Annotated in this window: 37 protein-coding genes and 2 tRNA genes (1 of these 39 cut by a window edge); 14 read left to right on the top strand and 25 right to left on the bottom strand. The window is 57.6% G+C overall.

What is annotated here, in order from left to right; genetic code table 11:
- From MWR57_RS08785 to MWR57_RS08795, 3 genes are all read left to right on the top strand, one after another.
- On the top strand, positions 1 to 506 hold the 3' portion of the coding sequence (locus tag MWR57_RS08785) for a 30S ribosomal protein S1 (protein WP_423124439.1). Its footprint begins 1,216 nt before the window's first position; only the last 506 of its 1,722 coding nucleotides appear in the window; its start codon lies off the left edge, out of view; it ends in the stop codon at positions 504 to 506.
- 173 nt (positions 507 to 679) lie between these two features.
- Positions 680 to 1,534, top strand: a complete 855-nt coding sequence (gene sppA / locus MWR57_RS08790) for a signal peptide peptidase SppA (RefSeq protein ID WP_423124440.1) — start codon at positions 680 to 682, stop codon at positions 1,532 to 1,534.
- A 14-nt stretch (positions 1,535 to 1,548) separates the two neighbouring features.
- On the top strand, positions 1,549 to 1,836 hold the full coding sequence (locus tag MWR57_RS08795) for an HU family DNA-binding protein (protein WP_307632554.1): 288 nt from the start codon (positions 1,549 to 1,551) through the stop codon (positions 1,834 to 1,836).
- A 164-nt stretch (positions 1,837 to 2,000) separates the two neighbouring features.
- Here the strand turns inward: MWR57_RS08795 and MWR57_RS08800 are convergent, their stop codons facing one another.
- Positions 2,001 to 2,609 (bottom strand): L-threonylcarbamoyladenylate synthase, encoded by a 609-nt coding sequence (locus MWR57_RS08800; protein ID WP_423124441.1) that lies wholly within the window; start codon positions 2,607 to 2,609, stop codon positions 2,001 to 2,003.
- 128 nt (positions 2,610 to 2,737) lie between these two features.
- Here MWR57_RS08800 and MWR57_RS08805 point away from each other — a divergent pair, with 128 nt between their 5' ends.
- From MWR57_RS08805 to MWR57_RS08830, 6 genes are all read left to right on the top strand, one after another.
- A complete protein-coding gene (locus MWR57_RS08805; protein WP_423124442.1) occupies positions 2,738 to 3,658 on the top strand; it encodes a Ppx/GppA phosphatase family protein in 921 nt (306 codons plus the stop codon).
- 192 nt (positions 3,659 to 3,850) lie between these two features.
- Positions 3,851 to 5,311: an IMP dehydrogenase gene (guaB, locus tag MWR57_RS08810; protein WP_423124443.1), complete on the top strand. Its 1,461-nt coding sequence runs from the start codon at positions 3,851 to 3,853 to the stop codon at positions 5,309 to 5,311.
- Positions 5,312 to 5,340: 29 nt separating this feature from the next.
- Positions 5,341 to 6,912 (top strand): glutamine-hydrolyzing GMP synthase, encoded by a 1,572-nt coding sequence (gene guaA / locus MWR57_RS08815; protein WP_423124444.1) that lies wholly within the window; start codon positions 5,341 to 5,343, stop codon positions 6,910 to 6,912.
- A 305-nt stretch (positions 6,913 to 7,217) separates the two neighbouring features.
- Positions 7,218 to 8,456 (top strand): GAF domain-containing sensor histidine kinase, encoded by a 1,239-nt coding sequence (locus MWR57_RS08820; protein ID WP_423124445.1) that lies wholly within the window; start codon positions 7,218 to 7,220, stop codon positions 8,454 to 8,456.
- Between the two features lie 39 nt (positions 8,457 to 8,495).
- Positions 8,496 to 9,659 (top strand): tetratricopeptide repeat protein, encoded by a 1,164-nt coding sequence (locus MWR57_RS08825; RefSeq protein WP_423124446.1) that lies wholly within the window; start codon positions 8,496 to 8,498, stop codon positions 9,657 to 9,659.
- 45 nt (positions 9,660 to 9,704) lie between these two features.
- Complete coding sequence (locus tag MWR57_RS08830; protein WP_423124447.1) at positions 9,705 to 11,798, top strand: tetratricopeptide repeat protein; 2,094 nt, start codon at positions 9,705 to 9,707, stop codon at positions 11,796 to 11,798.
- A gap of 32 nt (positions 11,799 to 11,830) precedes the next feature.
- On the opposite strand, the gene MWR57_RS08835 is transcribed toward MWR57_RS08830, so the two are convergent.
- The 17 genes from MWR57_RS08835 to MWR57_RS08915 form a co-directional block, all read right to left on the bottom strand.
- Positions 11,831 to 11,907: transfer RNA gene (locus MWR57_RS08835), tRNA-Arg, on the bottom strand.
- Positions 11,908 to 11,981: 74 nt separating this feature from the next.
- Positions 11,982 to 14,339 (bottom strand): cysteine--tRNA ligase, encoded by a 2,358-nt coding sequence (gene cysS, locus MWR57_RS08840; RefSeq protein ID WP_423124448.1) that lies wholly within the window; start codon positions 14,337 to 14,339, stop codon positions 11,982 to 11,984.
- Between the two features lie 213 nt (positions 14,340 to 14,552).
- Entirely contained in the window at positions 14,553 to 15,722 is a 1,170-nt protein-coding gene (gene dsrP / locus MWR57_RS08845; RefSeq protein WP_423124449.1) for a sulfate reduction electron transfer complex DsrMKJOP subunit DsrP, read from the bottom strand.
- Between the two features lie 11 nt (positions 15,723 to 15,733).
- Positions 15,734 to 16,558 carry a sulfate reduction electron transfer complex DsrMKJOP subunit DsrO gene (gene dsrO / locus MWR57_RS08850; RefSeq protein WP_423124450.1) on the bottom strand — a complete coding sequence of 275 codons (825 nt, stop codon included), beginning with the start codon at positions 16,556 to 16,558 and terminating at the stop codon, positions 15,734 to 15,736.
- A 1-nt stretch (position 16,559) separates the two neighbouring features.
- Positions 16,560 to 16,940: a sulfate reduction electron transfer complex DsrMKJOP subunit DsrJ gene (dsrJ, locus tag MWR57_RS08855; protein WP_423124451.1), complete on the bottom strand. Its 381-nt coding sequence runs from the start codon at positions 16,938 to 16,940 to the stop codon at positions 16,560 to 16,562.
- Positions 16,941 to 16,945: 5 nt separating this feature from the next.
- The gene (gene dsrK / locus MWR57_RS08860; protein WP_479723962.1) at positions 16,946 to 18,601 is read right to left on the bottom strand and encodes a sulfate reduction electron transfer complex DsrMKJOP subunit DsrK; all 1,656 of its coding nucleotides are present in this window, start codon (positions 18,599 to 18,601) and stop codon (positions 16,946 to 16,948) included.
- Positions 18,602 to 18,606: 5 nt separating this feature from the next.
- A complete protein-coding gene (dsrM, locus tag MWR57_RS08865; protein WP_423124452.1) occupies positions 18,607 to 19,605 on the bottom strand; it encodes a sulfate reduction electron transfer complex DsrMKJOP subunit DsrM in 999 nt (332 codons plus the stop codon).
- A gap of 137 nt (positions 19,606 to 19,742) precedes the next feature.
- Positions 19,743 to 20,285, bottom strand: a complete 543-nt coding sequence (locus MWR57_RS08870; RefSeq protein WP_423124453.1) for an RsbRD N-terminal domain-containing protein — start codon at positions 20,283 to 20,285, stop codon at positions 19,743 to 19,745.
- Between the two features lie 156 nt (positions 20,286 to 20,441).
- Positions 20,442 to 20,861, bottom strand: a complete 420-nt coding sequence (locus MWR57_RS08875) for a hypothetical protein (RefSeq protein ID WP_423124454.1) — start codon at positions 20,859 to 20,861, stop codon at positions 20,442 to 20,444.
- A 93-nt stretch (positions 20,862 to 20,954) separates the two neighbouring features.
- Positions 20,955 to 21,878, bottom strand: a complete 924-nt coding sequence (locus MWR57_RS08880) for an MBL fold metallo-hydrolase (protein WP_423124455.1) — start codon at positions 21,876 to 21,878, stop codon at positions 20,955 to 20,957.
- Positions 21,875 to 22,771 carry an HDOD domain-containing protein gene (locus MWR57_RS08885; RefSeq protein ID WP_423124456.1) on the bottom strand — a complete coding sequence of 299 codons (897 nt, stop codon included), beginning with the start codon at positions 22,769 to 22,771 and terminating at the stop codon, positions 21,875 to 21,877. The genes MWR57_RS08880 and MWR57_RS08885 overlap by 4 nt, the downstream gene beginning before the upstream one ends.
- 153 nt (positions 22,772 to 22,924) lie before the next feature.
- A complete protein-coding gene (locus tag MWR57_RS08890) occupies positions 22,925 to 23,122 on the bottom strand; it encodes a hypothetical protein (RefSeq protein WP_423124457.1) in 198 nt (65 codons plus the stop codon).
- A complete protein-coding gene (gene hisA, locus MWR57_RS08895; protein ID WP_423124458.1) occupies positions 23,119 to 23,895 on the bottom strand; it encodes a phosphoribosylformimino-5-aminoimidazole carboxamide ribotide isomerase in 777 nt (258 codons plus the stop codon). Before hisA ends, MWR57_RS08890 begins: the two co-directional genes overlap by 4 nt.
- Positions 23,896 to 24,203: 308 nt before the next feature.
- Complete coding sequence (locus MWR57_RS08900; protein WP_423124459.1) at positions 24,204 to 24,917, bottom strand: hypothetical protein; 714 nt, start codon at positions 24,915 to 24,917, stop codon at positions 24,204 to 24,206.
- Between the two features lie 166 nt (positions 24,918 to 25,083).
- On the bottom strand, positions 25,084 to 27,159 hold the full coding sequence (fusA, locus tag MWR57_RS08905; RefSeq protein WP_423124460.1) for an elongation factor G: 2,076 nt from the start codon (positions 27,157 to 27,159) through the stop codon (positions 25,084 to 25,086).
- A 446-nt stretch (positions 27,160 to 27,605) separates the two neighbouring features.
- Entirely contained in the window at positions 27,606 to 29,762 is a 2,157-nt protein-coding gene (locus MWR57_RS08910) for an MtrB/PioB family outer membrane beta-barrel protein (RefSeq protein WP_423124461.1), read from the bottom strand.
- A 13-nt stretch (positions 29,763 to 29,775) separates the two neighbouring features.
- Positions 29,776 to 30,711, bottom strand: coding sequence for a DmsE family decaheme c-type cytochrome (locus MWR57_RS08915; protein ID WP_423124462.1), 936 nt, complete (start codon positions 30,709 to 30,711; stop codon positions 29,776 to 29,778).
- A gap of 456 nt (positions 30,712 to 31,167) precedes the next feature.
- On the opposite strand from MWR57_RS08915, the gene MWR57_RS08920 reads away from it, so the two are divergent.
- The 3 genes from MWR57_RS08920 (at position 31,168) to MWR57_RS08930 (ending at position 35,407) form a co-directional block, all read left to right on the top strand.
- Positions 31,168 to 32,109, top strand: a complete 942-nt coding sequence (locus tag MWR57_RS08920) for a phosphate/phosphite/phosphonate ABC transporter substrate-binding protein (RefSeq protein WP_423124463.1) — start codon at positions 31,168 to 31,170, stop codon at positions 32,107 to 32,109.
- Positions 32,110 to 32,174: 65 nt separating this feature from the next.
- Positions 32,175 to 34,022 (top strand): ATP-binding protein, encoded by a 1,848-nt coding sequence (locus MWR57_RS08925; protein ID WP_423124464.1) that lies wholly within the window; start codon positions 32,175 to 32,177, stop codon positions 34,020 to 34,022.
- A complete protein-coding gene (locus tag MWR57_RS08930) occupies positions 34,019 to 35,407 on the top strand; it encodes a sigma-54-dependent transcriptional regulator (protein ID WP_423124465.1) in 1,389 nt (462 codons plus the stop codon). Before MWR57_RS08925 ends, MWR57_RS08930 begins: the two co-directional genes overlap by 4 nt.
- A 17-nt stretch (positions 35,408 to 35,424) precedes the next feature.
- On the opposite strand, the gene MWR57_RS08935 is transcribed toward MWR57_RS08930, so the two are convergent.
- The 4 genes from MWR57_RS08935 to MWR57_RS08950 form a co-directional block, all read right to left on the bottom strand.
- Complete coding sequence (locus MWR57_RS08935; RefSeq protein ID WP_423124466.1) at positions 35,425 to 36,666, bottom strand: MFS transporter; 1,242 nt, start codon at positions 36,664 to 36,666, stop codon at positions 35,425 to 35,427.
- Between the two features lie 208 nt (positions 36,667 to 36,874).
- Positions 36,875 to 36,950 (bottom strand) — tRNA-Phe (locus MWR57_RS08940).
- A 62-nt stretch (positions 36,951 to 37,012) separates the two neighbouring features.
- Positions 37,013 to 37,495 carry an RDD family protein gene (locus tag MWR57_RS08945; RefSeq protein ID WP_423124467.1) on the bottom strand — a complete coding sequence of 161 codons (483 nt, stop codon included), beginning with the start codon at positions 37,493 to 37,495 and terminating at the stop codon, positions 37,013 to 37,015.
- On the bottom strand, positions 37,485 to 38,285 hold the full coding sequence (locus MWR57_RS08950; RefSeq protein WP_423124468.1) for a hypothetical protein: 801 nt from the start codon (positions 38,283 to 38,285) through the stop codon (positions 37,485 to 37,487). The genes MWR57_RS08945 and MWR57_RS08950 overlap by 11 nt, the downstream gene beginning before the upstream one ends.
- Before the next feature lie 258 nt (positions 38,286 to 38,543).
- On the opposite strand from MWR57_RS08950, the gene MWR57_RS08955 reads away from it, so the two are divergent.
- Together MWR57_RS08955 and MWR57_RS08960 are read left to right on the top strand one after the other, a co-directional pair.
- A complete protein-coding gene (locus MWR57_RS08955; RefSeq protein WP_423124469.1) occupies positions 38,544 to 38,936 on the top strand; it encodes a hypothetical protein in 393 nt (130 codons plus the stop codon).
- A 25-nt stretch (positions 38,937 to 38,961) separates the two neighbouring features.
- The gene (locus MWR57_RS08960) at positions 38,962 to 39,579 is read left to right on the top strand and encodes a protein-L-isoaspartate(D-aspartate) O-methyltransferase (protein WP_479723963.1); all 618 of its coding nucleotides are present in this window, start codon (positions 38,962 to 38,964) and stop codon (positions 39,577 to 39,579) included.
- Between the two features lie 184 nt (positions 39,580 to 39,763).
- Here MWR57_RS08960 and MWR57_RS08965 read toward each other — a convergent pair whose 3' ends face one another.
- The 3 genes from MWR57_RS08965 to MWR57_RS08975 form a co-directional block, all read right to left on the bottom strand.
- Complete coding sequence (locus tag MWR57_RS08965; RefSeq protein ID WP_423124470.1) at positions 39,764 to 41,098, bottom strand: amidohydrolase; 1,335 nt, start codon at positions 41,096 to 41,098, stop codon at positions 39,764 to 39,766.
- A 103-nt stretch (positions 41,099 to 41,201) separates the two neighbouring features.
- Positions 41,202 to 41,705, bottom strand: a complete 504-nt coding sequence (locus MWR57_RS08970; protein WP_423124471.1) for a hypothetical protein — start codon at positions 41,703 to 41,705, stop codon at positions 41,202 to 41,204.
- Positions 41,706 to 41,837: 132 nt separating this feature from the next.
- On the bottom strand, positions 41,838 to 44,378 hold the full coding sequence (locus MWR57_RS08975) for a PAS domain-containing protein (RefSeq protein ID WP_423124472.1): 2,541 nt from the start codon (positions 44,376 to 44,378) through the stop codon (positions 41,838 to 41,840).
- Positions 44,379 to 44,838 lie beyond the last annotated feature (460 nt).

Here is a 44,838-nt window from a genome sequence, read left to right on the forward strand (position 1 = left end):
CCGACCTTTCCTGGACCGAGCGGATCAAGCATCCTTCCGAGAAGTACGCCAAGGGTGAAACCATCCAGGCCGTGGTGCTGAAAATCGACCGCGAGAACGAGCGGTTCTCCTTGGGCGTCAAGCAGTTGGAGCCGGATCCCTGGCAGGCAGCCATCGAGAAGTATCCGGTGGGCGCCACCGTGCAGGGCAAGATCACCAATGTGACCGAGTTCGGCATCTTCGTGGAAGTGGAAGAGGGCATCGAAGGTCTGATCCATGTTTCCGAGATCAGCAAGGACAAGGTTGCCACCCCGGTTGGTCTGTACAATGCCGGTGATTCCGTGGAAGCCAAGGTGATCAACGTTTCCGCCAAGGACCGGAAGATCGGCCTCTCCATCAAGGCGCTGACCGATGACTCCGGCGAAGGCAACTACGAGGAGTTCAAGCAGAAGCAGGCCAAGAGTGGCGGCCCGTCCACCATCGGCGACCTGTTGAAGGAAGAGATGGATAATAAGGCCCAGGAGTAACCAGGGCCGGAGTCGTTGTCCACCGTCGGCTTAAAAGAGCCGAGGCGAAAGAGCAAGAGTATGCAGGTTGTTTCGTTTCGGCTCTAACTTTTTATTCAGAGTTTGTCATGTCACAAGGGTTATTCCGCCACAGGCATCCGGTTCTCACGGGATTATTGATCCTGGGAGGTATCATGCTGTTCTTTTGGGGCGGAATAACCTTTTTTGTTACCAGCCTCACCGGCCCGTCCAAGTCCGAGCTCTTCCTGCAGGAGGGGCTCGGGGTCATTGATGTCAAGGGCGTTATCCTCGAATCCGAGGAGATTCTCGCGAATCTGGTGGCCTTTCGGGAGGAGCCCAAGATCAAGGGCATTGTGTTGCGGATCGACAGCCCCGGCGGGGCCGTGGGCGCTTCCCAGGAAATCTATGACGAGGTCCGGCGGACCAGCAAGGTCAAGCCGGTGGTCGCCTCCATGGGTTCGGTGGCAGCCTCGGGCGGCCTGTATGTTTCCCTGGGCGCAGGCAAGATTGTCGCCAACCCAGGCACCCTGACCGGCTCCATGGGGGTGATCCTCAAATTTGCCAATCTGGAAGGGTTGTTTGACAAGATCGGCTACAAAAACGAGGTGGTTAAAAGCGGCAGGCTGAAGGATATCGGTTCTCCTTCCCGGCCCATGACCGAGGAAGAGAGGCAGATGCTCCAGTCCATGATCGATAACGTCCAGGAGCAGTTTGTCCAGGCCGTGTCGGAGAGCCGCTCCTTGCCGGTGGCCGAGGTGAGAAAAATCGCCGATGGGCGTATTTTCTCCGGGCAGCAGGCCAAGGAATACGGCTTGGTCGATCAGTTGGGCAATTTCAGCGATGCGGTCATGCTGGCCGCCGAGCTGGCCGGGATCAAGAGCGACAAGATGCCGGAACTCATCTATCCCCAGGAAGACGATTTTTCCTTCCTGCGCTTGATGACCGGTAAAAATAGTGAATCGCTGTTACAGCAGACAGGTTTATCTGGTCCCCTTCTGGCCTATGAATGGACAGGGACCTTGCGATAGGAGTGTATGAAACGATGTTGAAACGGGATTTGGTAAATGCGGTGGCCGAAGAGATGGGCGCGTATCTGAAAAAGGATGTGAGCCAGGCCGTTGATATCATGCTGGACACCATAGTGGAGGCCCTGGCCGAGGACCGGCGCGTCGAGATCCGCGGTTTTGGCAGTTTTTCCGTGCGTCAGCGCAAGGCGCGGACCACCAAGAACCCCAGGACCGGCAAGGTCATGAAGATCACCTCCCGCAAGAATCTGCACTTCACCATGAGCAAATCGCTGAAAGACGCTCTGATCCAGAACGGGAAGTAAGCGCGGGTAAGCGCTCACATGGCACCGCATCTGCTTCGCCGCTGCCCTGCTGTCATCGGCCTGCCCGCATACCAAATGTATAGCGAACAGGCCTCTTGGTCGGACACTTCTGCCGACAATTGACACGCGCATCTGCGGCACCCTGTGAGCGCTTAGTTCTGGGATCAAAAATGGCTGGTGTCGCCCTTGCCCTGCCGCAGCACCTCCGGGGTGTCGCCGATCAGGGACACCACCGATGACGGCTCCGGGTATACCGTGCCGCCGTCGATGATGATATCCACCTGGTTGCCGAATCGCTCCTCGATCTCGAAGGCCTCGCAGATGGGCGGATCATCCGGGTTCAGGATGGCGCTGGTGTTGAGCATCGGGTTCCCGAGCGCCTCGATGAGCGCCAGGCAGATACGGTTGTCCGGCACCCTGATCCCCACGGTTTTCTGCCGGCTGAGCATGATTTTGGGCACCAGCTTTGCCGCCTGCAGGATAAAGGTGTAGGGACCGGGCAGATCTTTTTTCATGATCCTGTAGCTCATGTTGGACACATGGCAATAGGTGCTGACGTTTTTGAGGCTTGAGCACATGAAGCTGAAAGGCTGGTGTATCGGCCTCTTTTTTATTTGATGGATCCGCTTGATCGCCTTCTGGTTGAACATGTCGCAGCCGATGCCGTAGACGGTGTCGGTGGGGTAGCAGATCACCGCTCCCTTGCGCAAAGCCTCCGCTGCCTGCTGGATCAGGCGGGGCTGGGGGTTGTCCGGATTGATGGCAAGTATCACGGGGCGATCCTTGTTGCTGGGATGTGGGTTGGCTCACGCTAACCCCTTATGAGTATTGGGATTCTTTCCCCATATTGTACGGCACCCCCCAACAAAAGGCAACAGCGAAGCGGTGACAGCGAAACGGTATGAACATAGCCTGCGGCATTGATATCGGGACCAACAGCTTTCGTCTCCTGGTGGCGGAGGTGGAGGATGGGCGTCTGCGTCCTCTGGCCCACGATCTGGTCACGGTCCGGCTTGGCGAGGGGCTGACCACCACCGGCACGCTTTCCCCCCCGGCCTTGATGCGGGCCGAGGCGGCGCTCTCCCGGTTTGCGGCGCTGATGGCCCCCTACCCTGTTCGCCGCGTCCGGGCTTGCGCCACCCATGCCGTGCGAAAAGCCGCCAATCGAGAAGAGTTTCTCCAGCGGGGCAAGGCCTTGCTCGGGGTGCGGGTCGAGGTGCTTTCCGGCGAAGAGGAGGCCTGTCTTGCCATGCGGGGAACACTTTCCGCCCTGCCTGCCCAACAGCGGCGCTACCCTCTCTTGCTGGCGGATGTGGGCGGAGGCAGCTCCGAGATCATCCTCCAAGCCACGGCGGAGAGCGAGCCCCAGATGAGAAGCCTGCCCTTGGGCGCGGTCGGTTTGACCGAGGAATTCGCTGGCGATCTTCCTGCCATGCGCCAGAAGATCCGGGCGATTCTCGCCCCGGCTCTCCGCGTGATCCTCGGGGGCGAACAGCGCGGGCACGTTTCCCTGTTCATGGCTTCGGGCGGGACAGCGACAGCCCTGGCCGCCCTCGCCTTGGGATTGACGCGGTATGATGCCCAGCGGGTCCAGAATTACCAGTTGAGCCAGGGTGCGTTGCCCCGTCTGGTTGCCGGTCTGGCCGCTCTTTCGCCGGAGGAACGCAATGGTCTGCCCGGCCTGGAAGATGGGCGCGGGGAGATTATCCTGGCCGGAGCGCTGATCCTGCAGGAGTTGCAGCAGGAGTTGGCACAGCCAGTGCTTGTGAGCGATGCCGGGCTGCTGGAGGGTATTCTCCTGAGCGCAGCCTCCGGGGGCTGAGCCCGCAGGCAATGGTCCGGTGGCAGAAGCATTCCTCTGAAAACTCGCCATTGACCTCCGGATTGAAAGTTTTTTATAGTGAACACACCATGTTTTTTTGCCCCCTGTTTTCGGGCTGTTGCTGAGTATTCCAGGTCGCCTTGGCAAGCGAGGCGCATCACCTGTCATAATTTTTCTTGAGGGAGTCCGCTGATGTCACTCCAGACAATCGAACACGCCTATACCTTTGACGACCTGCTCCTGGTGCCTGCCGCATCGGAGGTACTGCCCAACGAGGTGAGCCTGGCCACGATGCTGACCAAGTCCATTACCCTGAATATCCCCCTGGTCAGCGCGGCCATGGACACGGTCACCGAGCACCGGGCCGCCATCACCATGGCCAGGGAAGGCGGAATCGGGATCATCCACAAGAACATGGGCGTGGATGAGCAGGTCCGCGAGGTGCGCAAGGTCAAGAAATCCGAGTCGGGCATGGTCATCGACCCGATCACGGTGAACGACGGCCAGACCGTGCGCGAGGTCAACGAGATCATGCGCACCTACCGGATCTCCGGGGTACCCGTCCTGCAGGGCACCAAGCTGGTGGGCATCGTCACCAACCGCGACCTGCGCTTTGTTTCCGACGAGGATCTGCTGGTCCGGGAGGTCATGACCAGCAAGAACCTGGTGACCGCCAAGGTCGGCATCACTTTGGAGCAATCCAAGGCGCTGCTCCACGAGCACCGGATCGAAAAACTTCTGGTGGTGGACGACGAGGGCAATCTCCAGGGTCTGATCACCATCAAGGATATTGAAAAGGTGCGCAAATACCCCAATGCCGCCAAGGACGACCTTGGCCGGCTGCGAGTGGGCGCGGCCATCGGCGTGAACTCCACCTTGGAGCATGTGGAAAAGTTGATCAGCGTGGGGGTGGATGTGGTGGTGCTCGATTCCGCCCACGGCCATTCCCGGAACATCCTCAATGCCCTGACCCGGATCAAGGACGCCTTTCCCGAGCTGCAGGTCATTGCCGGCAACGTGGCCACGGCGGAAGGGGCCGAGGCCCTGATCCGAGCCGGGGCCGACTGCGTCAAGGTCGGGGTTGGGCCGGGCTCCATCTGCACCACCCGCATCGTGGCCGGAGTCGGAGTGCCGCAGATGACCGCGATCCACAACTGCTCCAAGGCGGCGGAGAAATTCGGGGTGCCGGTGATCGCCGACGGCGGGATCAAATACTCCGGCGAGATCGCCAAGGCCATCGGCATCGGCGCCAGGGTGGTGATGATCGGCAGCCTCTTTGCCGGAACCGATGAATCCCCCGGCGAGACCTTTTTGTACCAGGGGCGAACCTACAAGGGCTACCGGGGCATGGGCTCGCTCGGCGCCATGAAGCAGGGCTCCAGCGACCGCTACTTCCAAGAAGGGGTGGAAAGCCAGGCCAAGTTCGTGCCCGAGGGCATCGAAGGCAAGGTGCCCTACCGGGGGCCGCTCTCCGATATGATTTATCAGCTCATGGGCGGTCTGCGGTCCGGCATGGGCTATCTGGGCGCGGCCACCATCGAGGAGCTGCGCCAGAAGGCGAAGTTTGTCAAGATCACCGCCGCGGGCCTCAAGGAAAGCCATGTCCACGACGTGATCATCACCAAAGAGGCCCCGAATTATCGGTTGGGCTGAACCTCCTGACCCTGCATAAAGGTAAAAAAATGGATATCCACGGCGAAAAGATACTGATTCTTGATTTCGGCTCCCAGTACACCCAGCTCATTGCCCGGCGGGTGCGGGAGGCCGGGGTGTATTGCGAACTGTATCCTTGGGACATGACTTCCGAGGAGATCCGGAATTTCAAACCCAACGGGATCATCCTCTCGGGCGGGCCGCAATCGGTGCATGAGGCCGAGACCCCCCGCGCCGCCGAGGCGGTGTTCACCCTTGGCGTGCCGGTGCTCGGCATCTGCTACGGCCAGCAGACCATGGCGGCCCAGTTGGGCGGCGAGGTGGAGCCTTCCGCTCACCGCGAATACGGCTATGCCCAGGTGCGGGCCCGCAACCACTCCAAGCTGCTGGCCGACATCGAGGACCACGCCAGCCCCGAAGGGTTTGGGCTGCTCGATGTCTGGATGAGCCACGGCGACCGGGTCAACAAGCTGCCCCAAGGCTTCGTGGCCATCTGCGAGACCGACAGCGCCCCCCTGGCCGGCATGGCCGACGAGTCCCGCCGCTTCTATGGTCTGCAGTTTCACCCGGAAGTGACCCACACCCGTCAGGGCAAACGGATCATCGAGCGTTTTGTCCACGACATCTGCGGCTGCGGCCGCCTCTGGACCCCGGACAACATCATCAACGATTCCCTTGCGCAGGTCCGCGCCAAGGTGGGCAGCGACGAGGTGCTGCTGGGGCTTTCCGGCGGCGTTGATTCCTCGGTGGTCGCCGCCCTGCTGCACCGCGCCATCGGCACCCAGCTCACCTGCGTCTTCGTGGACAACGGGCTTCTGCGGTTGGACGAAGGCGAACAGGTGATGGCCACCTTTGCCAAGCACATGGGGGTCAAGGTGATCCGGGTCAACGCTGAGGAGCGGTTTTTGAACAAGCTCACAGGCGTGGAAGACCCGGAGCAGAAACGCAAGATCATCGGCAACACCTTCATCGAGGTCTTCGAGGAGGAGGCGGCCAAGCTCAGCAACGTCAAGTGGCTGGCCCAGGGCACCATCTACCCGGACGTTATCGAGTCGGCCGGGGCAAAAACCGGCAAGGCCAAGGTGATCAAGAGCCATCACAACGTGGGCGGTTTGCCCGAGCATATGAAACTGGGGCTGGTGGAGCCGCTGCGCGAGCTGTTCAAGGACGAGGTGCGCGTCATCGGTGTGGAACTGGGGCTGCCATCGGAGATGGTCTACCGCCATCCCTTCCCAGGCCCTGGCCTCGGAGTGCGCATCCTGGGCGAGGTGCGCAAGGACTACGCCGACACCCTGCGTTTGGCCGACGACATCTTCATCGCGGAGCTGCGTAAGAACGAACTCTACGACAAGGTCTCCCAGGCCTTCACCGTCTTTCTGCCCGTGCGCTCGGTGGGCGTGGTGGGCGACAACCGCCAGTACGCGCATGTCATAGCCTTGCGCGCCGTGGAGACCGTGGATTTCATGACCGCCCGCTGGGCCCATCTGCCCTACGAATTCCTCGACCACGTCACCCGGCGCATCTGCAACGAGGTGCGCGGCGTCTCCCGGGTGGTCTACGATATCACCGGTAAGCCGCCGGGAACCATCGAATGGGAATAACTGTCCAGCAGCACAGCATCTGCTTCGCAGTCTCGCTGTGCTCGCTTAGCTGTCATCGGTCGGCTCATGTGCAGCAGCACACTTCGCCGACCTCTTCCGCGCATCTGCGGCAGCAGCGAAGCGGCGCTGCTGAACAGTTCCTTTCGCAGAGTCTGCCAAGCTAGATGGAATAGTCTCAGTTGCCGCTTTACCACGCCGTTTTTTTTGTGATACCATGGGGGCGGAATGATTTTTTGAGGGGCACCGGATTGTTGCCGACAAATCCTATGGGGAAAGGGGCTGCCGTGAAGGGTGGAGAGAAAAATATGCGGGATCTGGAGCTGGCCAACCGGCTTTTGGACAGTTTTTCCCGGATTGCCGGGGTGATCAATGCGCCCCGCCTTGATTACCCAAGGCGTCTGGGCCGGATTCTTGAGGTTATTCTGGAGTATCTGGGAGTGGAGCAAGGCTCCCTCATGGTGCTTGAGCGCAAGAAATATCTGGTGGTCCGGGCGGCAAGCCGCGCCGAGCTCATCGGGTACGAGCAGACCATTGCAGATGAACGTTCCGTGGCCTCCTGGGTCGCCAGGCACCAGGAGCCTCTGTTTATCAAGGATATTTGCAAAGACAAACGCTTTGGCGGGCAATGCCGCGGCAAATACCGGCGCAATTCCCTGCTCTCCATGCCGATCCTCCATAAGGGCAAGGTGTTGGGCGTCATCAATGTGACCGACAAGATCGGGGACAAGGATCTGCTCAAGGAGGACATCACCCGTCTTTTTGACTTCAGCAGCGTCATCCTCTCCCTGCTTGTCCAGGAAAACCTGCAGCAAGATCTCCGGAGGCAGCAGCGCATTCTCCGGGAGCGCAACAAGGAGCTGCGGCATCAGGAGACCTTGCGGGCCGACCTCTCCCGCATGCTGATCCATGACCTCAAGGGCCCGCTTTCCGAGGTGGTGGCCAATCTCGACATCCTCTCCTACACCGTTTCCGAGGAAAACCGCGAGTTTCTGGAGTCCGCCCAAATGGGGTGCGACCGGGCGGTGCGCATGGTCTCGAACCTGGTGAGCATCGGCAAGATTGAAGACGGCAAGCTCACGCCCATCAAGGAGGTGGTCGCGGTCCGTCCCATGCTGGCCGAATGCCTGTGCAGCATCAAGGGCATGGCCAGGATCAAGGATATTGAACTGATCCTTGAGGCAGACGAGGATTTGCCGCGGATTGCCCTGGACCGGATCCTCATCCTGCGGGTGTTGCAGAACCTGCTCACCAATGCCTTGGGGTATTGCTCGAGCAACACCACCATCCGTTTCGGCTGTCGGCTGGTCCCGGGGAAAAAGCAGCTTGAATTTTATGTGCAGGACCAAGGCCCTGGCATCCCCGCCGCCAAGCACCGCACCATTTTTGAGAAATACGCCAGAATCTCCGACAAGCAGGATGCCCTGGTCGGCACCGGCCTTGGCCTCTATTTCTGCCGTTTGGCCGTGGAGATTCACCGGGGCCGCATCGGAGTCGAGAGCGAACCGGGGAAAGGGTCTCGTTTTTATGTCAGGTTGCCCCTGTAACGGAGAGCTGACGGTTTTCAGCAAAGGGAAAGAAGTCGGATGAAGCTTAAAGCGCCAAAAGACATGGTTTTTCTTGTCGTGGACGACATCGACAACATGCGCCGTTCGGTCAAGGCCATGCTGAAGCTGGTCCATTTCGGCAAGGAGTTTTACGAGGCGGCCAATGGGAGGGATGCCTGGAAGCTTCTGCAGACCGAGAATATCGTCATCGATTTCATCATCTGTGATTACAACATGCCCTATATGTCGGGCACAGAACTGCTGGGGTTGATCCGTTCCACCAAAAAATGGCGCGACATCCCCTTTCTCATGGTCACCGCGGAAGCCAACATGGATATTGTCGCCGAAGCGGCGGAGCATGATGTTGATGCCTACATGACCAAGCCGTTTGTCACCGCGACCCTGGAGCAGAAGGTTATGGAGCTGTTGGGCCAGATCAACAACCCCTCGCCCTTCAACCAGTTGTTGCTCCAGGCGCGCACCCTTGATGAAAAGGGCGATCTTGACGGCGCCATTGCCAAGGCCACGGAGGCGGCCAAGATCAATGACCGCTCCTCCAAGCCCTACCGGGAGTTGGGGCGTCTCTTCGGGAAAAAGGGCGATCTGAAAAAAGCCCAGCTCTGCTTTGAAAAAGCGGTGGAGATCAACCGGCTCGATGTCAGTTCCTACCATGCCCTGGGCCAGATTTACTACCGTCAGGGCAAGATGGAAATGGCCATGGAAAATTTCAACCGGGCCATGGAGATCAGCCCCAGGCATGCGGACCGGGCCATGAATTTCGCCAAGCTGCTCATCAAGAAAAATCAGTTGCCCGAGGCGGAAAAGGTTCTGCGGTTGGTCCTGAAAACAAAGAGCAACGATATCGACTTCAAGGAGGATATTGCCGAGACCTGTATCGGCTGCGGCCTGGGGGATCTGGCGGTCAAATGCTATCGCGAGGTGCTCAAGGCGGACCCGGAGCGTATCTATCTGAATAAAAAAATCGGCATGGCCCTGTTTACCGCGGGCGATGCCAACGAAGCAGTCAAGGTGCTTGAAAAGGCGGCGGAGAAGACCTCCGACGACATCGAGTTGTTCCTGGTCCTGGGCAAGGCCTATTATGCCCTGAAGCAACTGGTTCGGGCCGACCAATGGGTCTCGAAGGTTCTCCGGATCGATCCCGGCCATAAGGAAGCCCGCTCCATCCTGGATAAATGTCTGTGAGCCAGGGTTGGGCGTTCTCCGACAAGAAACAGGCTGATTAATCCAATGGCAGCAGAATTCACCACTGTCCTCGCCCTTCAGGCTCTGAACTACCAGGGCCAGAATATCCTGGGAGAAAACTGGGCGGATTTTCTTTTGGATCTGCGCCAGTCTCTCGCCGTAAAAGGGACGGAAGATCCCGCCAGCACGGAATCCCTGCTCCTTTTCTCCTTCCCGCAGCCGGATGTCGCCTGTATCGCGCTTTTGGAAAATCTGGGCAGGCTGAAAAAGGTGTACGAGTGGAAGGAGAACTTCGGCCCCCTGCCCCTGCACATTGTCCTGCACCTTGAAAAAGAGGGCGAACCGCCCGGCCCGGTGCATGACCCGGCGGCGACCTTCTGGGATCTTCTCCACTACGAGCAGCCCTATGCCACCTCCTCCTTGAAACAGCAGTGGGCCGAGGGCCAGGCCGGGGAAAATTCGTTGTCCCACACCTTTGCCGAGGCTGGCAACAACTTATATCTGCTCTCCTTGTCCATTCCGGAAATTCCCCGGATCGAGATTTTTCCCCATCGCGCGCTTCCCCTTGCCGGCTCCTTTTCGCCCTGTTTCTACTGCGGGATGACCACCCACCGTCCGGCGGACTGCCCTGGAAAGATGCTGACCATGGCCACGCAGGGAATCTCCCTGGCCGGCTATCTGCCTCTTGAAAAGTTGAGCGAACTCTTTGGCAAGGCCATGTCCGCCCAAGAGAAGTTGGCCAATACCATGGCGGCCGGTCTCACCGTGTCCCAGGTCAGGCAGAGCCCCATTCTTCAGGTGTATCTGGCCTATTTTGACCTGAATCTGGTCTATCAGCCCCGGTTTTTGTGGAACATAGCCTTTAACAGCAGTTCCAAATGGGAGGAATTGACCAAGCCGGACATGGTTTCGGTGGACAGTCACAGCCTGCATCTGGGTCTTGATTGTCTGCGGGTGGGCCAGCACGCCCAGGCCGAGGATCTCTTTGTCGAGGAAAGCAGGCGGCCCAAGGGAAAGAATTTTTATGCCACAATCGGCCGCGCCTTTATCGCCCTGGAGCTCGAACGCGACAACGATCTGGAACATTTTCTGGAACATGCCGCGATCATGGCCAACTCGGACAAGGAAAAGATCTATATCGCCCTGTTGCAGTCCAGATACTATGCCCTTCGCAAGGACCACTGGAAGGCGGGTCATGCCCTGGACACTGTTTTCAGTGTGCGCCGTGATCTGTCCGAGGCTCTGTATCGCCAGGTTCAGCTCATGGTTCAGGGCGATATGTTGGAAAAAAGCCTCCGGCAGCTCCGAGCCCTGGTTGTCGATCGCAAAGAGCTGTTCATTGCCGCGCTCATGGATCCGCAACTGCTTGCTGTTGCCGGGCCGGTTGAGGATCTCCTTTCCGTTCGGCTGCAGGTCCAGCGGCAGGAGGCCGAAGAAAACCTGGTGAAGGCGCAGGAGGTGTGTCAGGATCTCCAGACCTGGTTTGCCGAGGAGGCAAGCCCGGCAACCCTGTTTGCCGATCTCTCCGACCTGGAAAAGCAGTTTGCCCAGGGAAGCTACTACGACCTGCTGGAAGTGGCGCATAAGGCACAGGCATTGTTGCGCGCCAGCTACCGCCTCCAGGAAAATACCCTTGACGCCTTGCAAGCCGATATTGCCGGAATGGCGGCCACCTGGGACTCCTTCCGGCGCTACTGGCAGGAGTATCCCTACCAATCTTTTTTCGTGAATTTCCAGGGAATACTCGAGGACGGCAGAAAAAAGCTCAATGAAATAGAAGGGTTGGCCAAGCAGAACATGCATGGCCAACTGTACCAGACTATTCAGGAAAAACTGGTGCAGGTCCGGGAGAGTTGCGACGCTTTGAAGCCGCTTGCCGCGAGGATGGCCTGGGTACGAATTGTCTGTGACGGAGCAAAGCTCTTTGGCCGTAAATTGCTCATCACCGAGATGGCTTTGCTGGGGCTGGGGGCCTTGCTCTTTCCCCTTCTGGCCTTCTGGCTGGGTGGCGACTCCGGCGGGATGATCGAACTGCTCACAAATTCCTGGCTGCAGCGGCAGGCGCTGCTTATTGTCACCCTGTTTGTCGCGCCGCTTTTTGCCTTGGCGCAGACGCTCTGGGAGATGATGGACACCTAGCGGGAGGGCTTTTCAAGCCGATGTGTGCAGTGTGGTGCGCCCGAGAGGATTCGAACCTCTGACCTACGGCTTAGAAGGCCGGTGCTCTATCCGGCTGAGCTACGGGCGCCCATGTGCGACAGATATTAGAACGATCGGGCCAAGAAAGCAATACCGTTTTCACCCGGCATTGTGGGCCGCTGCCTACTCTTGCTTCTCCACCTCTTTCCAGACCGGCCCCTTGGCGGTGTCGACCACTTCGATGCCCTTTTTCGCCAATTCCTGGCGCACCCCGTCCGCCTTGTGCCAATCTTTTTGTTTCCTCGCCTCTTCCCGGTCGCGGATCAGCTTGTCGATCTCCGGGGCCAGGGGACATTCCTCAAGCCGCATGATTCCCAGCACGGAATTGATCCGGCGCAGGGCCTCCAGGATATAATCCTTCTGCTCGCGGTCAAGGAGCCCCTGGCTCAGGATCGGGTTGGTCTTTTTAATAAAATCGAACAGCGCGGCAAAGGCTTTGGAAACATTGAGATCATCGTCCAGGGCTTTGAAAAAGCGGTCCTCCATGTCGGAGAGATAGGCGGCGACCTCGGCGTGGGGCAGCCCCGGCGGCAGGCAGAGCAGCTTGCCGACAAAGCCGTCCAAGCGCCGCAGGTTCTTGCGGGCCGCGTCCAGGCTGCGGAAGGAGAAATTGATCGGCTTGCGGTAATGGGTCCGGATCAGGAAATAGCGCATCTCCCTGCCGGTGTAGCCCTTGTCCAGGACATCGCGCAAGGTGATGAGGTTCCGGTTGTCCGCGGACATCTTCTTGCCATCCACCAGCAGCAGTTCGCTGTGCAGCCAGAAATTGGCCAGGGGCTTGCCGGTGAGCGCCTCGGCGATGGCGTTTTCGTTCTCGTGGTGGGGGAAGAGCAGATCGCGGCCGCTGGTATGGATATCCATGGTTTCCCCGAGCAGGTCAAGGGTCATGGCCGCGCATTCGATATGCCAGCCGGGGCGCATGTTGCCCCACTCGGTCTGAAAAAAGATGCCGCTTTTCAGCTCGCTCAAGGTCGAACGCTTGAGCAGGGTGAAGTCAACCGGGTTTTCCTTTTCATAGTCGTCCAGATCAACGGTTTTCCCCACCTGGATCTTGCTCAGATCCACGCCGGACAGCCTGCCGTATTTAGCGAATTTGGAGATGTCAAAATAGATGGAGCCGTGTTTTTCGTAGGCATACCCCTTGTCCACCAGTTTTTGGGCCAGAGCGATCATGCCCGGGACATGCTCGGAGGCCCGAGGGTATCCGGCGGCTTCGAGCATCTCCAGCGCAGCCATGTCCTGTTTGAAGTCCTGGATATATCTGCCGGTGAATGCGGCGAGGCTCTCTTTATTGTTGCCCGCGCCCTGGATGGTGTTGTCGTCCAGGTCGGTGAAATTCATATAGAATTTCACCTGATACCCTTTCAGCACCAGCACTCGATGCACGAGATCGGCAACCATGAAGCGGCGGCAATGGGCCAGGTGGGCCAGTTCGTGGGCCGTGGGGCCGCAGGCGTAAAAAGTCACGGTATCCGGGACAATGGGCCGAAACACCTCTTTTTTCCGGGAGAGGGTATTGAAAAAACGCAGCTCCGCCTGCTGGGACTCCTCCGTTTCCTGCTTGGTGAAAAGCTCGGTGGACAGATACTTCTCGCCGCCATCGGGGAAGATGGCCACGAGCACGCCTTCCTTCAACTGGGCGGCGCGGGTCAGGGCCGCGGACATGGCGGCGCCGGAGCTCATGCCGGCGAAAATCCCCTCTTTGCGGGCCAGGAGACGAACGGAAGTGAACGCCTCCTCATCCGGGATGTTGATGATCTGGAAGGGGAGTTTTTTGTCAAAGATCCCTGGCGTGTAGGACTCCTTCATGTTCTTGAGCCCTTGCAATTTGTGGCCGAGAAAGGGCTCCACCGCGGTAATGCGCACCTCGGGATGGTGCTCGCTGAAATACCGGCACAGCCCCATGACCGTGCCGGAGGTGCCCAGGGTGGCGACGATATCCGTCACCCTGCCCCCGGTCTGCTCCCAGATCTCCGGGCCGGTTGTCTTGTAGTGGGTCAGCCAGTTGGCCGCATTGTTGAACTGGTCGGTGAGGAAATAGCGATCCGGATACTGGCGGGCCAGGGCATAGGCCTGCTCGATGGCCCCATCGGTGCCGCGTTTGCCGGGGGTGAGCAGGATCTCGGCGCCAAAGGCCTCCATGATCTTGCGCCGTTCGATGGATGCTGATTCCGGCATGATCAACTGGCATTTATAGCCCTTGACCGCGCAGACCATGGCCAGCCCGATGCCGGTGTTGCCGCTGGTCGCCTCCAGCACGATCTTATCCGGGGTCAGTTCGCCCTCGGCCTCGGCGGTTTCAATCATGTTCAGGGCCACCCGGTCCTTGACCGAGCCGCCGGGATTGAAGGCCTCAAGCTTGGCGTAGATCGCCACCTTCTTCAAGGGATTCAACCGTTTGATCGGCACCAGCGGGGTGTTGCCGATCTTGTCGAGGATGGAGTGTGTTGCCGGTTTTTTGGGGGTGTGTGATGGCGTCATGGCAGGGACTCGGTTGTGTGGGTCATCATCCCGAAAAACGGGAAAACAGCAGGGTCAATTTTCAACGATATCGGTAGAATACAACATAACCCCCGGGCAAACCACCCAAATTATCGGCCGCGACGCCCTGAGGTGCTGCCCGAAAGGCATAAAAAAAGGCAAGCCCCGGAAGGAGCTTGCCTTGAATCAACCATGCCGCAGGAAAAAACGGTTTTAGGCTTCCTTTTCCAGCTTGACGCTGATCGCCACCTTGTAGAGGATGGAGAGAATGAAGAAGCCCGTGGCCCAGATGGCGGCGGTGATGCCGAGTTCCTGGACGCTGGGAACATACTCGGTTACGTACTCAAGCGGGCTGGGGACAAAGCCGCCGAGAACCAAGCCGAGGCCCTTGTCGATCCAGAAGGCGATGAAGATGAGGAGGCAGGAAATCACCAGCAGCCCATCGGATTGCTTGGCCCTGGAAACAAAGATCAACGCGATGCCGGCCAGACCCATGATCACCGAGGCGCGCATGAAGGGAACCAGATTGTTGTATACCTGGTCGCCATGGCCAAGGCCCCAGAAGAGGTAGTCCAGGGTATGCATGTGGCCGGGGATCTGGCTGTAATAGGCAACAAAAAATTCACAGCCCAGGAAGAAAAAGTTGAGCATGGCGGCATAGCCGATGATGGTCACCAGCTTGTCCTGCGCCTCGCGGCCCACGTCGAACTTGGTGGTCTTCTTGAGGATCATGGCGATGACCATCAGCAGGGCCGGCCCGGCGGCAAAGGCCGAGGCGAGAAAACGCGGAGCGAGAATGGCGGTGAGCCAGAAATGGCGGCCCGGCAGACCGCAGTACAAAAAGGCGGTAACGGTGTGGATGCTGATCGCCCAGGGGATGGAGAGGTAGATAAAGGGCTTGATCCACTTGGGATATTTGACCCCCTTGTATTCGGACTGCAATACCACCCAGCCGCAGAGGATGTTGAGGAACAGATAGCCGTTCAAGACGATCATATCCCAGAACAGCATGGAGTTGGGGGTGGGATGGAGCAGAACGTTCATGGCCCGCATGGGCTGGCCCAGGTCGGCGATGATGAACATCAGGCACATGGCGATGGCGGCAATGGCCATGAACTCGCCGAGGATGACGATGCGGCCGAAGGCCTTGTAGTTATGGATGTAATACGGCAGCACCAGCATCAGGCCGCCTGCGGCCACACCGACCAGAAAGGTGAACTGGGAGATGTACACCCCCCAAGTCACATCCCGGCTCATGCCGGTGATGCCAAGGCCGTAGTTGAATTGCTGGACATAGCAGAGACCGCCCACACCCATTATGGAGAGCAGGAAGAGCATCCATACCCAGTACCCCGTGCTTCCTTTAAATGCTTTTTCAATCATGATCTTTCACCTCAAATAATATAGAAGAGGGATGGATGTGTCCCTATTGCAGGATTCCGCTGGATGGTAAAGGATGTCTTCAGCACCTGACTGATCTCGGAGTTGGGATCATTCATGTCGCCGAAGACAAGGGCCTTGGTTTGGGCTGCGACTTCAACACAGGCCGGAATCTGGCCGATGGCCAGCCGCTCGGTGCAGAAATTGCATTTTTCCACAACCCCGCGCATCCGGGTGGGGTATTTGGGGTTTTCCGCCTTGATAAAGGGCTGGCCATTGGCATCCTTGCCCCGGGGGTCGCGCCAATTGAAGCTCCGGGCGCCATAGGGGCAGGCCGCCATGCAGAACCGGCAGCCGATGCAGCGGTGGTAGTCCATGCCCACGATGCCGTCTTTTTTCTTATAGGTGGCCTTGGTGGGGCAGGCCCGGACGCAGGGCGGGTTGTCGCAGTGGTTGCACAGGGTCAGGATGGGCATGTCCTTGAGCGCATCCGGCCGTTTGTACTGGCTCTCCGTCGGAAAGGTGTGCTCATAGGATTCGATCCAGATCCACTTGACCTCATCCTTCCTGTTCCCGAAATCCGGCACATTGTGGATGGTGTGGCAGGCAGAGACGCATTGTTCCGCCAGCCCGGGATTTTCGGTGAATTTCTTGACATCAATGACCATGCCATAGCGCTTGCCGGTTGGGGCCGCGGCCCCATGCCCGCCTGCGGCGGCTTGCCCGGCGGAGGCGATGGCCTCGCCTTTGAGCAGGGTATTAAAAGCCGAGGGTGCGGCAATGCCGGCAATGGCGGTGAGCCCGGCAATTTTCAAAAAATCTCTTCTTTTGCTGTCCATGTTACATCGCCTCCTTCGGCTGGAGATGACAATCCCAACAATACGGTTTCACGGAGGTATAGTTGTGGCACGCGTCACAGAACTTCTTCTTGTCGCTGTGACATTTCATGCAGCCATTCTGCAGGCTCCGTACATATTCGGTGCCGTTGGGGGTTTTCCCGGTGCGGGCGCCGCCTTCACGCAGGATGTCATCGCGCCACTGGTTGAGCAGCACCATGTGCGAGGTGCGCATCTCCTGAGTCGGCGCAACACACTCCGTGTAGTCCTTTGGTTTTTCAGGCTTGGGCATTTTGCTCGCTTCCCCGGATTTATACCAGATCGGGGATGTCATGAGGCCCAAGAACAGTATCAACGCAGGTATGATTCTTCCTTTCCCGTACATGGCTATCAGCCCTCCATTCCTGCAAGTGGCTCAAAACGGAGACCCGTTTCACGCTCTTTTTCTCCCTCCATGACCAGGGCGTTGCCGACCAGTTCGGACACGCCGCAGACCTCCACATCGGGATTCCAGTAGTTGTTCAGGCTCGTCAAGGTGGCGCGGTCGATGGCGCAGACACAGGAGAGCATATTGACCTCATGCTTCTCGCGCACATATTTGACCGCGTTGGCCCTCGGCAACCCTGCCCGCATTCTCAGCTCCATGATCTCATCGGTGTTCAAACCGGTGCCGCTGCCGCAGCAGAAGGTTGATTCACGGATGGTGTTTTCCGGCATCTCATGGAAATTATTGCACACATTCTTCAAGACATACCGCGGCTCCTCGAGCAAGCCCATGGCGCGAGCCGGGTTGCAGGAGTCATGGTAGGTTGCGATCCGGTGATCATTGCGCTTCGGGTCAAGCTTCAGCTTGCCGTGCTTGATCAGGTCGGCGGTGAACTCGCTGATATGGACCATCTTGGTGGAGGCCGCGTTGTCGAAGCGGGTTCCGGTGATCGGCGAGGTGGGCACTTGCAGGAAGTCGGCCGGGCCGTTCATGGTGTCCATGTACTGATGGAGCACCCGCCACATGTGGCCGCATTCGCCGCCGAGGATCCACTTGACTCCCAGACGCTTGGCTTCGGCGTACATCTTGCCGTTGAGCTTCTTCATCATTTCGTTGTTGGTGAAGAGGCCGAAGTTGCCGCCCTCCGAAGCATAGGTGGACCAGGTGTAGTCCAGGCCGATGTGGTGGAAGAGCAGCAGGTAGCCCATGGCCGTGTAGATGCCGGGCTCGGCGAAGACATCCGCGGACGGGGTGATGAACAGCACTTCGGCGCCCTTGCGGTTGAAGGTCGGCTCGACGCGGATACCGGTGATTTCCTCGATATCGTCGCAGAGATACACGATGTTGTCTTTAAAGGTGTGGGGCTGGAGCCCCATGTGGTTGCCGGTGCGGTTGGAGTTGGCTGCCGGCTCCATGATCCAGTTGATATTCACGCCCACCAGATGCAGCAGTTCGCGGCCGAGCATGGTTATTTCGGCGGTATCGATACCGTAGGGGCAGAACACCGAGCAACGGCGGCACTCGGTGCATTGGTAGTAGTACATGAACCATTCCTTCAGCACCCCGAAGGTCATGGGCCGGCCACCGGCCATTTTGCCCAGGATCTTGCCGCCCAGGGTGAAGTCGTTGCGGTATACGGAACGCAGAAGCTCGGCCCGGAGAACCGGCATGTTCTTGGGATCGCCGGTGCCCAGGAAGAAGTGGCACTTATCCGCGCAGGCGCCGCAACGGACACAGCAATCCATGAAGATTTTCAAGGAACGGAATTTATCGAGACGCTCCTTCAGGCCATTGAGAATGATCTTTTCCCAGCCCTCGGGCAGGTTCCAGTCGTCGCTCTCAGGATCCCAGTCGCGCGGTTGACCAAACAGCCCAGGATGGCTGGGGAAGGTCTTTTGCGTGTGGTATTCAATGATTTCCTTTTTTGCGGGGTAGGCATAGTTCCCAGGTTTGAATGTGGCCGGGACATCCCACCAATCATTTTTCGGAACAGCCCCTGTCATGAGGGATGGACCCTTCGCAACGCTTACACCGAGTTTGTCTGCTTTTATGATCGCCATTGTTCTTATTCCTTCTCAACGGGTATTCCGCCTTCCTTCATGAACTCCCTGAACTCGTCCTCGTATCCAGCGTAGGAGTGCGGCTTGATGTTGGGGTCATTCCACGGATTGATGTGCCGGACCATCCGGCTGTTGTTGATCATGTTCCGGGTGGGGCTCATGAAGACACCGGCCATGTGCATCAGCTTGCTGAAGGGAAAGTAGATCAGCAGGGCGCAGACCAGGAAGACATGGATGAAAAAGATCGGGCTGATCTGCCCGGCGGCAATGGCCGGAGCAAAGGTGGTCAGGCCGTGGGTCAACTGTTTGATCGCCACCACATCGGCCCGAAAGACATAGCGCATCAGGATGCCGGTGACGGCGATGCCGAAGATCAGGAACAGGGGGAAGTAATCGGCGGGCAGCGAGATGTAGCGGATGTTGGAAAGCATCACCCTGCGGAGGAACAAAAAGGCGATGGCGCCGAGGAAGATGGCGTCGGTCTGGTAGAATACCGGGGCGCCGATCTGCAAAAAGCCGTCGCCGAACTCAAGGGCGGCGACAAAGCCGGGGACCGGGTCTATAAACAGCCGCATATGGCGGAGCACGATGACCAGGAAACAGTAGTGGAACAGCAGGGCGAACAGCCAGAGAAACTTGCTGGAGCCGTAGACCAGCTTGGGGCCCTCATGCATCTCCGCCTTGGTGTTGCGGAACAGGGAGCGGAACAGAAAGACCTCCAGGATCATTCTGGCGATGACTCCGAGTTTGGTGGAGGGGCAGTCGATCTTGTTCTGCTTGATCCAGGGCAGGGAGTTGGCCTGGCCACAGGTGGTCGGAATCCGGAAGGGAACGGGAGATTTGGCCCATTGCATTACGCGATAGGCAAACCCTCCCAAGAAGAGGGCAAAGGCGAGATAGGGCAAGACGATCCCCATCAAAGCCTGCCCACCCGGCACCTGGGCGGCCACCAGGCCAACCGCGATAAGCGCCAACACTGCGATGAATGGATTCAGGATTCTCATGTACTGTTACCTCGCATCATGTTTAGGAGCCGTTACGGAATAACCCGGGTTGTTAACCTGCTGTTTTAGGCTATTCCGTTACGGCTCTTTATGCCGGCCTTGCCAGGAAAGCGGCAAGGCAGTTTGTGTTACAACGCTTACACGTTAATGGTTTTCAGCTCCGCCTTGGGGGCCATTTCGTCCATCAGCTTCGAAGGGCAACCGGAGTCCGTGGTGATGTGATTTCCACTTTTAATCTCCGCGATCCGGGTTTGATAGAGCCTTTCCCGGCTGGCGACATACAGGTCGAACATGGTGTAGGCCAGGATGTCGGCCTTTTCTTCAAAGGCATGCCAGCCTTCAAGGTCGGCGACATTGTCCTTCCTGCAGAAATCCTTTACGACCCTCTTCAAGATGTATGCCATGGAAACCGCTTCGGAAGGATTAAATGTCTGCACCGCCCGGATCCGGACCATCTGATCAAGGCAGGCGACGATCCCTTCCGGCTCGTTTTTTTCGAAGAGCAGGGCATACACCGCCCACAGGCTGCTCTTCACCGCATACCCCACCGGGTTGGCAAACTGGTCCTTCTCTTTTTTAAAGAACCGGGAACCATCCTCCGGGTAGGTGGTCAGAACCTGATCGACCCAACTGTCCAGAATCTCGCCTTTTCGGTCGACAAGCAGCTCTGCAAGCAACATCCTTCACCTCGCGATTTCCCTATTTTGTAGGGGGAAACACCTACATCCTGAATGACCATTCAGAATATGAAAGGCATTGGTAGCATGTTTCAATCCAGATTTCAACAAGAAAAACATCAGGAGAATTGGAGAAGAATATAAGGAGAATTGGGCGGATTACGAGATGGTGTCGAGGAGAATACCGGCTTCCTGCTGGAGATTTTTCAGGAGCATCGGCAGGTCGTTTAAGTCGATGGCCACGTCGCCGATAATGGCGCATTGCTCATTACCGGTGCAGTCATAGACATCAAGGGAATAGCCGTTTTGGTTCTTGATGAGCACGAGATGGATGAGGATGTTCTGGTTTTCAAGATGGGTGTTGACCTGTTGCACCAGATGCCGCACCGAGGCTTCCTCGGGCGTGGGCGAATCGTTCCTCTGGCCGCGGCGGTCTTCGCGGTTGCGCTGCCAGTCCCGGGTGAAGGCGCCGATCCGCGCCACAGCGGAAAGGTTGTCGATGGGTTCGACCTTTTTTTCCCTGCGATACGGATCGATCCGTATGGGGCGTGGAAATTTGATCTCTTCGGAAATAACCATTGTTTCCCCCTGCGGTGGTTGTTTCCTTGTTGTGCGGTATTGCTTCTCCTTGTTGTTTCGTCACAATACCCATCGACATTTTCGCCTGGTCCCTTAAATTTCTCTTTCCGTTCCTTCCGTGGCAAAGAAAATTTCCGTCCCGCCCTCCCCTGCCCGGACGCAATATTTTTCCGACAGGGTGTCGATCTGGTCATCGGTGCGCACCGGATCGTGGTGGAACAGGGCCAGGGATTTTACCCCGGCGCGCGTGGCCGCGGCAACGGCATGTTCGAATGAGGAGTGGCCCCAGCCAACGAATTTGGCCAGATATTCCTCCTGGGTGTACTGGGTATCGTGCACCAGGAGGTCCACTCCGGAAAAAAACTGCTCTAAAATCCCATTCTGTTCCTGGGCCACCATTTCGCCCTCGGCGGCCATGCCTTCGTCATAGGAAGGGTCTTCGGGATCCGTGCAGAAAACATTGCGGAACGGTTCGGTGTCATAGGCCGTGCAAAAGGTCTTCCCCTGGTAGGCAAAGCGGTAGCCCAGGCAGAGGAGGGGGTGGTTGAGGTATTTCGCGGTCACGGTAATGCCGTCGCCCAGATCGAGCTTTCCTTCCTTGAGATCGATATACTCGATCTGAGCGGCAAGTTCGGCCTGGCGAACCGGGAAATACCGGTAGGTGAGCTGGCCGCCCACGATCTTTTCCAGGGTGTCGCCCTCAAAGCTGACCGGGCCGTGGACCCTGAGGGTGCTGCCCGGCACATAGATGGGCGTGAAGAAGGGAAACCCCATGATGTGGTCCCAGTGGGTGTGGGTCAGAAAGATATCCGTGTTGATCGGGCCATTCTTGAAATCGTTGGCCATCATGAAGTTGCCCAGCTCCCGGATGCCGGAACCGGCGTCGATGATGATGAGCCGGTTGATGTCCGGGAAGCGCAGTTCGATGCAGGCGGTGTTTCCGCCATACTTCATGGTTTTGGGCCCGGGACAGGGGATGGAGCCCCGGACCCCCCAGAATTTGATCTTCATGCTCATGCTGCCTCCCGGGCGATCTGGAGAAAAACCTGGGCCTTTTCGATTTCCTGTTCCACAACCGCGTGCAGGCTTGAAAGGTCATGCCATTTCAGGCCGACCTGGAGGAGCAGCTCGTCGACCCTGGAGGTGTCCGGGAAACGGTCCCCGGCTGAGCCGACGTCAAAGAGATTGGCGTAGGCATTGGCAAGGGCCACCACGCTGATCAACTGGCGGTTGTTTGGGGAGGCATTTTCCGGGGAGTGGTGGAAGCGGAGCAGTTCGGTGAGTGCCTGACTGAGCTGCCATTTGTCGGCGATCATCTTCCCTGCGTGGCCATGATCAAAGCCCAGCATTATCTCCTCGGCCTTGGGCAAGGAGCCCTGTTCAATGGTGGACAACTCCAGGGCCTGGCGGTATTCCTCGGCAAAACAGTTGTTCAGCGGAATTTTCCCCAGATCGTGGAGGAGCCCTGCAACAAAGAATTCTTCCTGCATCATGCCGGGGATTTTCTTGAGTCCGGCCAGAGCCTTGGCCAGCACCCCGACGCAGAGGGAGTGGGTCCAGAAGGCATCCATGGACAGCGAGCGAAACGAGTCTTGCCGGCCCATGCTGCCCAGCACCGCGGTGCTCAAGGCCAGGTTTTTCACGGTGTTGATCCCGAGCATGATGATCGCCCGGGTGAGGGAACTGATCTGATTGGGCAGCGAATAATAGGCCGAGTTGATGAGCTTGAGCACCTGTCCGGTCAAGACCGGGTCCAGGGCGATGACCCGGTTCAAATCGTTGGCCGAGGTGCTGGGGCGATTGCACACCTCCAGAACCTTGGTCACCGTGGTGGAGAGGCTCGGCATCCGCTCGATATATTTCTGGATCAGCGCGAAGCGCTGTTCATTGGTCAGGGGAACCCCGGGCATCGGCGGACCTATTCTCGTCGTTTGGGAGCCGTCATAAAACAATCATCGCTGTGTGCACTGCTGCCGTCGGGTTCGTCGGGATGGAAATATTTTTTGTTATAACGGCCTAGCCCATAGTAGCTGAGGCTGACCCTGTGGTCAAGGAGGGGTTGCTCAACAGCCGTGCTTTATCAGAAAATCGCGGACCATCTCGTTCATGATCTCCAGCCTGGATCTGTCGGTTTCATGGACAATGATCCAGGTGCAGCGTTGAAAGGCGCGGAAAAGGTCGCGGTCCACCTGGAGGGTGAGGAGTTCGGTTTCCCCGCCGGCGTCGGCGGTCGGGTGCGGGGAGGCGGTGTCCTGGGTCATGCTTGGTATTCTTCCCGTCGGTTAAAGGCCACGGCCTCGGCATAGGTAATGCCGGTGCCGCCGAAGATGTCCAGAGCGCTGCCGATGGTGGCGTCCAGGCGATTCAGCCCCAGCTCCTTGACCCGGTAGAGATCGGCAAGATTCTTCACCCCGCCGGCATAGGTGGTGGGGATGGGGCTGAAGCGGCCGAGCAGCGCGGTGAGTTCTTCTTCGATGCCTCCGCATTTGCCCTCCACGTCAACGGCGTGGATCAGGAATTCAGCGCAGTGGCTGGCGAAATACGCAAGGGATTGTTCGGAAACCGTTACCCGGGTGAACTTCTGCCAGCGGTCGGTAACGATATAGTAGGCATCCCCTTTTTTCCGGCAGCTCAGGTCAAGGACCAGCCGGTCCTTGCCCACCCTCCGGACCAGTTCGGCAAGGCGGTCCTCATGCACCACCCCGTCCTTGAACACCGCCGAGGTGACAATCACCGCGCTGGCCCCCTGATCCAGCCAATACGCGGCGTTGTCCGCCGTGATTCCGCCGCCCACCTGCAATCCTTGGGGAAAGGCTTGCAGGGCCTCGGCCGCGGCCGTTTCGTTGCCTTGCCCCAGCATGATCACATGGCCGCCGAACAGCCCGTCGTGCTTGTACATGGCGGCATAGTGGGAGGCGGGCAGATCCGAGGCGAAGTTGGTGGTCAGGCTCCCCTGCTCGCCGTCGGAGAGCGTGGAGCCGACAATCTGTTTTACCCTGCCATGGTGGAGGTCGATGCACGGTCTGAATTTCATGGGCTAATCGTCTGTCCTTGAAAAAGAGGCTATTTTTCTGGCAAGAGTAGCCTTTTCTCCGGCAAAAGGTCAATAGTGATGAACTCGCCAAAAGCGAAAAAGGGTGCTGGTTCGTACAGCAGGGAAGCGAACCTGGGCGACTCCGAAATTAAAGGGGTGCGAAGCAATACCCGTCGGTGGTCGCTGGTGTTCCCTGCTGTAATCGCGGTTTGTCGAAGTCTGCGCGGACCTGCGATTTCAACAATAAAAAAAGGTGGACAGCTTGCGCCGTCCACCTTGTGTTGCATCGTTTTTTTTACCGCAAAAGCTTATTTGCAGTTTTCTCTGATCATGAAGCTTTTGGTGTCAAGCTTGAGGAGCTTGCCGCATTTGCTGACCGCTGCCGATCCCTTGAGGATCTTCAGGTCGATGCAGTCGCTTTGCGATACCGGCTGAAGCAGGACAATGGTATTGAAAAGATCTTCCAGCCCTTTGCAGGGGGAAGGAATCCCGGTTGCGCACTGGCAATCGGCCTCCTCGTCGCACACGGCGGAAAACCAGATCTGCAGGTTCATGGCCGAGGCCATATCCCGCATTCCTTCCAGCACCGCGCGGTCGGTTTTGGCAAAATCAAAGCCGTCAACCACCATGCAGCTCGGCTTGATGACGTTCTGCTGCATCAGGTCGTGCAGCCGCTCTTCCAATTTGGCCCGGCTGAACTTGGACTCGTTGAAGGTGATGATCATGCGGTTATGCATGATCGAATCATGGATTTCCCCAGCGTTCTCAAGCTTGCAGAACTCGGCGATATCCTTGAACATGTCGTCGTACCAGAGCTTGGTCTTGTCCAAGCTCTGGCCAACGCTGACGTGGACCACCTGCTTGTCGTTCAACAGGGAGTCCAGGGCGATCTGCACCAGCAGCGCGGTTTTGCCCACGCCGGCCCGCGCCATGACCAACCCCATCCTGCTGGATTCCTTGGCGTCGCTTTCACCCTTCAGGTGGCGGATGGGATTCTTTTCAATCAGCTCTTGTTTCAGCATGGCGGTATCCTATTTTTTGTAATTATTCAGCTTGACGCCGACATTGAACAAAATCCAGAAAGTAACTGTTCAGCAGTGGTGCAGATGCGCGAAAGAGGTCGATTCGCTATACTCCAGTATGCGAACCGACCGATGACAAAGCAGATGCGGTGCTGCTGGGCAGTTACTATTTTTTGTCTTTTTTCTGGGCCTTGGCGATCAACTCTTCGGCAACGCTCTTGGGCACCGGACGGTAGGTGGCAAATTCCATGGTAAACTCCGCCTTGCCCTGGGTCAAGGAGCGAAGATCGGTTGAGTAGCCGAACATCTCGGAAAGCGGCACCTCGGCCTCGATGACCGTGTAGGCGTCTTCTTCGTTGGTGCCGATGATCATGCCGCGCCGTTGGTTCAGGCTGCCCATGATCGAGCCCTGGAACTCGGTGGGGCCCTCGACCGCGACCTTCATGATCGGTTCCATGATCACCGGCTTGGCCTTGGCGTATGCCTCCTTGAAGCCGCCCATGGCAGCAAGCTGGAAGGCGATATCCGAGGAGTCCACGGCATGGGAGGCGCCGTCGTTGATGGCGCAGCGCACGCCGGTGACATGGGCGCCCACGAGTGAGCCTTTTTCCAGGCATTTCTGGAAACCCTTGTCGCAGGAGGGGATGTATTCCCGGGGCACTGAGCCGCCGACGATCTGGTCGACAAATTCGTATTCGCCCTCTTCCAGGGGCTCGATGTAGCCGGCCACCCGGCCGAACTGACCGGAGCCGCCGGTCTGCTTCTTGTGGGTGTAGTTGAAGTCGGCCCGCTGGGTGATGGTCTCGCGGTAGGCGACCTGGGGCGCGCCCACGGTTACCTCGGCCTTGTATTCGCGCTTCATCCGCTCGACGTAGACGTCGAGATGCAGCTCGCCCATGCCGGAGATGATGGTTTCCATGGTCTCGGCGTCCACATAGGTCTTGAAGGTGGGGTCTTCCTTGGTGAAGCGGTTCAGGGCCTTGGACATGTTGTCCTGGGCCTTGTTGTCCACCGGGGTGATGGAGAGGGAGATAACCGGCTCCGGCACATGCATGGAGCTCATGGAGAAGTTGTAGTCGCCGCGGGTGAAGGTGTCGCCGGAGGCGCAGTCGATGCCGAACAGGGCCACGATGTCGCCGGAGCCGGACTCCTCGATCTCCTCCATCTCGTCGGAATGCATCCGGACCAGACGGCCGACCTTGGCCTTCTTGCCGGTGCGGACATTGACGATGGAGTCGCCTTTTTTCAGGGTGCCCTGGTAGGTGCGCACGTAGGTGAGCTGTCCGTACCGGCCGTCCTCAAGTTTGAAGGCCAGGGCCAGCAGGGGGTCGGTCGGCAGGTTGGAGACCTTGACCTCGGCCTCGTCGTGATCCAGATCCAGGGCGAAGTTGTCAACATCGGTGGGGCACGGCAGGTAGTCGTTGACCGCGTCGAGCAGAAGCTGCACGCCTTTGTTCTTGTAGGCGGAGCCCATCATGACCGGGCTGAATTCCAGGGAGAGCGTGCCCTTGCGAATGGCAGCCATGATCATCTCCTCGGTGGGGGTGCCTTCGAGCACGGCCTCCATCAATTCGTCGGAGAACATGGAAACCGCGTCCAGCAGCTCTTCGCGCTTGGCGTCGCATTCATCCTTGTACTGGGCGGGAATCTCTTCCACCCGGATCTTGTCGCCGTTTTCGCCGTCGAAATACACGGCCTTCATCTTGACCAGATCGATGAGTCCCTGCATGTCGCCCTCAAGGCCCATGGGCACCTGAATGGGCACCGCGTTGAGGCCCAGCTTCTCGCGAAGCTGCTTGATGACCTTGTCCGGGTTGGCGCCGGTGCGGTCGCATTTGTTGATGAAGGCGACGCGGGGAACCCGGTAGCGGGTCATCTGCCGGTTAACCGTGATGGACTGCGACTGGACGCCGCCCACGGAGCAGAGGATCAGCACCGCGCCGTCGAGTACGCGCAGGGCCCGTTCAACCTCGATGGTGAAATCCACATGGCCGGGGGTGTCGATGATGTTGATGGAATGGTCCTTCCAGTCGCAGTAGGTGGCGGCGGAACAGATGGTGATGCCCCGTTCCCGCTCCAGCTCCATGGAGTCCATCTTGGCGCCGACGCCGTCCTTGCCGCGCACTTCATGGATGGCATGAATACGCTGGGTATAAAAAAGGATGCGCTCGGTCAGGGTGGTTTTGCCTGAGTCGATATGGGCGCTGATTCCAATATTGCGGACTTTCGAAAGGTCTTTCATGGTAAGTCTTCCACTCCATTTATGCAGTTGCGCGGTTACGCCTGGCGCCGGTCAAGGCACCATACCTTGGGAAACCGGCATTAAAAAAAACGGCCCGTTTCGCGTTTCGAGGGCCGAATGAACAGTCTTTTTCAGAACAGGCACTTTTACCCCCAAGCCCGGTTGCTGTCAAGGGAAAAATCCGGCGCATTCGCACGCAGTTACTTGTGGCGGCAAGGGGGAAATTGGGGGCGATGGGATAAGATAAATGTGCAGTGGGAATGTTGTGGCGAGGCGTTAACGGGCCCTTCAGATTGGTCAGTAATTATGGCGGCTTGCGTGTTATGTTTCTCACCGTTATATGACAACTATTTGAAATGATGTGAAAATAGTAGAGCAAGAAAAAATGGGGATGCCCACTCGGGCATCCCCATTTTTTTGCGACCAATAGTTTTGGTTGGTTTGGGTTAGAATCCGTACTTGATTGTTAAGTAACCAACATTTGCCTCATAGCTGGCATCCGCGTACGCACCGGAAAGGAAGGTGTTCGGCGGGCTTGCCACTGTATAGGTGTAGCCATTGTACTGGGCATCGCTGTACTCGTATTTTTCATAGACATAGCCAAGGGTTATGTCCATATTTTTGGCATACTTGTAAATGGCCTTTGCCTGAACAAGCTTCCGGGTGTAATCGTCTGATTCGTCGACATCACTGAGTGCCGGAGTAATCTGTCGGGTAAAGGTTGCTTGTCCATCGGAATCTTGATATTCGAATGAGGCGACGAAATCCACCGTATCGGGGATGACAGGCACCAGAGCGCTTAGGCCATATACCCAATAATCGCCACTTAGCGTTTCTGCCCAGTTATAGTTCAAGGCGGATGCTGCCGTGGCGGGATCAGCGTTGGTGGTGAAATTCCGGTGGCTGGAATCGTTATCGGTTTTTTCATAGCCGACAAAGCCATTCAGGCTGATTTTGCCGGGAACCGTCCAGGCTGTATCAAAATAGAGGGAATGGGCTTTATCCTCGGTGCGTCCCAGGATGGTTTCGTCGTACTCCGTGCGTTTATACGCATATTCAACGCCAAAATCCAAGTGCTCCATTGGATAAAACTCAAGACCCAGCTTGAAGGTGTCACGGCTGCTGTCCGTCGCGTCAAAGCGCCGAAGAAAACGCAACACATATTCTGGGTCGGCGACCCCAGTGCCGGCTGCGCCTTCGCCAAAATCTGAGCTCCGTTCCAATCGTTCGTAACGGATTTTGGCACTGATATTGTCCAAGGTGCTGTTTTTAAGCTGCACATAGAACTTATTGTCGCTGGTACTCTCTGCGTCATCGCGTTTGCGATCAATATTGAGATACTCATACCCCAAGCTGGCCATGTTCTTCATGGGCAGCTTGTAGTCGATGTCCAGGCCAAAGTTGTTCTTGTCGTAATCGAAGATATGGTTGGAAACGCTGTCGGTTCCATTGGTGAAGGTTACCTGGGTCGAGTCATTCTGCTTTTCCAAGTAGTTGTAGTATATCTTGCCGAATAGATCCCGGATTGGACTGCCGCTTAAGTCAATCCCGAGTTTCGTATAAGTCACATCGCCGTCAAAGTTGGTCTGATTCACGCCCAATACAGTATTGGTGTAGGTCGGTGAAACACCGGCAGCGCCGCTGGTTGCCGAGGCAATGGTGTTCGGGATGGCGAAATCACTTTGCAGTGTGGCGTGGCTCGCCCTGACGGCCAAGAGTGAGTTCATCGGTAAGTTCATGGACCCGTCAAAAGCCAGTTTCCAATAATCATTATCCGGGGCCAGGCTGCTTACTTCGGTGAAATTTTCCGTGGAGACATAAGGGTTACGCCAGGTTAAATAATGGTTTTCGTTTTCAAAGCTGCTCAGCGAGCCATTGAGGGAGGCCTTTATATCTTTGGACTTGTAACCCAGCGTTGCAAAGGCGTCGTTGGTCTTGTAGTCCACCGGCGCGGGCATCTCAATGACGTTGCCGAAAGCCGAGAACTGGCTACCAGTTTTATCAACATAAACGCCGCTGGGCTGTCCCAAGGGTTGTATTCCTTTGGTTTCCAGCTGATTCACCCCGAAGTTGAGATAATAGGGCGTCCCCATGTTGATGCCGAGTTCGGCGCCGTAATCCTTGCGGTTTACCGTGTAATCAAAGGTTGACCAAGTGTTGGGATCGGTACTGATCGCCGGGGTATAAGCGGCATCGGTATTTTTGGCCCGGTCGGTGGCGCTGTATGTCAGATTGTTGCTGCCGGGCTGGCTGTAAATACTCTTGGCCCCAAAGGAAAGATTATGGGGCGTTTCGTTATAGTGCAGGCGGTATTTGAAATTTTTCCGATCCCCACCTTTGATGTTATAGGACTGGTCATCAAGCCCGAGATTTTGCCCCTCCAGGTCGAGATAATAATTTTTGTTGTCGGTGTTGAGGTAGAAACTGGCATCGAGGCCGTCATCGCGGTCCCGGTATTCCTGGTACTTGGCGCTGTTGTTTTGATTATCCACCGCCCGCATTTCAACCTCAACTGCGCCGGTGGCTTGAACATCATCTGCCGCCTTGGCATTGAGAGGCAGCATAAGCACGGCTACCGCAAAAACTGGATATATTTTTCGCATGGCTTTCCCCTCCTTAGCGGACAAATTTTTGGCCGGAATTATAACCTGAACTCGGATTGGCGGGTGCTGTACTGCCGTGGATCTGGTTATGGCAGTTCAAGCAAGACCGTGCGAACATCCGGCTGCTGGGAGAAGTTCCTGCAATACCATTGGTGTTATCATACGGTGTGCCGGGGTGGCGCGACCAGTCGTGACAATCCTGACAGAGGTTGGGGATCTTTTCGGTCAATAATTTCCCATGGCGACTGCCGTGTGGGTCATGACAGGTAGCGCAATTTTCCTCAACCGGCGGATGCTCCCACATGAAGGGGCCGCGTTTGTCAGCATGGCATTTGTAGCAAAGCTGATTGACGTTGTCTTCCTTGATCATGCCATGGCTCTGGGTGCCATGGGTGTTATGGCAATCGGAACACTTTATTTTTCCTTCGTTAATAGGATGGTGCGATTGCTTGCCCGCCGCCATTTTGACATCTTTGTGGCAGGTATAGCAGATATTTGGTTGGGCGACCGCCGCTTTGCCAGTGTGGATATCGTGGCAAGAGACGCAGGTCACATCATTGCGTTTGTGTGCTCCCATCTCCCATAAGGCCAGATGTGGGGAGGACGAAGCGTGGCAGTTCAAACACTGCTTGGAGAGGTCTGCTGCTGTGCGACCGCCGCTTTTGTCGAAGGAAAGTATGGTTTCTTTGGATGGATCATTCACATGTTTGTCCGTTGCTCCATGGCAGGATTGGCAATCATTTTTTCCCTGCCAGATCCTGGCATGATATGATGCCTTGAAGCTTGCCACCGGTTTTTCATGGCAGTCGACACAAGCGGCCCCAAGCTCTGCGGCCTGGGCTGCATTTGGTGCGAGAAAGTGGCCGATAAGGCCTCCTCCCATTGTTATCAAGGCCAATGACCAGGCCGAGACAACGACTTTTGGCAAAAGTCTGTTCCGTTTCCGCATATCCTTCCTCCTCTCCTTAATTAATTTTTTCTTGGCTCGAAAAAGGCCGTATAACAGGCACCTTCTCTGGAGTTTGTTCCAGTTTATGCGAAGAGTGTGCCATGGGTGCAAATAAAATTGCATGTGCGAAAAAACAAAGAGATAGGGGGCAAGTGTCCGGCGGAGGCGTTGTGGCTGCGCGGGGTGTTTTGGTGATATGACCAGGAAGGTTTGGTCATATCACCAAATTGGTTTTTCAGGAGCGAAAGCGGACTGCGGTAATGCAGGAGTGAGCCCTCGCTGGCAGTGCGAATTGTGTCTTGCAGAGATGCGGGGCGACTGGTAGTCTTTTTAGCTATAGGGTTCTTCTTCCGATGTCTGGTGCGAATTATCCTGTGCGGTGCAAGAGAAAGCCATTTCGATGCTTGAAATGAACTGCGTGTGCTTTGCCTGCAAAGGCAGCGGCAGGAGGCTATTATGCGGTTGTTTTTTGCCCGAGACGCAATCCGGATTCTGTTGCCTTGCTTTTTCCTGCTCTTGCTCGCGGGATGCAGTGATGAGCCGCGCGAAGCCCCTGCCCCCAAACCATCCCCCCATCCCGTGGCCACAAAGATAGTCATCGGCCTCATTCCCGAGATGGACATCTTTGTCCAGAAAAAACGTTATGAGCCCATTGCCCGCTATCTCTCCCAAAAAACCGGCGCCGTTGTTGAGCTCAAAATCCTTTCCCGCTACGGCAATATCCTGGATAATTTCCAGAGCGAGGGGTTGGACGGCGCTTTTTTCGGCAGCTTTACCGGGGCGTTGGCCATCAAGAAGTTGGGGGTGGAACCCCTGGCCCGGCCTGAATACGAAGGCGGGGTATCCACCTATTACGGCATGGTATTTGCCAGAAAAGACCGCAGGATAAAAACGGCACGGGACATGAAGGGCAAGGTTTTCGTTTTTGTGGATAGAGCAACCACGGCCGGCTGGCTTCTGCCGCTGTATTTTTTCCGAACGCACGGTATTTCGGATTACCGGTCTTGGTTCAAGGAGAGCTATTTTAGCGGCACCCATGAGGATGCCATCCAAGATGTTCTGGACGGCAAGGCGGATCTCGGAGCGGCCAAGGATCTCGTTTTTTACCGGCTGGCCAAGGAAAATCCCAGAATCACGGCCGAGCTGGAGATTCTCGCCATCTCCCCGAAGGTTCCGGCAAATACCCTGGCGGTGCGGCACGATCTAGACTCCGCCCTGAAAACCATCATTACGAACAGCCTGCTTTCCATGGACCAAAACGAGGAGGGCCGCCGGGCCCTGGCCCAATTCGGCGCCCGCCGCTTTATTGCAACCGTGGTGCAGGATTACGGACCTGTTATTGAGTATGCCGGGCACATTGGCCTGGACCTGGCAACCTATGATTATGTCAATGATTGACCCCAGCCGCCCTGTGTCTTTGCTGTCCCTGCAGCGCCAACCTCCGGTGTCGCGGCCTTGACCCTATGCGCATAAAAGCGATCCTCGGCTTCATACTGCTTGTTTTTTTCTTTGGCGTTGGCGGGGTATACATTGCCGTGACCAATGCCCGGGTCATCGACAATCTTGAGAAGATCCTCGCCCTCCATCAAATGGAATTTCTCCGCGACAACCTGTTCAACAAGGTCAAGATCATTCAGTCAGACCTGTATCTCACCACCACCCAGCACCGCACCAACATCGGCGATTTTGTCGAGCATGGCGAGGCGTTGCATCTTGCCGGAGAAAGTTGCTCCGAGTGTCACCATGCCGAACCGACGATGCACCGGTTGACCCATTTGCGGCAAGGCATTGGTGTGTATCTGAAAAAAGCGAGCCGGATGTATACGTTCAGCGCAAACCATGCCCGGCGGAACAGGGAAGAAGAGAACGCCTCTGCATCGGGGGCTCGGCTTCTTGAGGAAATTGACCGGCTGGTGCTCATTTCCGCCGACAAAATTTCCCCGAAGATTGCCAACGCCCGGCAGGAAGTTGCCAGAATGAAAAATATCCTGCTGGGGTTGGTGACTGTCGCGCCTTTGATTTTTCTTGTTTTCACCTTCCTTTTTGTCAAACGCTTTTCCACGTCCTTATCCGTGCTCATCGGGGCAACGGAGAAAATCAAGGCCGGGGAATTGACCCACACCATCGATGCGCAGCTTCCCGATGAATTCAACACGCTGGCCACCGCCTTCAATGAGATGGCTGTTTCGTTGAAAAAGCAGTGCGAGGCGGTCATTGCCGAACAGAACCGCTACAGGATTCTCTTTGAGTCGGCGGATGACGCCATCTTCATCTTGGAGGGAGAGGGAGAGGCGGCAGGGAGAATCATCGCGGCCAATCAATCCGCGGCAACCATGCACGGCTACACGGTTGACGAGCTTTGCGCCCTGTCCATGCAGGATATCGACACGCTTGCGAGCGCGGCGCAAGCTCCGGCGCGGATTCGAGACATCTTGGCGGGCGGGCGGCTAGAGGGTTTGGTGGAGCACCGAAAGAAGGACGGCACGGTTTTTCCGGTGGAGGTCCGGGCCGGGCTGCTGGAAATCGAAGGGCGCAAATATATCTTGGCCTTTGACCGGGATGTGACCGCACGGAACCAGACCGAGGCGGCGTTGCAGCGCTCGCGGCAACTGGCCATGGTCGGCCAGATGGCGGCCGGCCTGGCCCATGAGATCAAAAATCCCCTGGCCGGGATCAAGGTCTCCATGGAAGTTTTGCTGGACGAGCTACCGCTTTCCCCGGAAGACAAGGCGATTTTTACCCGGACTATCGGCGAGGTGCAGAGAATCGAATCCTTGCTGAAAAATCTCCTCAACTACGCCAGGGCGCCCAGGCCGGTTTTTTCCCGGATCGACCTTAACCAGCAGCTTGAAAACGCCTTGCGGAATACGGCTCTGCTGCTCAACTCCCCGGAATATGCGGCGACCAGCCGCAAGGGGTTGCAATTGGCCCGCAACCTTGACCCGGGTCTGCCCATGATCCTCGCGGACCCCGGCCAGATGCAGCAGGTGATTCTGAATTTACTGCTCAATGCCATGGAGGCGACCCCCGCGGGGGGCACCATCACCGTGAGCACCAAACCGGGTCGGGGCGGGACCGTGGAGGTGGTGATCGGCGATACGGGAAAGGGCATGAGTGAAGAGGCATGCGGCAAGGTCTTTCAGCCGTTTTACACCACCAAGCCCAAGGGGAGCGGGCTGGGGTTGGCGATAACCCGGCGGCTTGTGGAGCAACACCACGGCGAGATTGAAATTGTCAGCGTTGTGGGCCAGGGGACGACCGTTACCATCACCCTGCCGGTAGAACAAACAATCGAGGATGAAAGTCCATGAAAATCAGGGGAAGAATTTTTGCCGTGGACGATGACGAACTCATCGTCAGCATGCTTGCCAGGGCCTTGAAAAGCGAGGGCTATGAGGTGCATTTTCAAACCACCCCGCAGGATGTTGTCGCCAATATCCTTGCCTGGCAGCCGGACATCGTTTTTCTCGATGTCGATCTGGCCGAGGAAATAAACGGCTTCGACATCCTTGCCGCGCTGAAAAAGGAAGAGGTTGGCGCCGAGGTGGTCATGCTGACCGCCGATGATTCGGCGGAATCAGCCATCCGGGCCATGAAGCTCGGGGCGGTTGAATATTTCACCAAGCCGTTCAATCTCGACGAGATAAAAATCATCACCGGCAACATCATCGAAAATATCCGGCGCAAAGCGGAAATCGACTATCACCGGGAAAGAATTTGTCCCTATTTTGAACACGGCTTGGTCGGAGAATCTCCTCAGATGAAGGAGATTCTCAAGACGGCGGAGAAATTGGTTCAGGCCAGGGCGGAGACCATCCTCGTCACCGGGGAGTCCGGCAGCGGCAAGGAGGTTTTGGCCCGCTATCTCCATTGCCGGCGGCAGAAGGCCGAAGGCAATGGCCAGGGTCCGTTTTTTGCCGTCAACTGCACGGCCCTGCCGGAAAACCTTATTGAAAGCGAATTGTTCGGCCATGCAAAAGGCGCTTTCACCGACGCCCGCACCGAAAAGAAGGGGATCTTCGAACTGGCGGCGGACGGCACCCTGCTGCTGGATGAAATCGGGGATATGCGTCTCGATCTCCAGGCAAAACTCTTGCGGGTTATGGAAGAAAGAACGGTGCGGCGGTTGGGGGGCAGTGTGGATCTGCCCGTGCAGGCCACGGTGATCGTGACCACCAATAAGGACCTCAAGGCTGCGGCGGAACAAGGGGGCTTCCGCAAGGATCTGTTTTTCCGGCTGAGCGCCTTTGCCATGGAGCTGCCGCCCCTGCGGGAACGGGGTGAGGACATCCTGTTGCTTGCCCGCCATTTTCTCCGCTATTTTGCCAACAAATATCTCAAGAAGGGCATCAAGGAATTTTCCGGCGACGCGGAAAAGGCCCTGCTGGCCTATGGCTGGCCCGGAAATGTGCGGGAGTTGCGCAACATTATCGAGCGTTGCGTGGTGCTCGAGGAGATGGAAACCATCACCCGGGAGCAACTTCTCCCCAAGCTGGGGGGATGGGCGGACAGCGGGCCGTCCGGTTCCGCGCGGATCATCCTGCCGGAAGAGGGGCTTTCCCTGGGGGAGCTGGAAAAGGATCTTATCCGGCAGGCCTTGGAACGGACCAATGCCAACCAGACCAAGGCCGCCAAGCTGTTGGACATTTCCTACGACACCCTGCGGTATCAGATGAAAAAATTTGGGCTGGGTTGAGCGCTTGCCGCCTCCGGCTAGAGAAACTCCTCGAAATAGTCCAGATCCTTGTGGAAGGTCTCTTCCAGTCCGGCCAGGGCCAGGAAGGCTGCCACCAGGCATGCTGCGCCGACCAGCAAGGCGCTGGACTCCAGGCTGAGGTAGCTGCGGCCCAACTGAAACAGCATGGTGATGGGCACCACCATGCCGCGGACGAAGTTGGGCACCGTGGTGGCCACCGTGGCCCGCAGGTTGGTGCCGAACTGTTCCGCCGCCACAGTGACGAAAATCGCCCAGTAGCCGCCGGCAAAGCCAAGCAGGGTGCAGACCCCGTAGAAGAAGGCGGGGCTTTGGCCGGTCTGCAGGAAATACAGACCGATTCCCGCCACGGTCATGAGCATGAAGAAGGTGATGGCCTTTTTCCTGCTTTGCAGAAGCTGGCTCAAAAAGCCGCTGGAGAAATCGCCGAAGATCAAGCCCAGGTAACAAAACATTACCGCATTCCCGGCCGAAACCACCCCGGTGATACTGAGAGAGAGGGCAAATTCCGGGGAAAAGGTGATCAGCACCCCGACCACGAACCAGATGGGAATGCCGATCATAATCGAATTGAGGTAGCGGCGAAAGCGTTGCCAATCGGTGAACAGGGCCAGGAAATTCCCCCGGCTCATTCCAACCTTTCCCCCCATGGCCCGGAACATGCCCGACTCGGCCACCCTGATTCGGGTGATGAGCAGCAACAGACCAAGGATGCCGCCGATGACAAAGGCGGTGCGCCAGTCAAAGGTGGAGGCCACCAGATTGGCGAGAATGGCCCCGGAGACGCCCACCGAGGCGACCAGCATGGTGCCGTATCCCCGGATGCTTTTGTGCAGGATCTCGGAGACCAGGGTGATGCCCGCGCCCAGTTCCCCGGCCAGGCCGATGCCGGCAATGAACCTCAGCGCGGCGTAGGCCGGCAGCGAGGTGGCGAACCCGTTGGCCAGGTTGGCAAGCGAATAGATACAGATCGAGGCGAACATGATCGTGAGCCTTCCCTTGCGATCCCCGAGAATACCCCAGAGAATCCCGCCCGCCAGCATCCCGGCCATCTGCATGTTCAAAAGAAAGACGCCGTTGTCGATCAGCGCTTGGCCGGAAAACCCCAGAGCCTTGAGACTCGGCACCCTGACGATGCTGAAGAGCACCAGGTCGTAGATATCGACGAAATAGCCCAGGGCGGCGACAATGACCGGCAGGCTGAAGATTTGGGAAAGGGTGGTTGTGTGCTGTGGCTTCATAGGAGATGGTCCGCCTGTACGTTATGCGCAGGCAGCATACCCGCCGCACCCCTCCCGCGCTAGAGAAAAAACTTCCACTGCCTTGCGCACCGCGCCGCTATCAAAGGTGCGGGAGTATTGTTTGCCGAAAAGCAACGATTGCTCTCCCACGGACGGTCCGCAAAGAAAAAGGCCTGCAAGGAAAAATCCTTGCAGGCCTTTGATTTGCTGGTGCCGGGACCAGGATTCGAACCAGGGACACTCGGATTTTCAGTCCGATGCTCTACCGACTGAGCTATCCCGGCAAAAAAGTAGCTATCATATATTGAAATCTGTCCTGCTTGTCAACCTAATTTCACGGGCAGGCTTATTTCATAACCACCCGGGTGGCGGCCAGATGGTCGTGCCAGGCGCATTTTTCCTGGTCGACAAGGCTCCAGAAAAGCCCGAGCCCACAGGGAAGGATCGAGAGGCAAAAGCCGATAAAGCGGAGAAAGGCCAGGCCCGGAGTCACCTCTCCGCCGTCGTCCCGCACCACCCGGAGGCCCAAAAACATCTTGCCCAGGGTCTGCCCCTGCCAACCATGGAGCGCCAAAAAATATACCGCCACGAACAGGGGAAAAGAAAGGAGGAACAGGAGCAGGCACATGAGGAGGGAGGGAATCAGGGCCAGCCAGTGAGGGGAATGCGCCCACAGGGCCGCAACCACCGCGCACAGGCAACAGAAATAGAGAAGGTGGATCAGGAGGATATCGATGCCCATGGCCATGCCGCGGGCCAGGAATCCTGCGTATTGTGGCGTGGGGGCGGGTTCGCCCGGTGTGGGCGTCTCGTTTGCCTTATTGATCATCGTTTTCCAGGGTCAGGCCAAGATCCGGGATGTCGGCCAGCGTGCTTGCCGTTTTTTTGGGCGCCTCGGCCGGAGCCGGTGGATGCTCGCCATCGTCCAGGCTTAAATGCAGCTCTTCAGGCGCATCGCCAAAGGAAAGATCCAGAACATCGCGGTCTTCCTTGGCCGCAGCCTGGTTCGCCGGCGTTTCCTCAAAACCCATCAGGGAGGAGAGGTCGATAATCTCCTCGTCTTCCGTGGCGGACGAGGGCTCTGCTTCGTTGCCGCGATCGCTGGGGAGGTTTTCGTGTTCGCCAACCCCGAAAAGGTCTTCGGGCTCAAGGCTGGGAAGATCCATCCCCATGAGGGAATCCTCTGCCTCTTGGGCCAGGCTTGCTTCCGTGTGGTCGTCTTCAAGGGAGAGCACCGGTTCTTCTTCCTCTTCCCGGGGCGGCACAAGGTCTGAAACATCGATATCTTCGAGACCGAGGGATGGCAGGGGCTGGTCTTGCAGGTCGTCCTCGTCCAGGGGGGCTCCTGCGAAATCGAGCTCTTCTTCGTCCGCGACCGGAGCTTCCGCCTCCAGCTCGTCCAAGGCAAGAGTTTCTTCTTCCTCATCCTCGTGGAGAGCGGAGCTTTGCTCATTGTAGACGGGTGTTTGCTGCCCCAGGACCGCGCCAAGAAAAAACGGGGCCGCAGCCTTGCCCGCCGTGCCTTGGAGCTGTTCCGCCACGGCGGTTAAGTCATTGCTGCACTTGCCGCAGGATCTTTGCCGGTCAAACGAGATATAGCCGCATTTCGGGCAACGCATGGTGGATCTCCCTTCTTACAGTGGGGCCGGCGTTTAAACTGCTGGCCCGTCAAGAAAAAAAGTATGGATAACGCTACAACTTTATTATATATCTTCACGGATGGTCAAGACATTCTCCCGTATCCGTTGCAAAAAAGCAATTGCAGTGTGGCCAGCCGGGTAAAACCCGGCGGACGGTTTCTTGCAAAATAGAGCCAAGCGCGCTACTTTTTTCCCGCCCGTGCGTTTGCGCCAACCCTTTTCTCGGAGGAGAGAAAAATGAGATATGGTTTCCCCGTGCGTTTTGTCGTGTGCCTCTGTCTGCTGGGGTTTCTCGGTTCAGGCTGTTTTTACCGGGAGCCAGTGCGCCATCTTTCATCGGATATCTGCCTGATTACGCCCAACCTGACCCAGAAGGAGGTGCTTGCCACCCTTGGCGCCCCCGATTACAAACAGAAAGGAGAGCAAGGCGAGGTCTGGGTCTACCGCGAGGTGAAGCAAAGCCTTCTGAGAAAAACTCCTTACATCGGGGCCAAGCTCGGTTCGGAAAATTATGATGTGGTGACCATAACCTTTGCCGGGGACACGGTTTCCACCTGCCTCTATCGCGCCTACAACGAAGAGGAGCTCAAGGAAAGCGGCATTGACGTTAGTGGACCGCGTGCGGAGTAACAAGTACGAAAAATTCCGGACCCGCATGGTCGAGGAGCAATTGCTCCCCAGGGGCATCGATGATCCGGCGGTGCTCCATGCCATGGAGGTGGTTCCCCGCCATCTTTTTGTCTCCGATGCCCTGCATGCCCAAGCCTATGGGGATTTTCCCCTGCCCATCGGCCATGGGCAGACCATTTCCCAGCCCTACGTGGTGGCCCTCATGACCCAGTTGCTCCAGCTCACCGGGCAGGAGAAGGTGCTTGAGATCGGCACCGGCTGCGGCTATCAGTCCGCCATTCTCGCCGCGCTCTGCGAGCGGGTGTATACGGTCGAACGGATCAAGCCCCTGCTGGCCCGCGCCCGGCGCACCTTCGACCGGCTCCAGCTCTACAACATCATGAGCAAGATCGCGGACGGCACCGAAGGCTGGCCGGAAAATGCCCCCTTTGCGGCGATCATCGTCACCGCTGCCGGGCCGCTGATTCCGCAGCCGCTGGTGGATCAGTTGGCCGACCCTGGGGTCATGGTTTTGCCGGTGGGCGATCTGGAGGGGCAAACCCTCATGGTCGTCAGAAAAGAAGGGGGCGTGGTGACAACCACCGAGGTGGAAAGCGTTCGCTTTGTCAAGCTGGTCGGCACCTACGGCTGGAAGGCGGCCTGAACCCGTAATCGGTCACAGGGCACCGCATCTGCTTTGTCATCGGCCTGTTCGTGTGCAATAGCACACTTCTCAGGCCTCTTTGTCGGACACTTCTGCCGACAATTGACACGCGCATCTGCGGCACCCTGTGACCGATTACTCTGGTTCAAGCTCCGAGTCTGTTCCTGATTTTGCTTCACGCCGCTCACCCTTTCACTCCCCTGCTCTTCACCCGTCTGGCCAACCGCCGGACCTCGCCCAGAGCCTCTTCCAGATCAAAGGAAAGAAGCCGTCTCTCCTCCATGATCACCCTGCCGTCAATGATTACGGTGGAGACATCGCTGCCCCTTCCGGCATAAACCAGGGTTGCCGAGTTATGAAAGGGGGTGAGGCGGGGCTGGTTGTGGTCGATGATGATGCAGTCCGCCCGCATCCCGATGGCCAGGCGGCCGGTCTGCCCGGCCATGCCCAGCACCCCGGCGCCCCCGCCGGTGGCCATGCCCAGCACTCCGGCGGCAGGCATCCGGGTCGGCTCAAGGGCGGCAACCTTGTGCAGCCTGGCGCAACATCCCATCTCCTGAAAAAGATCCAGATCGTTATTGCTGGCGCAGCCGTCCGTGCCCAAGCCCACCGGAACCCCGGCTTCCATCAGTTCGGCCAGGGGGGCGATGCCGGAAGCGAGCTTCATGTTGCTCTCCGGGCAGGTGACCACCTTGGCCCCTCTCTCCCGCAGCAGTTCGATGTCCTCCTTTTCCAGCCAGACAGAGTGCACGCAGATTGTCTGTTCATCCAGCAACCCGAGGGAGTGGAGCAACCCCGTCGGGGTGCGGCCGTGCTGTTTCGTGCTCTGCGCCACCTCCCCTCTGGTTTCGGCAAGATGGATGAAAAAAAGGCTGCCTGCCTCGCGGGCCAATTCCTTGGCCCGTTGCAGGGTATCCGCGCCGCAGGTGTAAGGGGAATGGCAAAACAGGGCCGGGGTGAGCAGGGAGTTTTTCCCCTGCCAGGCCGAGAGAAAATTTGCTGCCTGCGTGATGTTTTTTTTCGGGTCCGGCACGCCCGGGGCGGGAAAATCGATGATCCCCTGGGCAGCCACCGCCCGCATTCCCGCCTCGCAAAAGGCCCGCGCCGCCGCATCCTCATGGAAATAGGCGTCCGCCACCGTGGTGGTGCCACCCAGGATCATCTCGGCGGCGGCAAGCTTGCTGCACCAATAGACCATCTCCGCATCGACCAGCCGCGCCTCGCTGGGGAAGATGTGCTCCGTGAGCCAGGTCATGAGCGGCAGGTCATCCGCCAGCCCCCGGAAGAGGGTCATGGCGCCATGGCAGTGGCAGTTGATCAGCCCCGGCATGACCAGGTTGCCTGCGGCATCAATGATCCGCTCCGCCAGGGCTGGCACTGGCACGGGCAGGTCGGCCATGGCGCCGATTGCGGCAATGGCCCCGTCCCGCACGGCAAGGTAGGCCGCCTCCTGCACCCGGCCGTGGGCCGGATTCGCCAGAAGCGTGGCATTGGTTATGAGCAGGTCATGGGTCGGCACAAAGAAAAGTCCTGGCAATGGTCATGGCGATGGGGAGCAAGGGTTGAAGGCGCCGGGGACACACAAGGGAGGCCGTGCCGCGGTTTCGACCCAGGAGAGCAGGCTATGGCATCAGGTAAAAGCCCAGTTCTCTGTCGGTGCTGGCGGGTTCGTCAAAACGCAGCCCAAGGTAAGGCCCTTCGACCAGTTGCACCACGCCGGTTTTTTCTATCCAGGTTCTTTTGGGGTTATCCAAGGTAAAGCCCAGGATGAGCCGGGCCTGCGTTACGATCCTGTGCCGGCCAAGAACCGTGACTCCGGCGCCATGCATGGAGATGTTTTCAATCCGGCAGTTTATGGTTTTTTTGGCCTGGGAAAATTCGGGGATATCCCTCTCATCGAAAAGCATCTGGTAGGTTCCTTCAAGATTGGTGGCCTTGCGATAAAATTTCCGGTACTCGAACCGCACCGGAAAAACAGCGGCGCAGGCGCAGCGAATCCGAACCACGGACGTCAGGGAGGCAAGATTCTGCAGATACACCGTTTTTATCAGCCCGCATGACTCGCAGTGTATTTTCGCGCTGTTATCCTCTTTCACGAAAATCTTTTGTGCGGGTTCCTGTGTCATGTCTTTGTCCCGAGGCTGATTGTAACGGAAAATACCTTTTTCATCGGCAGGGTTGCAAGCGAGCCAGAAAAGTTTATCACGTTCTCCCGCCGGAAAGAAAGGGGAATTAACAATTTAATGCCGCCGCACGGGTTACGGATTTTTTTTCTCGTCTCGCAGGGTTTCTCGAACCGAGCGGGCCAGGTCGTCGATGGAAAAAGGCTTCTGGATAAAATGGATGCCCGGGTCCAAGACGCCGTGATGGGCGATGACGTTTGCCGTATAACCCGACATGTAGAGACAGTGCATTGCCGGGCGGAGGGCGGAGAGCCGCTGCACCAGCTCGCGGCCATTCATTTCGGGCATCACCACGTCGGTGATGAGCAGGTCTATTTCCCCGGCATATTCTGTGGCCAGCTCAAGGGCCGCCATGGGCGTGTTGGCGGCAAGCACCGTGTATCCCAGGCGTTGGAGAATCGTCGTGCCGAGATTCAGAATCGCGGCATCGTCTTCCACCACCAGCACCGTTTCCGTGCCCCCGCGGGCTTCTTCTTCCCGGCGAATCTCCGCTGAAACCATTTCGTTGGCGAAGCTGGGCAGATAGATGCGGAAGGTGGTGCCCTGGCCGGGCTCGCTGTACACATTGACAAAGCCGTTGTTCTGCCGGACGATGCCATAGACGGTGGCAAGCCCCAGACCGGTGCCCTTGCCTTGCGTCTTGGTGGTGAAAAAAGGCTCGAAGATCTGGGCCAGGGTTTCCTTGTCCATGCCGCAGCCGTTGTCGCTCACCACCAACTGGACATATTCGCCGGGAATGGTTTCCGGGTGGTCGGCGCAATAGGCGGCATTCAGGGAGATATTTTCCGTTTCGATGGTGATTTTGCCGGTGTCGGCAATGGCGTCACGGGCGTTGACCGCCAAGTTGGCCAGGATCTGATCGAGCTGGGAAGGGTCAATTTTCACGGGCCACAGGGAGTGGCCAGGCACCCAGGCAAGATCGATATCCTCGCCGATGAGCCGCTGGAGCATTTTCAGCATGCCGGCAACGGTGTCGTTCAGGTCGAGGATTTTAGGGCTCACCGCCTGCTTGCGGGCAAAGGCGAGGAGCTGACGGGTGAGATCGGCGGAACGCATGGCTGCCTTGCGGATTTCCAGAAGCCCATCATGCACGGGGCTTGCCGCCTCAATCTGGGCGAGGGCGAGATCGCTGTACCCGATTATCGTCTGCAGCATGTTGTTGAAGTCATGGGCCACCCCGCCGGCCAGTCTGCCCACCAGCTCCATCTTTTGGGATTGGAGCAGTTGGGCCTGCAGTTTATCCCTTTCCGCTTCGCTCCGTTTGCGTTCGGTGAGGTCAATATCAACGCAGTACATCTCGGCTTCACCGTGGATGTTGAGTTGCATGACATGGCTTGAGAAAACGTTGACGGGTTGCCCCCCCTTTTTTTGCAGCACCAATTCTCCGGCCGGAATCGCGATTCCTTGATTCAGCCAGGAGTTGATCGCCTCAATGACCCCGTCCCGCATCTCCGGCGGAATGATGAGCTCTTCAAGGTGCTGCCCCAGCGCTTCCTCCCGCGAAAAACCATACAGCCTCTCGCTTGCCGTGTTCCAGAAAACAACGCGGCGTTGCCGGTCATAGCCTTGCACCGCGATATTGGGAACATCCTCAAACAGGGAACGGAAGCGTTTTTCGCTTTCCTCAAGCGCCTCTTCGGCCTGCTTGCGCGCGGTGATATCGGTGTGGGTGCCGAGCATGCGCAGGGGGCGGCCGGCGGAGTCGCATTCCACCACCTTGCCGCGGGAGAGGATCCATTTCCACTCCCCCGCTTTGGTTTGTTGCCGGAACTCCACACGGTACTCCGGAGTTTTGCCCGCGATGTAATCGCGATACGCCGCGGCTACGGATTCCCGGTCAGCGGGGTGCAGCCGCTCGATCCACTTGGCGTTGGTCTCATGAAATTCATCCGGATCGTATTGGAGCATGGTGGCGTATTCCGGACTGACCGTGGCCTCGCCGGTCTGGACATTGAGGTCGTAGAGTCCCTGGTTGGCTGCCGTGAGCGCCAGGCGAAGCTGTTCTTCCCCTGCTTGCAGTCGCGTGATGAAATCCTCCCGCCGCAGCCGGTTGACCATGAGGAGTCCCAGCAAGGCCGTGGCAAGAGGATAGATTGTCAGCACCGGCAGGCTGATTTGGGCAAGCACCTGCCGGGCCGTGTTCCACGGCAGGGTGAGCATCATTGCCAGCATGTCAAGATGGACGAGGAATCCGAAGAGGTACAGTTCCTTCCAGGTAAGATCTTTCAGCGGCCGGCGGCGGTGCTGTTGCCAGACGAGGCCGATGGCGCCGGTGCTCAGGATGACCGCCACCCCTGTCCAGGCCGCGGCGCCGCCTTGGAAGAGGCGAAAGGCTGCGGTCATTGCCATGGCCATGGCGGTTGGGGCCACCCCGAAAAAGAGGCCCGAGATGCCGAGCAGCACCGAGCGGGTGTCAAAGACAATCCCGGGCACATAGCGCCAGGGGGAGAGCATGATGATAATGCCGAGGAGTCCGAGGGCTATGCCGATGGAAAGTTGCATCGGCAAACCCGGCTGTTTTAACCTGTAGCGCGTGGTGGTCACGTCATAGATAAAGGCCATGGCCAGCAGCAGGGCGGCGTTTTGGATCAGCGCCGGAAAAACTTGGTCAAGCATGCGCGGTTTTCCTCCTCGGATTTCCTGGCCAGGTGGTGTGGCGGGGCCAGGGGAAGGTTCTTGAGTAGCGCTGGATTTTCTCTCCTTTCTTATACCACATTTTGGCAAAGAACAGCGGTGGGCAAAAAAAAGGGTTTTCAGGGGAAACCCTTGTCGTGTATGGTGCGGAGGTCTTATTGTAATAATAGGATAATCTATCACTGAAATCGCAAAAAGCCCCCCCAAAGGCCCCCAAAACTATTTGCAACACAAGACAACGAGGTGTATTGAGATGGTTATAACCTGACAGTCAGCCTCTTTTATGAAGAGGTGGTCATGTCTCCCTTGGTTGGGGTAAAGATGGAGTTGCGAAGCTTCATCAACCTCAAGACAGGAGAGCATCATGACCACCAAACACAAAGTAGCACGAAGGAAGCTCAGTTTGCTAGAACTCGCTTCGGAATTAAACAACGTCAGCAAG

Source organism: Hydrosulfovibrio ferrireducens, assembly GCF_046883345.1.
Taxonomy (GTDB): domain Bacteria; phylum Desulfobacterota; class Desulfobulbia; order Desulfobulbales; family Desulfurivibrionaceae; genus Thiovibrio; species Thiovibrio ferrireducens.

What these genes read in the sequence shown, in the direction of transcription:
- sppA (WP_423124440.1), top strand. Translation starts at nt 680, where the DNA reads ATGCTGTTCTTTTGGGGCGGAATAACCTTTTTTGTTACCAGCCTCACC.
- MWR57_RS08795 (WP_307632554.1), top strand. Translation starts at nt 1,549, where the DNA reads ATGTTGAAACGGGATTTGGTAAATGCGGTGGCCGAAGAGATGGGCGCG.
- MWR57_RS08805 (WP_423124442.1), top strand. Translation starts at nt 2,738, where the DNA reads ATGAACATAGCCTGCGGCATTGATATCGGGACCAACAGCTTTCGTCTC.
- guaB (WP_423124443.1), top strand. Translation starts at nt 3,851, where the DNA reads ATGTCACTCCAGACAATCGAACACGCCTATACCTTTGACGACCTGCTC.
- guaA (WP_423124444.1), top strand. Translation starts at nt 5,341, where the DNA reads ATGGATATCCACGGCGAAAAGATACTGATTCTTGATTTCGGCTCCCAG.
- MWR57_RS08820 (WP_423124445.1), top strand. Translation starts at nt 7,218, where the DNA reads ATGCGGGATCTGGAGCTGGCCAACCGGCTTTTGGACAGTTTTTCCCGG.
- MWR57_RS08825 (WP_423124446.1), top strand. Translation starts at nt 8,496, where the DNA reads ATGAAGCTTAAAGCGCCAAAAGACATGGTTTTTCTTGTCGTGGACGAC.
- MWR57_RS08830 (WP_423124447.1), top strand. Translation starts at nt 9,705, where the DNA reads ATGGCAGCAGAATTCACCACTGTCCTCGCCCTTCAGGCTCTGAACTAC.
- cysS (WP_423124448.1), bottom strand. Translation starts at nt 14,339, where the DNA reads ATGACGCCATCACACACCCCCAAAAAACCGGCAACACACTCCATCCTC.
- dsrP (WP_423124449.1), bottom strand. Translation starts at nt 15,722, where the DNA reads ATGATTGAAAAAGCATTTAAAGGAAGCACGGGGTACTGGGTATGGATG.
- dsrO (WP_423124450.1), bottom strand. Translation starts at nt 16,558, where the DNA reads ATGGACAGCAAAAGAAGAGATTTTTTGAAAATTGCCGGGCTCACCGCC.
- dsrJ (WP_423124451.1), bottom strand. Translation starts at nt 16,940, where the DNA reads ATGTACGGGAAAGGAAGAATCATACCTGCGTTGATACTGTTCTTGGGC.
- dsrK (WP_479723962.1), bottom strand. Translation starts at nt 18,601, where the DNA reads ATGGCGATCATAAAAGCAGACAAACTCGGTGTAAGCGTTGCGAAGGGT.
- dsrM (WP_423124452.1), bottom strand. Translation starts at nt 19,605, where the DNA reads ATGAGAATCCTGAATCCATTCATCGCAGTGTTGGCGCTTATCGCGGTT.
- MWR57_RS08870 (WP_423124453.1), bottom strand. Translation starts at nt 20,285, where the DNA reads ATGTTGCTTGCAGAGCTGCTTGTCGACCGAAAAGGCGAGATTCTGGAC.
- MWR57_RS08875 (WP_423124454.1), bottom strand. Translation starts at nt 20,861, where the DNA reads ATGGTTATTTCCGAAGAGATCAAATTTCCACGCCCCATACGGATCGAT.
- MWR57_RS08880 (WP_423124455.1), bottom strand. Translation starts at nt 21,878, where the DNA reads ATGAGCATGAAGATCAAATTCTGGGGGGTCCGGGGCTCCATCCCCTGT.
- MWR57_RS08885 (WP_423124456.1), bottom strand. Translation starts at nt 22,771, where the DNA reads ATGCCCGGGGTTCCCCTGACCAATGAACAGCGCTTCGCGCTGATCCAG.
- MWR57_RS08890 (WP_423124457.1), bottom strand. Translation starts at nt 23,122, where the DNA reads ATGACCCAGGACACCGCCTCCCCGCACCCGACCGCCGACGCCGGCGGG.
- hisA (WP_423124458.1), bottom strand. Translation starts at nt 23,895, where the DNA reads ATGAAATTCAGACCGTGCATCGACCTCCACCATGGCAGGGTAAAACAG.
- MWR57_RS08900 (WP_423124459.1), bottom strand. Translation starts at nt 24,917, where the DNA reads ATGCTGAAACAAGAGCTGATTGAAAAGAATCCCATCCGCCACCTGAAG.
- fusA (WP_423124460.1), bottom strand. Translation starts at nt 27,159, where the DNA reads ATGAAAGACCTTTCGAAAGTCCGCAATATTGGAATCAGCGCCCATATC.
- MWR57_RS08910 (WP_423124461.1), bottom strand. Translation starts at nt 29,762, where the DNA reads ATGCGAAAAATATATCCAGTTTTTGCGGTAGCCGTGCTTATGCTGCCT.
- MWR57_RS08915 (WP_423124462.1), bottom strand. Translation starts at nt 30,711, where the DNA reads ATGCGGAAACGGAACAGACTTTTGCCAAAAGTCGTTGTCTCGGCCTGG.
- MWR57_RS08920 (WP_423124463.1), top strand. Translation starts at nt 31,168, where the DNA reads ATGCGGTTGTTTTTTGCCCGAGACGCAATCCGGATTCTGTTGCCTTGC.
- MWR57_RS08925 (WP_423124464.1), top strand. Translation starts at nt 32,175, where the DNA reads ATGCGCATAAAAGCGATCCTCGGCTTCATACTGCTTGTTTTTTTCTTT.
- MWR57_RS08930 (WP_423124465.1), top strand. Translation starts at nt 34,019, where the DNA reads ATGAAAATCAGGGGAAGAATTTTTGCCGTGGACGATGACGAACTCATC.
- MWR57_RS08935 (WP_423124466.1), bottom strand. Translation starts at nt 36,666, where the DNA reads ATGAAGCCACAGCACACAACCACCCTTTCCCAAATCTTCAGCCTGCCG.
- MWR57_RS08945 (WP_423124467.1), bottom strand. Translation starts at nt 37,495, where the DNA reads ATGATCAATAAGGCAAACGAGACGCCCACACCGGGCGAACCCGCCCCC.
- MWR57_RS08950 (WP_423124468.1), bottom strand. Translation starts at nt 38,285, where the DNA reads ATGCGTTGCCCGAAATGCGGCTATATCTCGTTTGACCGGCAAAGATCC.
- MWR57_RS08955 (WP_423124469.1), top strand. Translation starts at nt 38,544, where the DNA reads ATGAGATATGGTTTCCCCGTGCGTTTTGTCGTGTGCCTCTGTCTGCTG.
- MWR57_RS08960 (WP_479723963.1), top strand. Translation starts at nt 38,962, where the DNA reads ATGGTCGAGGAGCAATTGCTCCCCAGGGGCATCGATGATCCGGCGGTG.
- MWR57_RS08970 (WP_423124471.1), bottom strand. Translation starts at nt 41,705, where the DNA reads ATGACACAGGAACCCGCACAAAAGATTTTCGTGAAAGAGGATAACAGC.
- MWR57_RS08975 (WP_423124472.1), bottom strand. Translation starts at nt 44,378, where the DNA reads ATGCTTGACCAAGTTTTTCCGGCGCTGATCCAAAACGCCGCCCTGCTG.